At 75.1% G+C, this 56,555-nt stretch carries 46 protein-coding genes and 1 pseudogene; 21 read left to right on the forward strand and 26 right to left on the reverse strand.

The features are described from left to right. Positions 1–90: 90 nt before the first annotated feature. From fxsT to ACFVQZ_RS31165, 4 genes are all read right to left on the reverse strand, one after another. Positions 91–4,476, reverse strand: a complete 4,386-nt coding sequence (gene fxsT, locus ACFVQZ_RS31150; RefSeq protein WP_321192843.1) for an FxSxx-COOH system tetratricopeptide repeat protein — start codon at positions 4,474–4,476, stop codon at positions 91–93. Next, positions 4,476–5,582, reverse strand: coding sequence for an ATPase AAA (locus ACFVQZ_RS31155; RefSeq protein ID WP_030495370.1), 1,107 nt, complete (start codon positions 5,580–5,582; stop codon positions 4,476–4,478). The genes fxsT and ACFVQZ_RS31155 overlap by 1 nt, the downstream gene beginning before the upstream one ends. After that, positions 5,579–7,111, reverse strand: a complete 1,533-nt coding sequence (locus ACFVQZ_RS31160; RefSeq protein WP_383628090.1) for a hypothetical protein — start codon at positions 7,109–7,111, stop codon at positions 5,579–5,581. The genes ACFVQZ_RS31155 and ACFVQZ_RS31160 overlap by 4 nt, the downstream gene beginning before the upstream one ends. Positions 7,112–7,243: 132 nt before the next feature. Further along, positions 7,244–7,657: an organic hydroperoxide resistance protein gene (locus ACFVQZ_RS31165; protein ID WP_383628092.1), complete on the reverse strand. Its 414-nt coding sequence runs from the start codon at positions 7,655–7,657 to the stop codon at positions 7,244–7,246. Positions 7,658–7,826: 169 nt separating this feature from the next. On the opposite strand from ACFVQZ_RS31165, the gene ACFVQZ_RS31170 reads away from it, so the two are divergent. The 4 genes from ACFVQZ_RS31170 to ACFVQZ_RS31185 all read left to right on the forward strand — a co-directional run bounded on the left by ACFVQZ_RS31170 (position 7,827) and on the right by ACFVQZ_RS31185 (position 13,977). Next, a complete protein-coding gene (locus ACFVQZ_RS31170) occupies positions 7,827–8,312 on the forward strand; it encodes a MarR family transcriptional regulator (protein ID WP_030495367.1) in 486 nt (161 codons plus the stop codon). A 64-nt stretch (positions 8,313–8,376) separates the two neighbouring features. Then, positions 8,377–8,835: a GNAT family N-acetyltransferase gene (locus ACFVQZ_RS31175; RefSeq protein WP_030495366.1), complete on the forward strand. Its 459-nt coding sequence runs from the start codon at positions 8,377–8,379 to the stop codon at positions 8,833–8,835. After that, the gene (locus ACFVQZ_RS31180) at positions 8,832–10,109 is read left to right on the forward strand and encodes an MFS transporter (protein ID WP_030495365.1); all 1,278 of its coding nucleotides are present in this window, start codon (positions 8,832–8,834) and stop codon (positions 10,107–10,109) included. Before ACFVQZ_RS31175 ends, ACFVQZ_RS31180 begins: the two co-directional genes overlap by 4 nt. 199 nt (positions 10,110–10,308) lie before the next feature. Beyond that, positions 10,309–13,977, forward strand: coding sequence for a S8 family serine peptidase (locus ACFVQZ_RS31185; RefSeq protein WP_383628095.1), 3,669 nt, complete (start codon positions 10,309–10,311; stop codon positions 13,975–13,977). A 54-nt stretch (positions 13,978–14,031) separates the two neighbouring features. On the opposite strand, the gene ACFVQZ_RS31190 is transcribed toward ACFVQZ_RS31185, so the two are convergent. The 4 genes and pseudogenes from ACFVQZ_RS31190 to ACFVQZ_RS31205 all read right to left on the reverse strand — a co-directional run. Then, positions 14,032–15,489: an acyl-CoA synthetase gene (locus tag ACFVQZ_RS31190; protein WP_383628097.1), complete on the reverse strand. Its 1,458-nt coding sequence runs from the start codon at positions 15,487–15,489 to the stop codon at positions 14,032–14,034. Between the two features lie 59 nt (positions 15,490–15,548). After that, the gene (locus ACFVQZ_RS31195) at positions 15,549–16,733 is read right to left on the reverse strand and encodes an MFS transporter (protein ID WP_051787940.1); all 1,185 of its coding nucleotides are present in this window, start codon (positions 16,731–16,733) and stop codon (positions 15,549–15,551) included. 111 nt (positions 16,734–16,844) lie between these two features. Beyond that, on the reverse strand, positions 16,845–18,281 hold the full coding sequence (locus ACFVQZ_RS31200; RefSeq protein WP_383628099.1) for a GAF domain-containing protein: 1,437 nt from the start codon (positions 18,279–18,281) through the stop codon (positions 16,845–16,847). A 132-nt stretch (positions 18,282–18,413) separates the two neighbouring features. After that, positions 18,414–19,442 (reverse strand): annotated as a pseudogene (locus ACFVQZ_RS31205) (rod shape-determining protein); the annotation flags it as partial. Positions 19,443–19,692: 250 nt separating this feature from the next. Here ACFVQZ_RS31205 and ACFVQZ_RS31210 point away from each other — a divergent pair. Beyond that, positions 19,693–20,811, forward strand: coding sequence for a hypothetical protein (locus ACFVQZ_RS31210; protein WP_383628101.1), 1,119 nt, complete (start codon positions 19,693–19,695; stop codon positions 20,809–20,811). Here the strand turns inward: ACFVQZ_RS31210 and ACFVQZ_RS31215 are convergent. Then, positions 20,808–21,245, reverse strand: a complete 438-nt coding sequence (locus ACFVQZ_RS31215; RefSeq protein ID WP_030495358.1) for a MarR family transcriptional regulator — start codon at positions 21,243–21,245, stop codon at positions 20,808–20,810. The two genes, ACFVQZ_RS31210 and ACFVQZ_RS31215, sit on opposite strands and share 4 nt — an antisense overlap. Before the next feature lie 92 nt (positions 21,246–21,337). On the opposite strand from ACFVQZ_RS31215, the gene ACFVQZ_RS31220 reads away from it, so the two are divergent. From ACFVQZ_RS31220 to ACFVQZ_RS31235, 4 genes are all read left to right on the forward strand, one after another. Continuing rightward, positions 21,338–22,357, forward strand: a complete 1,020-nt coding sequence (locus ACFVQZ_RS31220; RefSeq protein ID WP_383628103.1) for an NADP-dependent oxidoreductase — start codon at positions 21,338–21,340, stop codon at positions 22,355–22,357. 65 nt (positions 22,358–22,422) lie between these two features. Further along, complete coding sequence (locus tag ACFVQZ_RS31225; protein WP_030495356.1) at positions 22,423–22,845, forward strand: organic hydroperoxide resistance protein; 423 nt, start codon at positions 22,423–22,425, stop codon at positions 22,843–22,845. Between the two features lie 58 nt (positions 22,846–22,903). Then, positions 22,904–23,746, forward strand: coding sequence for an EI24 domain-containing protein (locus ACFVQZ_RS31230; RefSeq protein WP_030495355.1), 843 nt, complete (start codon positions 22,904–22,906; stop codon positions 23,744–23,746). After that, on the forward strand, positions 23,743–24,564 hold the full coding sequence (locus ACFVQZ_RS31235; protein WP_383628106.1) for a pectate lyase: 822 nt from the start codon (positions 23,743–23,745) through the stop codon (positions 24,562–24,564). The genes ACFVQZ_RS31230 and ACFVQZ_RS31235 overlap by 4 nt, the downstream gene beginning before the upstream one ends. Positions 24,565–24,575: 11 nt before the next feature. Here ACFVQZ_RS31235 and ACFVQZ_RS31240 read toward each other — a convergent pair whose 3' ends face one another. Beyond that, positions 24,576–25,541, reverse strand: coding sequence for a LysR family transcriptional regulator (locus tag ACFVQZ_RS31240; protein ID WP_030495353.1), 966 nt, complete (start codon positions 25,539–25,541; stop codon positions 24,576–24,578). A 136-nt stretch (positions 25,542–25,677) separates the two neighbouring features. On the opposite strand from ACFVQZ_RS31240, the gene ACFVQZ_RS31245 reads away from it, so the two are divergent. Next, positions 25,678–27,870, forward strand: coding sequence for a M4 family metallopeptidase (locus ACFVQZ_RS31245; RefSeq protein WP_383628109.1), 2,193 nt, complete (start codon positions 25,678–25,680; stop codon positions 27,868–27,870). Between the two features lie 183 nt (positions 27,871–28,053). Here ACFVQZ_RS31245 and ACFVQZ_RS31250 read toward each other — a convergent pair whose 3' ends face one another. After that, complete coding sequence (locus tag ACFVQZ_RS31250) at positions 28,054–28,770, reverse strand: carbon-nitrogen hydrolase family protein (RefSeq protein ID WP_030495351.1); 717 nt, start codon at positions 28,768–28,770, stop codon at positions 28,054–28,056. 273 nt (positions 28,771–29,043) lie between these two features. Further along, complete coding sequence (locus ACFVQZ_RS31255; RefSeq protein ID WP_030495350.1) at positions 29,044–29,616, reverse strand: TetR/AcrR family transcriptional regulator; 573 nt, start codon at positions 29,614–29,616, stop codon at positions 29,044–29,046. A 118-nt stretch (positions 29,617–29,734) separates the two neighbouring features. Here ACFVQZ_RS31255 and ACFVQZ_RS31260 point away from each other — a divergent pair, with 118 nt between their 5' ends. Then, positions 29,735–32,200, forward strand: a complete 2,466-nt coding sequence (locus ACFVQZ_RS31260; protein ID WP_051787934.1) for a glycoside hydrolase family 3 C-terminal domain-containing protein — start codon at positions 29,735–29,737, stop codon at positions 32,198–32,200. Between the two features lie 53 nt (positions 32,201–32,253). Here ACFVQZ_RS31260 and ACFVQZ_RS31265 read toward each other — a convergent pair whose 3' ends face one another. Then, a complete protein-coding gene (locus ACFVQZ_RS31265; protein WP_030495348.1) occupies positions 32,254–33,144 on the reverse strand; it encodes an SGNH/GDSL hydrolase family protein in 891 nt (296 codons plus the stop codon). Between the two features lie 264 nt (positions 33,145–33,408). On the opposite strand from ACFVQZ_RS31265, the gene ACFVQZ_RS31270 reads away from it, so the two are divergent. Both ACFVQZ_RS31270 and ACFVQZ_RS31275 read left to right on the forward strand, forming a co-directional pair. Continuing rightward, a complete protein-coding gene (locus tag ACFVQZ_RS31270) occupies positions 33,409–33,903 on the forward strand; it encodes a DUF3145 domain-containing protein (protein WP_030495347.1) in 495 nt (164 codons plus the stop codon). A 70-nt stretch (positions 33,904–33,973) separates the two neighbouring features. Then, entirely contained in the window at positions 33,974–34,495 is a 522-nt protein-coding gene (locus tag ACFVQZ_RS31275; RefSeq protein ID WP_383628112.1) for a hypothetical protein, read from the forward strand. Between the two features lie 72 nt (positions 34,496–34,567). Here the strand turns inward: ACFVQZ_RS31275 and fabF are convergent, their stop codons facing one another. The 5 genes from fabF to fasR all read right to left on the reverse strand — a co-directional run bounded on the left by fabF (position 34,568) and on the right by fasR (position 39,471). Next, positions 34,568–35,830 (reverse strand): beta-ketoacyl-ACP synthase II, encoded by a 1,263-nt coding sequence (fabF, locus tag ACFVQZ_RS31280; RefSeq protein ID WP_030495345.1) that lies wholly within the window; start codon positions 35,828–35,830, stop codon positions 34,568–34,570. Positions 35,831–35,909: 79 nt separating this feature from the next. Continuing rightward, a complete protein-coding gene (locus ACFVQZ_RS31285; protein WP_030495344.1) occupies positions 35,910–36,176 on the reverse strand; it encodes an acyl carrier protein in 267 nt (88 codons plus the stop codon). Positions 36,177–36,232: 56 nt separating this feature from the next. Further along, the gene (locus ACFVQZ_RS31290; protein ID WP_030495343.1) at positions 36,233–37,264 is read right to left on the reverse strand and encodes a ketoacyl-ACP synthase III; all 1,032 of its coding nucleotides are present in this window, start codon (positions 37,262–37,264) and stop codon (positions 36,233–36,235) included. 18 nt (positions 37,265–37,282) lie between these two features. Continuing rightward, the gene (locus ACFVQZ_RS31295; protein ID WP_383628115.1) at positions 37,283–38,200 is read right to left on the reverse strand and encodes an ACP S-malonyltransferase; all 918 of its coding nucleotides are present in this window, start codon (positions 38,198–38,200) and stop codon (positions 37,283–37,285) included. Positions 38,201–38,289: 89 nt separating this feature from the next. Next, entirely contained in the window at positions 38,290–39,471 is a 1,182-nt protein-coding gene (fasR, locus tag ACFVQZ_RS31300; protein ID WP_030495341.1) for a fatty acid biosynthesis transcriptional regulator FasR, read from the reverse strand. A gap of 81 nt (positions 39,472–39,552) precedes the next feature. On the opposite strand from fasR, the gene ACFVQZ_RS31305 reads away from it, so the two are divergent. After that, positions 39,553–40,206: a pirin family protein gene (locus tag ACFVQZ_RS31305; RefSeq protein ID WP_383628117.1), complete on the forward strand. Its 654-nt coding sequence runs from the start codon at positions 39,553–39,555 to the stop codon at positions 40,204–40,206. 9 nt (positions 40,207–40,215) lie between these two features. On the opposite strand, the gene ACFVQZ_RS31310 is transcribed toward ACFVQZ_RS31305, so the two are convergent. Next, positions 40,216–41,397, reverse strand: coding sequence for an Ig-like domain-containing protein (locus tag ACFVQZ_RS31310; protein WP_030495339.1), 1,182 nt, complete (start codon positions 41,395–41,397; stop codon positions 40,216–40,218). 212 nt (positions 41,398–41,609) lie between these two features. On the opposite strand from ACFVQZ_RS31310, the gene ACFVQZ_RS31315 reads away from it, so the two are divergent. The 5 genes from ACFVQZ_RS31315 to ACFVQZ_RS31335 all read left to right on the forward strand — a co-directional run bounded on the left by ACFVQZ_RS31315 (position 41,610) and on the right by ACFVQZ_RS31335 (position 47,340). Beyond that, a complete protein-coding gene (locus ACFVQZ_RS31315) occupies positions 41,610–42,809 on the forward strand; it encodes a lipid II:glycine glycyltransferase FemX (protein ID WP_383628120.1) in 1,200 nt (399 codons plus the stop codon). Further along, on the forward strand, positions 42,806–44,452 hold the full coding sequence (gene murJ / locus ACFVQZ_RS31320; RefSeq protein WP_383628122.1) for a murein biosynthesis integral membrane protein MurJ: 1,647 nt from the start codon (positions 42,806–42,808) through the stop codon (positions 44,450–44,452). Before ACFVQZ_RS31315 ends, murJ begins: the two co-directional genes overlap by 4 nt. A 52-nt stretch (positions 44,453–44,504) precedes the next feature. Further along, a complete protein-coding gene (locus ACFVQZ_RS31325) occupies positions 44,505–45,188 on the forward strand; it encodes a response regulator transcription factor (RefSeq protein ID WP_030495336.1) in 684 nt (227 codons plus the stop codon). Positions 45,189–45,313: 125 nt separating this feature from the next. Continuing rightward, positions 45,314–46,738 (forward strand): ATP-binding protein, encoded by a 1,425-nt coding sequence (locus ACFVQZ_RS31330; RefSeq protein ID WP_383628174.1) that lies wholly within the window; start codon positions 45,314–45,316, stop codon positions 46,736–46,738. Continuing rightward, positions 46,735–47,340: a hypothetical protein gene (locus ACFVQZ_RS31335; protein ID WP_030495334.1), complete on the forward strand. Its 606-nt coding sequence runs from the start codon at positions 46,735–46,737 to the stop codon at positions 47,338–47,340. The genes ACFVQZ_RS31330 and ACFVQZ_RS31335 overlap by 4 nt, the downstream gene beginning before the upstream one ends. 10 nt (positions 47,341–47,350) lie before the next feature. On the opposite strand, the gene ACFVQZ_RS31340 is transcribed toward ACFVQZ_RS31335, so the two are convergent. Continuing rightward, complete coding sequence (locus ACFVQZ_RS31340; protein WP_030495333.1) at positions 47,351–48,181, reverse strand: serine hydrolase domain-containing protein; 831 nt, start codon at positions 48,179–48,181, stop codon at positions 47,351–47,353. 51 nt (positions 48,182–48,232) lie between these two features. On the opposite strand from ACFVQZ_RS31340, the gene ACFVQZ_RS31345 reads away from it, so the two are divergent. Further along, the gene (locus ACFVQZ_RS31345) at positions 48,233–48,652 is read left to right on the forward strand and encodes a MerR family transcriptional regulator (protein WP_030495332.1); all 420 of its coding nucleotides are present in this window, start codon (positions 48,233–48,235) and stop codon (positions 48,650–48,652) included. Then, positions 48,649–49,671, forward strand: coding sequence for an aldo/keto reductase (locus ACFVQZ_RS31350; RefSeq protein WP_030495331.1), 1,023 nt, complete (start codon positions 48,649–48,651; stop codon positions 49,669–49,671). The genes ACFVQZ_RS31345 and ACFVQZ_RS31350 overlap by 4 nt, the downstream gene beginning before the upstream one ends. A 68-nt stretch (positions 49,672–49,739) precedes the next feature. On the opposite strand, the gene ACFVQZ_RS31355 is transcribed toward ACFVQZ_RS31350, so the two are convergent. The 6 genes from ACFVQZ_RS31355 to ACFVQZ_RS31380 form a co-directional block, all read right to left on the reverse strand. Beyond that, a complete protein-coding gene (locus tag ACFVQZ_RS31355) occupies positions 49,740–50,936 on the reverse strand; it encodes an acyltransferase (protein ID WP_030495330.1) in 1,197 nt (398 codons plus the stop codon). After that, entirely contained in the window at positions 50,933–51,916 is a 984-nt protein-coding gene (locus ACFVQZ_RS31360) for an alpha/beta hydrolase (protein WP_030495329.1), read from the reverse strand. Before ACFVQZ_RS31360 ends, ACFVQZ_RS31355 begins: the two co-directional genes overlap by 4 nt. Positions 51,917–52,070: 154 nt before the next feature. Next, positions 52,071–52,748 carry a response regulator transcription factor gene (locus ACFVQZ_RS31365; protein WP_030495328.1) on the reverse strand — a complete coding sequence of 226 codons (678 nt, stop codon included), beginning with the start codon at positions 52,746–52,748 and terminating at the stop codon, positions 52,071–52,073. After that, the gene (locus ACFVQZ_RS31370) at positions 52,745–54,106 is read right to left on the reverse strand and encodes a sensor histidine kinase (protein ID WP_081959132.1); all 1,362 of its coding nucleotides are present in this window, start codon (positions 54,104–54,106) and stop codon (positions 52,745–52,747) included. Before ACFVQZ_RS31370 ends, ACFVQZ_RS31365 begins: the two co-directional genes overlap by 4 nt. 218 nt (positions 54,107–54,324) lie before the next feature. After that, complete coding sequence (locus ACFVQZ_RS31375) at positions 54,325–55,191, reverse strand: DUF4429 domain-containing protein (protein WP_030495326.1); 867 nt, start codon at positions 55,189–55,191, stop codon at positions 54,325–54,327. Between the two features lie 74 nt (positions 55,192–55,265). After that, a complete protein-coding gene (locus ACFVQZ_RS31380; protein ID WP_383628127.1) occupies positions 55,266–56,480 on the reverse strand; it encodes an alpha/beta hydrolase in 1,215 nt (404 codons plus the stop codon). Between the last annotated feature and the right edge of the window lie 75 nt (positions 56,481–56,555).

A 56,555-nucleotide genomic window follows, 5' to 3' on the forward strand; every position in this document is an offset into this window, starting at 1 on the left:
CGCCCTCTGGGCATCAGTGACAGACAACGGCGGAATCTTCGGACCCGGACGACTCATGCCCAACTAACGACGAATCTCCGACTCAGGTCACTAGAACGGCACCGGTGCGATGTCGACGTCGGCCCGCCGGCCGGCGGCGGAGGCCACCGTCGCCGGGTGCTCGTCGCCGAGCCGCCGCCGGAACCCGGCCAGCGTGTCCGTGTGCAGGGCGGTGGCCTCGGCGGCCCGGTCCAGCGCCCGCAGGTCCAGCACCAGGTTCGTCGCGCAGGCCAGCGTGGTCGGGTGGTCCTCGCCGAAGTCCCGGGCCAGCACCTCCCGCGTCCGCCGGTCCAGCTCCAGGGCCTCCTCGTGCCGCCCGTCGGCCGCGTACTGGGTGGCCGCGCCGACGGCCGCCGTCAGGGTGAGGACGTGGTCGTCGCCCAGCGACTCCCGCAGCCCCGGCCACGCCACCTCGATGTGCTCCCGGGCCGCGTCCAGGTCGCCCAGGTGCCGCAGCGTGATCGCCAGGTTGACCCGCGCGGACAGGGTGTACGGGTGGCGGGCGCCGAGCTTCGCCGCGTACCGCTCCAGCGTCGCCTCGCCGAGCTCCCGGGAGCGCCGCAGCTGCCCGTCCTGCCGCAGGTCCACGACGAGGTTCGCGGCGCACGCCACCGCGTCCGGGTGGTCGGCGCCGTACCGGCCCTCGAACGTCGACCACGCCATCTCGCAGAGCGCCAGCGCCCCCTCGTGGTCGCCCGCGCGCCGCCGGGAGACGGCGAGGACCCGGGCGCAGCCGAGGGTGCGGTGGTTGTCCTCGCCGAAGGTGGTGAGGTAGCGGGCGTAGACGTCCTCCAGGTGGGCGGCGGCCTCCAGGTAGTCGCCGGTCTCGCGGATGTCGATGGCCAGGCCGACGAGGGTGTTCAGGGTCTCGACGTGGTCGTCGCCGAGGGCGAGCGCGCGCAGCCGGGCGGTCTCCGTGTCGTACTGGCGGGCCTCCTGGTACAGGCCCATGAGCCGCAGGCCGACGCCGAGGCTGTGGGCGGCGCGGAGGGTGGCGGGGTCGTCCTCGCCGAAGGCCCGCAGCGCGCGGTCGTACACCTGCCGGTTGATCTCCAGGCCCTTGGCCATGTCGGCGCGCAGCCGCAGCCCGCTGCAGTGCTGGATGAGGGCGTCGAGGGTGCCCTCGTCGTCCTCGCCGGCGGTCCGCAGGTAGACCTCGGCGGTGTGCTCCATCATCGCCGCGGCCTCCTCGTACTCGCCGAGCACCCGCAGGATGAAGGCCAGCCACTTCGCCATCTCCAGCGTCAGCTGGTCCTCGGCGCCGAACTTCTCCGTCCAGATCTCCAGCGCCTCGCGGGCCATCCGCGCGGAGCCCGCGTGGTCGCCCCACGCGTACAGGAACTCGGCCATCTCGCGGACGAGCCGGCGGGCCCACGGCGACTCGCACTCGACGGTCCGGGAGACCACCACGTGCGGCAGCAGCTCCTGGTAGCGCGGCCAGAGCGCGCGGGTGCTGGGGCTGCCGGGGTTGGCGTCGGCGAGGAGCAGGTGGGCGCCGTGCCGCATGTCGGCCTGCTGCTGCGGCGACATGCGGTTGACCAGCACGGCCTGGACCAGGCGGTGCAGCTGGATGGTGTCGTGCCGGTGCTCGATCCGGGCCAGGGCGTAGATGTTGATCTCGCGGATGGCCCGGCCCAGCTTGATCGGGTGGCGCAGCGCCTCGTCGAGCTCGGGGGCGATGGTCGTGGTCCGCGCGTTGTTGAAGAGCGAGCGGGAGATCGGCTCGGGCGCGAAGAACGAGCAGACCTGGAGGAGTTGGAGCGCGGCCGGGTTGCGCTGCTCCAGCTGGCGCAGCGACACGTCCCAGGCGGCGGCCACCGACATCGGGTAGTCGGGGGAGGGGACGAGTTCGAGCATCAGCTCGGCGATCTTCTCGTTGATCAGCCGCAGGTAGTCGGGGACGGTCATGCCGGTGACCGCCTGCCAGGCCGCGGCCTGCTCGATGGCGAGCGGCAGGTCGCCGAGCGCCTCGGCCAGCCGGTCGGCGTCGGCGTCGCTGAGGTCGCGGGCGCGGCGGCGCAGCAGCGCCTTGCTCTCCTCGCGGGTGAAGACGTCGACGGAGAGGGTGCGGGCGACGCGGTCCCACTCCTGGTTGCGGGAGGTGATGAGGATCTTCCCGGTGCCGCCGGTGGGGAAGTAGGGGCGGACGGCCTCCACGTTCTCCGCGTTGTCGAAGACCAGCAGCCAGCGGTCGTACGGCTCGCCGCGGCGCAGCGCCTCCCGGACGGCGGGGACGGCCCGGTTGGCCTCGTCGCCCACGTTCAGGCCCATCCGCTGGGCGAGTTCGGTGAGCGCGGTGAGGATCATCGTCGGCTGCTCGGAGGGGATCCACCAGACGACGTCGTAGTCCGAGGCGTACCGGTAGACGTACTCGATGGCGATCTGCGACTTCCCGACGCCGCCCATGCCGTGCAGCGTGTGCGGGAGGACCGCCGACGTGTCGCCGGTCAGCAGCTGCTCCCGGATCTGCGCGAGCAGGTCCTCCCGGCCGACGAAGTTGGGGTTGTTCGGGGGGACGTTGCCCCACACGGCGGGTACGGAGGGACGCGGCCGGGCCGGGGCCGTCCCGGCGCCGGGGATCGGGGTGCCGGAGGCCGGGGTCGGCGGGCCGGAGGGGTGCGGGACCGGGGTCCGCTGGACGACCCCTTCCTCGCGCTCAGGCTGACGGGTGGTGGTGTCCTCGGTCATGGGAGAGCCGTCCGTGTCGGGATGTACGGGGGTATCGCGGATATCGTGGACCAACGGGAGGTTGCGGGGCATGACCGACTCTCCCGGCGCACCGCCCGACAGGGCGCTGCTGATCCGGTGGGCGCGGCGCAGGTAGGGCCCCGACAGGGCGCGCAGGATCGCCAGTTCGACGCGCACGAACGGCAGGCTCTCCTCGGTGAGCGGCGGGTCGGGCACGTCCTCCGGGGCGAGCAGGGCGCCGTGCAGCCGGCGGGCGGCTTCGGAGCGGTCGCCGAAGAAGTCGGAGACGGAGCGCGCCACCCGGGCGGTGTCGCCGCGCAGCGCGCCGGCGAGCAGTGCCTCGCGGGCGCCGTCGACGAACTCCAGGGCGGTGCTCACGGCGCTGGTCCGCGGGCCGTCGTCCGGGGGCTGTTCGACGAGTCCGCTGAGGAACAGCTCGGCCACGTGCACCGGTTGGGCCTCCGGGACGAGCCGGTGCCGGACGTCCCGGACGAGCCGGGGGTCGAGGACGGCGGCGGCGAGGTGGGTGGCGAGGCGGTAGGCGGTGGGGGTGGCGTGGCTGCGGAAGCGGCGGAGGCGTTCCTGCACGGTCGGCGCGGGGGGTGTACCGGGCGGTTCCGGGTCGTCGGGGGGTTCCGGGGCGGGGGCGCCGAGCAGAAGGGCGGAGGCGTCCGTCCAGCCGGGTTCGCCGGCCACCAGGGCGGCCCAGCGGCCCAGCCAGTCGGCGTCGAGCTCCAGGACGGGGACGGGCGCGGTCCAGGTGGCGGGCGGTGGGTCGAAGGGGTCGTACTCCTCCGGCGGGAAGGCGACGGCGAGTTCGGTGTTGGCGGCGCCGGAGCGGGGGCTGCCGAGCCGCACCCGGCGGGGGGCGAGGGCGGTGCGGTGCCAGTCGCGTTCGGCGAGCAGGTGGACGACGGCGGTGGGGCCGGCCGCCGCCCACCGGGCGAGCGCCGCGGGGCCGGCGCCGCCCCGCCAGAGCGGTCCGAGGGCGTCGGTGAGGACGAGGACGATGCGGCGGCCGGTGCGGTCGAGGAGTTCGGCGGGGGAGGCGGCGGGGCCCTGTCCGGCGACCGGTCCGTGGAGCACGGCCTCGTCGCCGCCGGGCCCGGTCCGGACGCCGATCCGGCGGATCCGGACGTCCCGGAAGGCACCGAGCCGTTCGAGGACGGCGGTGAACTCGGCGACGGTCTGTTCCCAGATCGCCATGGTGGCGTGGTCGTCGACGACGAGGACCAGGTCGAAGCGGCGTTCGGCGGCGGGCCGGGTGTAGGGCAGCCAGAGCCCGTCCTCGGCGGCGTGCTCGGCGGTGGCCTCCTCGTCCAGTTCGACGTCGAACGGGGAGGGGACGACCTGCTTGAGGGGCCGCAGCCGGCGGGCGATGCCGGCGGCGTCGCGCAGGTCGGGCAGCGGTTCGGCCCGCAGTGGCGCCCGGTGCAGCTCGCGGACCAGCGCGAACTCGCGGGCGAGCAGGCCCGGTGGCGGCCCGGTGCCGTCGGCGGGTCCGGCCGGGCCGGGCCGGGGGCGGTCCGGCGGGGTGCCGCCGGCGGGCGCCGCGGGGTCGGGGGCGGTGACGGGGAGCGCGGGGAGGTCCCGGCCCGTGGCGGGCGGGCCGGGGAGGGGCGTGGGGCGGGGGCGCGGCGGTTCGGCGGACGGGAGGCGGGCCGCGAGCGTCTGGTACGCGTGCAGCCACAGCGCCTCCGCGACCTCGAACGGCTCGGGGAGCGAGCGGGCGTCGTCGGCGTCGTCCATCAGGGTGCCCCCGACAGGCGCCGCCACAGCGCGTCGAGCAGCTGCCCCCAGGTCTCGTCGTCGTCCCGGACGCCGGCCGACCGCAGGTAGACGGCGTTGAGCAGCTGGTCGGCGGCGAGTCCGCCGTTCTCCCGGCTGCGTTCCATGAAGGTCCGGATCATGGCGTCGTGCCGGCCGCCCTGGTCCCGGAAGTGGGCGGCGATCATGGCGGCCAGCTGGTCCTCGCGCGGCGGGGAGACGTCCAGCCGGACGCAGCGGCGCAGGAAGGCGGCGGGGAACTCCCGTTCGCCGTTGCTGGTGATGACGACGAACGGGAAGGCCCGGCAGCGGACCAGGCCGTCGACGACGGGCGCGGTGCCGTCGGGGTCGTCGGTGAACACCCGGGCGGTGCTCTCCTGGTGGCGGGCGCGGACCAGCTCGGGGATGTCGTAGGAGCCGTTCTCCAGGACGTGCAGGAGGTCGTTGGGCAGGTCGATGTCGCTCTTGTCGAGCTCGTCGATGAGCAGCACGCGGGGCAGTTCGTACGGCAGCAGGGCGGTGCCCAGCGGGCCGAGCCGCACGAAGTCGCCGATGCGCGGCGGGGTGTCGGGGGCGGCGGGGCCGTCCTGCGGCCCGGGGTCCGGGGCGGCGGCGGTGCGGGCGCGGGCGCCGAGGGACGCCTGGGCGCGGCCGATGGCGTCGTACTCGTACAGGCCGGAGCGCAGGGTGCTACGGGAGGTGATGCCCCAGTGCAGGACGCGGCCGAGGCCCAGCTCGCGGGCGACCAGATAGGCGAGGGTGGACTTGCCGATGCCGGGGCGGCCGGTGACGAGCAGCGGCCGGCGGAGCAGCAGGGCCGTGTTGATCAGGTCGATGTCGTGCGGGTCCTGCCGGGGGGTGGCGCGGCCGACGGCGCCGAGGCGGCGGTCGGTCTCGGCGCTCTCGGCGGGGACGGGCGGCAGCACGGGGCCGCCGTCGAAGTTCCGCCAGCCGGGCGGCGGCGGCAGCACGTCGCCGAGGCGGATGTCGGCCAGCGGCCGGCCGGTCCCCCGGTAGATCCACCAGCTGCGGCTGGTGACGTGTCCCCCGTTCCGGCTGTTGTCGACCGGGTGATGGACACCGCTCATGTTTCCCCCTCGTCGTCGTGTCCGCCGCGCGCGCCCACGACGGCCTGCCCCGGCGATCCGGACCAGTCGACGAGCCGGTTCGGGTCGTCGAAGAGGACGGCGAGGTGCCGTCCCACGTGGGCGTCCCGCTGCCCGGCGGCGGCGGTGGCGGCCTCGCCGCGCAACTTCTTGGCGCGCTGCGGGAGTTCGATCGCCTTTCCCTTCAGGAGCCGTTTGGCGCGCCGGCGGAACTCGGCGGGCGGCTCCGGCCGCCGGTCCCAGACCGCCAGCGGTACGCCGGCGCGCAGCGCGGTCTCCAGCGGGGAGGCGCGGCCGGCGGTGCCCCGGAGCGGCGGCGCGCCGAGGGCGACGGAGACGAGCCGTTCGTCGGCGACGAGGGCGGTGCTCCACCGGACGGGGTCGTGGTTGCGGTGGCCCGCGGTGTCCCAGTGGCAGGGGGTGTCGGGGCTGTCGAGCATCTGCTGCCAGCGGTTGTGCCACTTGCGGTGGTGTTCCGTGGCCCGCATCCGCTCCAGGCTGCGCAGGACCACCGGATAGGTGAGGCAGAGGGCGGTGGTGAGGTCCGATCCGGGCGTCAGCCACTCCATCGGATGGTTGAGCAGGTGGAAGGGGAGGACGAACTCCAGGACGGGCCGGCCCGGCCGCCCGGCCCACTCCTTCTCCGCCCGGTCGACCAGCTCGCCCACGGCGGCCGGGACCTCGGCGAGCGTCACGAGCCGGTCCTCGCCGCGCTCGGGCCGCCAGGGGCCGGGCCGGATCTGGCGCCAGTGGGAGAGCAGGTACCGGTCGGGGTCCCTGCCGCTTCTGCACAACTGGACAACGAGGCAGGCGGGCGCGGGTTGTGCGGTGGCGGCGCGGGCGATGTCGGCGCGGACGGCGGCCAGTTGCGGGGTGAGGTGGAGGGCGGCGGCCCGGGCGTCGTTCCAGGCGCGCAGGTCGTCGGCGACGCCCCGGTGGGCGTCGGAGCCGTCGAGCGCGGCGATCACGTGCTCGACCAGGACGTTCACCGGGAGGAGGCCGTCGGGGCGGGCGTTGACCCGGACGAGCAGGTCGAACGCCTCGCCGAGGCCGGTCACCGGGGCCGGGGGCAGCGGGAGTTCGCCGGCGGCGGCGTACAGCAGCCCGGGTGCGTCGAGGTGCCGGATCCGGGTGAGCAGGCCGCGCGCCTGGTGTAACTCGGCCGGGGACAGGACGGGGAGGACGTCGGGGGCGGCGGCGGGGGAGGGGACGGAGGCGACGAGCTCGCGGATCCGGAGCACGGGGGTGGCGCCGGGGGCGTACAGGCTGAGGGTGTCGGCGAGTTCGCGCAGGCCGTCGGGGTCGCGCAGGCAGCTGCGGACGATCTCCAGGACGTCCAGCCGGGTGCTGCCGTGCCGGCGGACGTCGCCCACCTCGGGCAGCCGTTCCGCGAGCATGCTGATGAGGAGGTCGCGGCTGCCCGGGACGTCGAGCCCGGGCACTGCGCACAGCTGGTCGACCAGCTCACGCCGGAACTCGGGTGCGTGAGCGCCGTGGCCCTCGTCGAACAAAAGCCCCCCCCGTCACGGCTCCTGTGATCCCCGCGTCCGATCGGACACGGGCAGTACGGGCGCCGCCGCCCTGCCGCCCAGGGTAGGCCGCGGCCCGGAGCCGTGGCCACCCCGTGCGGCGGATCCTTCGGACTACTCGACGACGAGGTCCACGGTGATGTTGCCGCGGGTGGCCTTGGAGTAGGGGCAGAAGGCGTGGGTCTTCTCCAGGAGGGCCCGGCCGGCCTCGCCCTGGAGGTGGTCGGGGAACTCGGCGCGCATGACGACGGCGAGGCCGAAGCCGCCGTCGGTGTCCTTGCCGATGGAGACCTCGGCGGTGACGGACGCCTCGGAGACGTCGATCTTCTCCTGGCGGGCGACGACGCCCATGGCGCTGGCGAAGCAGGCCGCGTATCCGGCGGCGAACAGCTGCTCGGGGTTGGTGCCCTCGCCGTTGCCGCCGAGGGCCTGGGGGTGGGCGAGGGGGAGGTCGATGCGGCCGTCGGAGCTGACGGCGCGGCCCTCGCGCCCGTTGGCGGTGGCGACGGCGGTGTAGAGGGCGTCCATGGGGGTTCTCCAGTCTCGGAATGGGCCTCGGAAGGGCTCGTGGGGGCCCCGGGAAGGCTGCGGGAGTGCTGCGGAAGGCGGTGGGCGCGGGGCCCGCCTCTATTGATAGCGCACGATTCAGTTGTGCACAACTCAATCGCTCGTGAGGCGTCTCGCGTACCCTGGAGCCATGGAGACGCCCGACACCCTCCCCGACGAAGAGTTCCTCCGGCTCGACCGGCAGATCTGCTTCTCCCTCCACGCCGCCGCCCGCGCCTTCAACGGCGTCTACCGCGAGGCGCTCAAGGAGCTCGGGCTCACCTACCCCCAGTACCTCGTGATGCTCGTCCTCTGGGAGCGGGGCGAACTGCCCGTGAAGGGCATCGGCGAGCGGCTGCGGCTCGACTCCGGCACCCTGTCGCCGCTGCTCAAGCGGCTGGAGGCGGCCGGATACGTGGAGCGCCGGCGCAGCGCCGAGGACGAGCGGTCCGTCACCGCCCGGGTCACCGCCTCAGGCGCCGCCCTCCGCGAGCAGGCCCTCGGCGTCCCCCGCCGGATCGCCGCCGCCACCGGCCTCGACCTCGCGGACATCGCCGAGCTGCGCGAACGCCTCGGCACCCTCGCCGCCCGCCTCGACGCCGCCGACCCCGCCGCCCTCCGCCCCGCCCGCGGCTGACCCGCCGACCCCGCCGCCGGGAAATGTAAGGATCGCGTCGCGATCGCACCCCTATACTCGGCCCATGTCCGAGATCACCGTGCGCCGCGCCACGGCCGCCGACTCCCCGCGCCTCACCCGGCTCGTCCGCGGCTCCGCCGCCTACCGCGGCGAGTACGCCGCCATGGTCGCCGGCTACCAGGTCGGCGGCGCCTACATCGAGCACCAGACCGTCTACGCCGCCGTCGACGCCGACGACCGCGTCCTCGGCTTCTACGCCCTCCTCCTCGACGAGGCCGAACTCGACCTCGCCTTCGTCGCCGACTCCGCCCAGGGCCTCGGCATAGGACGCCTCCTCATGGCCCACATGACCGCCGAGGCCCGCGCCGCCGGACTCGACGGCGTCCGGGTCGTCGCCCACCCGCCCGCCGAGGCGTTCTACCTCCGTACCGGCGCCCGCCGCACCGGCACCGTCGCCGCCTCCGGCCGCATCCACTGGGACCGCCCCGAACTCCGCTACGACCTCGCCCGGGGCGCCGCGTGACCACCGTCGAACCGCCGCGGCGGGACGAGAAGCGCCGCATCCTCGCCGACCTCACCCCGCTGCGCACCTCCGCCGACTACCGCCGCCTCTGGTTCGGCAACACCGTCTCCTGGGTCGGCCAGGGCATGACGACCCTCGCCATCTCCCTCCAGGTGTACGACATCACCGGCTCGGCGTTCTCCGTCGGCCTCGTCGGCCTCTTCTCCCTCGTGCCGCTCGTCGTCTTCGGCCTCTACGGCGGGGCCATCGCCGACACCGTCGACCGGCGCGCCCTCGGACTCGCCGGCGCCACCGGCTCCGCGGTCCTCTCCGCCGCGCTCGCCGCCGCCGCCTTCGCCGGTCACCACCACGTGGGGTTCCTCTACGCGATCGTCGCCCTCCAGGCCGTCTGCGGCGCGCTCGTCTCGCCCGCCCGCAGCGCGATGATCCCCCGCCTGCTCCCGCCCGAGCAGCTGCGCGCCGCCAACGCGCTGAACTCCATGGTCATGACCTTCGGCACGCTCGTCGGCCCCAGCCTCGGCGGCGTCGTCGTCGGCTTCGCCGGCTACCAGGCCGCGTACACCGTCGACGCCGTCGCCTTCTTCGCGAGCCTGTACGCGATGTGGCGGCTGCCCGCCATGCCGCCCGAGCACACCGGCACCGCGAAGCCGGGGGCCCGGGGCAGGGCCTCCGTCCTCGACGGGCTGCGCTTCCTCAGCACCCGCCCCAACCTGCGCGCGACCTTCGTCTCCGACCTCTTCGCGATGATCCTCGCCCAGCCGAAGGCGCTCTTCCCCGCCGTCGCCGTCCTCTGGTTCGGCGGCGACGCCAAGACCACCGGACTCCTCGTCGCCGCGCCCGCGTTCGGCGCCCTCCTGGGCGGCGTGATCTCCGGCTGGCAGAGCCGGATCCGCCGGCACGGACAGGCCATCCTCATCGCCGTCGCCGCCTGGGGCCTGGCCGTCGCCGCCTTCGGCCTCAGCCGGAACCTGTGGATCGGCCTGCTCTGCCTCGCCGTCGCCGGCTACGCCGACACCTCGTCGATGATCTTCCGGAACACGATGATGCAGGTCGCCGCGCCGGACGAGATGCGCGGCCGGCTCCAGGGCGTCTTCATCGTGGTCGTCGCCGGCGGGCCCCGGCTCGGCGACTTCGTGGCCGGCTCCGTCGCCGACCTCACCTCGCCGGCCGTCGCCATCACCGGCGGCGGCCTCCTCTGCGCCGTCGCCGTCGGCGTGTTCGCCGTGTACGCCCGCGGATTCCGCCGGTACGACGCCGAGCACCCGACCCCCTGACCGGCGCCGCACGTCACGGGAGCGCTCCCGGCTCGTCCCGAACGCTCCCGGCCTGAACCGCCTTCGCCCTTCTGGCGGGTGGCCGCCACGGCACATAGCCGCCAGCCGCGACGGGGGCCAACTCCCCCTCCGGCGCACGAGACTCCTCGCGGATCCGGAATCCCTACCCCCGAACCCCGGGTCCGCGAGGAGCCGTTCGATGTCCACACCGCCGCCCCGGGGCAGAGCCGGGCTGATCGCCGCCGGCGCCGCCCTCGTGCTGCTCTCGGCCGGGCAGTCCGCCGCCGCACCGGACGCCGGCGGCGCCGCCGTGCCCGCCACCTTCCAGGGCCCCGCCGCGTCCGCCACCGTCACCCTCGTCACCGGCGACCGGGTCACCCTCACCACCCTGGACGGCGGCGCCAGGACCGTCACCGTCGACCGGGCCGAGGGCGCCACCGGAGCCGTCCGCACCCGGGTCACCGACGGCCGGGTCACCGTCGTCCCCGACGAGGCCCGCCGCTTCCTCGACTCCGGCGCCCTCGACCCGCGCCTCTTCGACGTCACCGGCCTCGTCGAACAGGGCGTCACCGACGAGCTCCCGCTGATCGTCACCTACGGCACGTCCGCCCGGACCGCCGGCGCGCCCCGCGGCACCGAGAACGTCCGCGCCCTCCCCAGCGTCCGCGGCGCGGCCGTCACCGCCACCGACCCGGCCGCCTTCTGGCGGTCCTTCACCTCCCCGGCGGCCCGCGCCGCCGCGCCGGCGAAGGTGTGGCTCGACGGGCGGGTGGAGGCCGCCATGGCCGAGTCCAACGCCCAGATCGGCACCCCGGAGGCGTGGCAGGCCGGGCTCACCGGCAAGGGCGTCAAGGTCGCCGTCCTCGACACCGGCGCCGACGCCGCGCACCCCGACCTCGCCGGCCGGATCGCCGAGTCGAAGTCCTTCATCGAGGGCCAGGAGGTCGCCGACCGGGACGGCCACGGCACCCACGTCGCCTCCACCGTCGGCGGCTCCGGCGCCGCCTCCGACGGCCGCGAGAAGGGCGTCGCCCCGGGCGCCGTCCTCGCCGTCGGCAAGGTCCTCAGCGACGAGGGCCACGGCTCCGAGTCGCAGATCATCGCCGGCATGGAGTGGGCCGCCAAGGACGTCGGCGCCAGGATCGTCTCGATGAGCCTCGGCTCCCGGGAGCCCAGCGACGGCACCGACCCGATGGCCCAGGCCGTCGACCGGCTCTCCGCCGAGACCGGCGCCCTCTTCGTCGTCGCCGCCGGCAACACCGGCGCCCCCGGCTCCATCGGCTCGCCCGGCGCCGCCGACGCCGCGCTCACCGTCGGCGCCGTCGACTCCGCCGACCGGGCCGCGTACTTCACCAGCAAGGGCCCCCGCCACCGCGACCAGGCCCTCAAGCCGGACCTCTCCGCGCCCGGCGTCGACATCCTCGCCGCCCGCTCCCAGCTCGCCGGGGGCAGCGGCTTCTACACGTCGATGAGCGGCACCTCCATGGCGACCCCGCACGTCGCCGGCGTCGCCGCGCTCCTCGCGGAACGCCACCCCGACTGGACCGGCGCCCGCCTCAAGGACGCCCTCATGTCCAGCTCCAAGGTCCTCGACGCCTCCGTGTACGACCTCGGCGCGGGCCGCGTCGACGTCCCCGCCGCCCTCGCCGCGGACATCACCGCGACCGGCTCCGCCGACCTCGGGTTCTTCTCCTGGCCGTACGAGGCGAACCGTCCCGTCACCCGGACCGTCACGTACACCAACTCCTCCGGCGCGCCCGTCGAGCTGAGCCTCGCCGTCGAGGGCATGCCGGCCGGCACCGCCCGCCTCGCCGACACCACCCTCACCGTGCCCGCGCACGGCACCGCGTCCACCACCGTCACCGGTGACGGCACCGGCGCCCCCGTCGGCACCGCCTCCGGCCGGATCACCGCCACCGCCGGCGGCGTCCCGGTCGCCCACACCGCCCTCGGCCTGGTCAAGGAGGAGGAGCGCTACACCCTCACGGTCCACGTCAAGGACCGCGACGGCGCCCCCGCCGCCGCCGGCCTCGGCCTGCGGAACCTCACCTCCGGCGACGACCCCTTCCCGGCCTCCGTCGGCGACTCCGGCACCGTCGAACTCCGCCTGAAGCCCGGCACGTACACCGTCGACACCTTCCTCGACGTGCGCGGCGCGCACGGCCCCGACTCCCTCGGCCTCGGCTTCCTGGCCGCCCCCGAGGTCGTCCTCGACCGCGACCGCGAGATCACCCTCGACGGGCGCGCACTGCGCGAGATACGCGCCGAGGTCGAGAAGCGCACCGAGACCCGCCAGCTCCTCATGGAGTACACCCGCGCCCTCGGCGGCGTCTCCTACACGGACATCGTGCAGGTGCCGACGGCGTACGACTCGCTGTTCGCCGCGCCGACCGACCCCGTCACCGCCGGCACCTTCGAGTACCGCACGGTCTGGCGGCTCGGCAAGCCGCTGCTGGAGGCGAACGTCGACGGCCGGCGCCTCACCGACCTGCGCCCGCAGTCCGGCACCGCGCTCCTCGAAGGCCGCCACCGCCTCGCCCTCGCCGACGCGGGCACCGGCACCCCCGCCGCGTACGCCGGCCGGGACGTCACCGGCAAGGCCGTCCTCGTCCGCCTCGCGCCCGGCGCGGACCCGGCCACGGCCGCCCAGGCCGCGCAGGACGCGGGCGCCGCGGCGCTCCTCGTCACCGACGACGCCCCCGGGCGGCTGATGGCCTGGTTCGGCACCCCCGACTACCAGGAGCGCCCGCTGCCGGTCGCCACCGTGAACCGCGCCGACGCCGCCCGGATCGCCGCCGGCGCCGCCCGCGGCGAGCGGATCGACCTCACCGGCACCCGCTTCACCCCGTACGTCTACGACCTCTCCGAGGGCCACCCCGGCCGCGTCGGCACCGACCTCGCGTACCGCCCCGGCGACCGGGACCTCGCCACCCTCCGCACCCGCTTCCACGCCCCCACCGGACGGCAGGAGACCGGCGGCGAGTTCCGCTACTCGATCACGGACGCCTTCCCGCTCGGCGTCGGCTTCAAGGAGCGGATCGCCTTCCCGGCCGAGCGCACCGAGTACGTCTCCACCGGCGCCGGCCAGCGGTGGCACGAGTCCGTCGACCTCGGCGAGTCGCTGGAGCAGCGCGGCGGCCTGTCCGTCCACCGCGGCGGCTCCGCCACGCGCCTCGACTGGTTCGGCCCCGTGTGGCACCCGTGGCTCGGCACCGGCCTCGGCTGGGGCCAGCAGCGGCGCGGCGACGACCTGCGGTTCAACACGCCCGGCTGGGGCGACTCCGGCCCCGACCACACCGGCTTCGGCGACGTGTGGGGCGACCCGACGATGAGCCAGACCACGGAGGTGTTCGTGGACGGGGTGTCGCGGGGCCGCAAGACGGGCTCCGGCTACAACCTGTGGGACGCGCCCGCCCGGGAGGCCGCCTACAGGGTCGTCACCGACACCGCGCTCGACCCGGCCCGCTGGCGGCTCGGCGCCCGGGGGCACAGCGAGTGGACCGTCCGGTCCGCCCGCACCCCGGACGACCGGTACACCGTCCTGCCGATGCTCAACCTCGGCCTCCGCCTCGACACCGACCTGTACGGGAACGTCCGGGCCGGCTCCCGGATCCCGGTCGGCGTCTCCGCCGCGTACGTGAAGGACGCCGCCGGCACCGGCACGATCACCGGCGCCGGCCTGGAGGTCTCCTACGACGACGGCGCCACCTGGACCCGGGTGGCCCTCCGCGCCGGGCGCGGCGACTCCTGGACCGGCGACCTGCGGATCCCGTCCGGCGCGTCCGCCGTCTCGCTGCGGGCCCGCGCCGCCGACGACCGGGGAGGCTCCGTCACCCAGGAGCTGATCCACGCGGTCGGCGTGAAGTAGCTCCAAGGAGACAGGGGGAGGGGCCGGACCCGCCGGGGGTCCGGCCCCTCGCCGTCATCCGCGCGGGAGCCGCGTCTTCAGCACCTTCCCCAGGTCGTTGCGGGGGAGGGCGTCCAGCAGCCGGACCGTCCTCGGCCGCTTGTGCGGGGCGAGCAGCCGCGCCACGTGGTCCGCCAGTTCCCCGGCCGCCGGCGGGGCCGCCGGGTCGGCCGGCACCACCCAGGCCGTGATCCGCTCGCCGAGGTCCGGGTCCGGCTCCCCGGTGACGGCGGCCTCCCGCACCCCCGGGTGGTCGAGCAGCGCGTTCTCGATCTCGCCCGCGCCGATCTTGTAGCCGCCGCTCTTGATCAGGTCGGTGGCCTTCCGGCCCACCAGCCGAATCGTTCCGTCTCCTTCCCGGACCGCCATGTCGCCGGTCCGGAACCAGTCGCCGTCGTACGCCGCCGCCGTCGCGTCCGGCCGGTTCAGATAGCCGGAGAAGAGGTTCGGGCCGCGCACCTGCACCTCGCCGACCGTCTCCCCGTCGGACCCGGCGAGCACCGACCCGTCCTCCTCCACCAGCCGCAGCTCCACGCCCGGCAGCGGCGGCCCCACCGTCCCGGGGCGCGGCGGGCCGCCGGGCCGGACGCTCGTGTTCATCAGCGTCTCGCTCATCCCGTACCGCTCCACCACCGTCCGGCCCGTCACCGCCGCGATCCGCTCGTGGTCGCGGACCGGCAGCGCCGCCGACCCCGACACCAGCAGCCGCGCCCCCGACAGGGCCGCGGCCAGCGCCGGGTCGCCGGGGAGGGCGTCCGCGAGCCGGTGGTACATGGTCGGGACGCCGAACAGCATCGTGCCGCCGGCCGCCAGTTCGCGGGCGACGCCCTCCGCCGAGAAGGCGCCCAGGTGCCGCACCTCGCCGCCGCGCCGCAGCGGCCCCAGGGTCCCCAGCACCAGGCCGTGCACGTGGAACAGCGGCAGCCCGTGCACCAGGACGTCGTCCGCCGTCCACGCCCACGTCTCCGCGAGCGCGTCCAGCGAGGCGGCGACCGCCCGGCGGGAGAGCAGCACGCCCTTCGGCGGGCCGGTGGTGCCGGAGGTGTAGACGACCAGGGCGGTGGCCTCCGGGTCGGTGTCCCGGGGTGCCGGGGGCCCAGCCGGCCCGTCGAGCGGCACGTCCACGCGGGGGAGCGCGCCGAGCGCGGCCGGCAGCGCGTCCTGCGGACCGGCCAGCACCGCGTCGGGCGCGCTGTCGCCGAGGACGTGGGCCAGCTCCCGCTCGCCGGAGCGCGGGTTCAGCGGGACGGCGGGGACGCCCGCGAGCAGCGCCGCCACCGTGGCCACCGCCGTCCGGGCGGTCGGCACCGCCCACACGGCGACCCGCCGGCACCCGTCGAGCCGGGCCGCGAGCGCACCGGCGGCCCGGGCCAGCTCCTCGTACGAGAGCGCGTCCGGGCCGCAGCGCAGGGCCGGCCGGGCGGTCGGGGCCGCGAGGGCCGGGAACAGCGGCGGGAAGAGGGGTGCGGTCACCGGTCGTACTCCTCGGGTCGGGGGCGAGGGGTGCTGCCGGAACGCATTCTGCCGGGGCGTCAGGGCCGGCCGGCCGGGACCTTCGCCGCCCCGGCGTCCGCCGCGTCGCCGTCCGGCCGCAGCCCGCGCATCCGCCCGTACGCGTACACGCAGCCGGCGAGCGCCAGGTCGGAGAGGAGCATGAAACCGATCGAGTACGAGTCCTTGGCGCTGTAGATCGCGCCCATGACCAGCGGCGGGACGAAGCCGCCGAGGCCGCCCATCGCGCCGACGATGCCGGTCACCGAGCCCACCTTGGCCTGCGGGGTGACCTGCGAGACCAGCGCGAAGACGGAGCCGCTCGCGGTGCCGAGGCCGGCCGCCATCACCAGCAGGGCGATCGTGCCGACCGGGTCCAGCTTCGGGTCGAACGCCTGGACCACGGCGAGGAGCGCGACGACGCCGAGCGCCCACGCGGTGACGACCGCCGGGTGGACGCGGTCCGACAGCCAGCCGCCGATCGGCCGGAAGACCACGGTGACCAGCGCGAACCCGGCGGCCTTCGTGCCCGCGTCGGTCGGGTCCAGCTCGTACCAGGTCTTCAGGTACGTCGGCAGGTACACGCCGAACGCCACGATGCCGCCGAAGCCGATCGCGTACAGCGCCGACAGCTCCCACGTCACCCGCAGCCGGCCTGCCGAGCCCAGCCGGCTCCCCAGCGACGCCGTCGGCACCGGCCGGTCGGGCCGGTCGGTGATGAGGACGGCGGCGAGCACCGCGTACACGGCGAGCGCCACCGCCACCACGACGAACGGCAGGTTCTCGCCGTGCTTCGCGATCCGCGGCGTGAAGTAGCCGGAGAGTGCCACGCCACCCATGCCCATGCCGAACACGCCGAGCGCCAGGCCCCGCTTCTCCGGCGGGAACCACGAGTTGACCAGCGGGATGCCGATCGCGAAGGTCGTGCCGCCGAGACCGAGCAGGAAGCCGACCACCAGCATCAGGCCGTACGAGTCCTTCACCACGGTCAGCAGCAGCACCGGGACGATCGTCAGCGCCGAGACCAGCGGGAACATCAGCTTCGCGCCGTACCGGTCGGTCAGTGCGCCGGCCGGGATCCGGCCCAGCGAGCCGACGATCACCGGCACGGCGACGAGGAACGACTGCTGGAACGAGCTGAGGTCCAGGCGCTCGCCGTACCAGCTGCCGAGGGGCGCGATCAGGTCCCACGCCCAGAAGGTGAGCGTGAAGCCGAGGGTGGCCATCACCAGATTGCGGTAGGCCGCCGCGGTCGGGGGCTTGGCGTCGGAGTTCACCTCCTCAGTCAAGATCCGGCCCGCCGCCCCGGCGCGCGGGACTGCTCCGTCCGGGGGCCGTCAGGGCCAGGTGACCGTCGTCGGCGGGGTGCCGTCGTCCTCCACCCGCAGCCACGCGCCCGTGTCGCCGACGCCCACGTCGACCTGGATCCGTCCGATCCCCGGCCGCCGGTGCGCCGCCGCGAGCGCCCCGCGCAGCACGCCCAGCAGCTTCCGCGCCTCCGGCTCGTCCACGAGCGTGTCCACCGCCCCGGTGAACCGCACCGACGGCTGGAAGCCGAGCAGCACCCCCGCCCCGCCGGTCTCGCGCAGCACCCGCCCCCGGAAGGTCGCCGGCGCCTCCGCCGGCGGCTGCTGGAGGGCGAAGATCGTCGTCCGCACCTCCTGGATCGTGGAGTCCAGCTCGTCCACCGCCCTCGCCAGCAGTTCGTCCTCCTCGGACCGGTCCGCGGCGCGGCGGCGCGTCGACTCCAGCATCATCTCCGTCGCGAACAGCCGCTGGACGACGAGGTCGTGCAGGTCACGGGCGATCCGGTCGCGGTCCTCGAACACCGCGAGCCGTTCCCGGTCGTGCCGCGCGTCCGCCAGGACCAGCGCCAGCGCCGCCTGCGAGGCGAACTGCGCGGCCAGCAGCCGGTCCACCGCCGAGTACGGCTCGTCGCCCCGGCGGCGCGGCAGCGCCAGGGTGCCGATCAGCCGGCCGCCGCTGCGCAGCGGCAGCATCATCGACGGCCCGAACCGGGACCGCACCGGCGTCGTCATCCGCGGGTCGGTCGACGAGTCCTCGACGAACACCGGTTCCCCGCCCAGGAGCTGGACGAGGACGGCGGAGCCCGGCCGGATGGTGGTGCCGACCAGATCGCCGGGGTCCTCCGTGGTGGAGGCCGTGACGATCTCCATGCCGCCCTCGGGAGTCGGCTGGAGGATCACCCCGGCGGCGGCGCCCGCGAGGATCCGCGCCTGCTCGGCGACCGTCATCAGGGCGTCCTCGGCGGACTCGCCGGTGAGCAGCGCCGTGGTGACGGCCGCCGCGCCCTCGATCCACCGCTCGCGCTGCCGGGCCGTCTCGTACAGCCGGGCGTTGCCGATCGCGATGCCGGCCTGCGCGGCCAGCACCCGCAGCAGGGCCAGGTCCTCCTCGGTGAAGCCGCCCGGCTTCCCGGAGAGGTGGAGATGGCCGAAGACCTGGTGGTGCACCCGGATCGGCACCCCGAGGTCGCCGGAGGGGCCGCCGGGCAGCCGGCCGGCGCGGGCCCGCTCCTCGTCGGTCATCCCGGTGGTGAAGAGCCCGGTGAGCCGGGGGCGCTCGGGGTCCAGCACCCCCAGCGCCCCCTGCCGGGCCCCGACCAGCTCGGTCGCCGCGTCCACCAGGTGCTGGAGCGTGGCGCGGAGTTCGAGGTCCGTGCCGACGGCGAGGACGGCTTCGAGCAGCATCGGCAGCCGGGCCGGTTCCCCGTCCCGCGGCTGCCGCTCGGCGTACTCGTCCATGATCACCATGGTCTCATCGGCGTACGAATCGGGCGATGTCGGGATCGGTCACTCCGTCAGATCGTCCGCGAACGCGCGGCCCCGGTCGCGCTCCCGGTCGCGGTCCCGGTCGCCGTCGTCGGCCAGCCCCCGGTGGTCGCCCAGCGGGTCGAGGACCATCGGCTGCACCTTGCCCTCCAGCATCGCGCCGAGGCCCAGCACGGCGCAGACGTCGGGCCGTTCGGCGATGTGCACCGGCATCCCGGTGGCGTTCCGCAGCATCTGGTCCAGGCCCGGCAGCAGCGCGCTGCCGCCGACCATCATGATCCCGCGGTCGGCGAGGTCGGCCACCAGGTCCGGCGGGCAGTCCCGCAGCACCTTCCCGATGCCGTCGAGCACCGCCGTCAGCGGCGTGTGGATCGCCTCCCGCACGGCCGCCGTGTCGACGGTGACCGAGCGGGCCAGGCCGGTGGCCACGTCCCGGCCGTGGATCTCGGTGGACTCCGGGCCGTGCGGGGTCAGGCCGTTGCCGCTCAGCGCCAGCTGGAGCGGGCGCACCGACTGGCTCGGCAGCATCAGCTCGTGGTGGTGGCGCAGGTGCTGGATGATCGCGTGGTCGATGGCGTCGCCGCCGACCGGGATCCGCTCGGCCGTGACGATCGCGCCCAGCGAGAGCACCGCGACCTGCGTCGTCGCCGCCCCGCACACCAGGATCATGGTCGCGGTCGGCTGCTCCACCGGCAGGCCGGAGCCCACGGCGGCGGCGATCAGCGTGTCGACCAGCTCGACCCGGCGCGCGCCGAGGCCCACCAGGGTCTCCACGGCGGCGCGCTGGGCCAGCGGGTCGCTGTCGTGCGGGGTGCAGGCGGCGGCGCGCAGCCGCGGCTTGCGGCGGAGCTGCCGGCGCAGCTTCTCGCCGAGGAGGTGACGGAGCATCCGCTGGGCCATCTCGATGTCGACGACCGTGCCGCCGGAGACCGGGCGCACGACGCGGATGTAGTCGGGGGTGCGGCCGGTCATCTTCTCGGCGAGCGCGCCGACCGCGATCAGCGCTCCGGTGTGGGTGTTGACGGCGGCGACGCTCGGCTCGTCGACGACGAGCCCGGCCCCCTTCACGTAGACCCGGGTGCGGGCGGCACCCAGGTCGACGGCGACATGGCAACGGCGCAGCTGATCGAGGCTGACGGTCACGGCGGATCCTCCGGGGTGCGGTGCTGACACGGGCGAGGTGTCGCGGTCGGGTGTCCTGTTCGCATCGTGCGACCGCCGGGCCCGCCGCGCGCGCTGGGCTGCGCCGCCCGGGGCCCGGGCGGCGGGCGGCGGCGGGGGGTGCCGAACCGGGAGAATCGTCACGGCACGACGCCCACCTGCGGTTTCCTCACAGGATCCTCACACCGTCGACTCCCCGGGGGTGCGCCGTTCGTCCTAGCGTGCGAGCCCCATGGACTACTGCCACGCGTGCCGGCGGCATCTCAACGGGGCCCTCGCCTGCGCCGGGTGCGGAACCCCCGTCGAGCGGCTGCGGTACGACACCCCCCACGCACCGCCTCACCCCGCGCCTCACGAGGGCGCCGAGGCCCAGGTGCACGACCCGGCCGGACAGCCGTACGCGCCGGGGGCGTTCGCGCAGCCGTACGGCGCCGAGAGCCCCGCGCGGGAGCCGTACGCGCGGGAGCCGTACGCGCCCGGGTCGTACGGGCAGGAGCCGTACCCGCCTGGGCCGTATCCGCCCGAGGCGTTCGCGCCGGAGGCCGAGGGCGGGGCCGCGGACGAGGCCGGAGCGGCCGTGGGCGCGCCGCTCGCGCCCGAGCACGTCTACGAGCTGGACCTCGTGGTGCCTCCGGCGGGCCCCCGGCGGGAGGGCGGCCGGTCGGCCGCCCGGCGCCGGAAGAGGGGGAGCGCCCGGCGCGGCCGGACGGTCGCGGTGAGCACGCTGGGGCTGGTGCTGGCGGCGGGGTCGCTGGGCCTGGCGAAGACGGTGTTCGAGGAGCCGGAGGACAAGGGGCCGGCGCTGGCCGTGGAGGAGCTGGAGCCCTCCGAGATCCCGCCCGCGCCCGCCCTGCCGAGCCGCAGCGCCGACGACACGGCGGAGGAGGACGGCGGGCAGGACGACCGGGCGGCCGAGACCACCGAGGGCCCGGCCACTCCGACCGGCCGCCCGCGCCGCATCAGCACGGGCACCGGCGGCGGCGCGTCGCCCGGCCCCGGCACGGGCAAGGGCTCCGGCACGGGATCGGGATCGGGTACGGGTACGGGGACGGGTTCCGCCCCCGGTACGGGCACGGGAGCGGGGCCGGGCGGTGCCTCCGCCGGGCCGGCGACCTCGGCGGCGCCCGGCTCCGCCGCGCCCTCGTCCGCGGCGCCGTCCGCGCCGGAGGTCACCGCCGGACCGCAGGGCGACGAGCCGCGGGCCACGCCGAGCGCGTCCGGCTCGCCCACCGCCCCGCCCACGGGCGGCGCGACCCCGTCCGCCTCCGCGACCCCCACCGCCCCGCCCCCGACGACACCGGCCCCGGAGCCCACGAGAACCTGCACGCCGTTCCTGTGGTGGTGCGTCTAAGCCGCGGGCTCCTCGCCGAGCATCCGGCGCAGCAGGTCCCGCAGCAGGGCGCGCTCGACGCCGGTCAGCTCGCCGAGCGGTTCGCGGGCGAAGCGCAGGGAGTCGCGCAGCCGGCGGGCGGTGTCCCGGCCCTCCTCGGTGGGCGCGGCCAGCTTGACCCGGCGGTCGGCCGGGTCGGGGCGCCGCTCGACCAGGCCCCGGGACTCCAGGCGGTCGATGATCCCCGTGACGTTGGACGGCTCGCACTTGAGCTTCTCGGCGATCTTCCGCATCGGGGTGGGCTCCAGGGCGAGCAGCCCGAGGACGCGGGCCTGCGCGCCGGTGAGGGAGTGGGCGGCGGCGGCCTCCTCGTACTCCTGGTGGTAGCGCGCCACGACCGTGCCGATCAGCTCGACGACTTCGAGGCTCACGGGGTCGGTGTGTGAGGTGGGCATGGGGCCCATCGTACTCCGATGCTTGACAACATGAAATATCAAGGCGCATGGTTGTTTCATCAGGTGAAGCTTTTTTACTGGAGGTCCTCCCCATGACCGCTCTCCCCGCCACCAGCCGCGAATGGCACCTCGTCGCCCGCCCGCACGGCTGGCCGGTCCCCACCGACTTCGCCCTGCGCGAGGTGCCGGTCGAGGCGCCCGCCGAGGGCCGGATCCTGGTGCGGAACCTCCACTTCTCGGTCGACCCGTACATGCGCGGCCGGATGAACGACGTGAAGTCCTACACCCCGCCGTTCGCGCTGGACCGCCCGATGGAGGGCGGCGCGGTCGGCGTCGTCGTCGCGTCGAACGCGGCGGGCTTCGCCGAGGGCGACCACGTCCTGCACCGCCTCGGCTGGCGCGAGTACGCCCAGGTCCCGGCCGAGCACGCCACCAAGGTGGACCCGGAGCTGGCCCCCCTCTCCACGTACCTCGGCGTGCTCGGCATGACCGGTCTGACCGCCTACGCGGGCCTCTTCGAGACCGCCTCCTTCAAGCCGGGCGACGCCGTCTTCGTCTCCGGCGCGGCCGGCGCCGTCGGCAGCCAGGTCGGCCAGCTCGCCAAGCTCGGCGGCGCCTCCCGCGTCATCGGCTCGGCCGGCTCCGACGAGAAGGTGAAGTGGCTCGTCGAGGAGCTGGGCTTCGACGCCGCCTTCAACTACAAGAAGGGCCCCGTGCGCGACCTGCTGCGCGAGGCCGCGCCGGACGGCATCGACGTCTACTTCGACAACGTCGGCGGCGAGCACCTGGAGGCCGCGATCTCCTCGCTCAACGTCCACGGCCGCGCCGCCATCTGCGGCATGATCGCCCAGTACAACGACACCGAGCCGGCCCCCGGCCCGCGCAACATGGCGCTGATCATCGGCAAGCGGCTCCGCCTCCAGGGCGTCCTGGTCGGCGACCACTACGGCCTCCAGCAGAAGTTCACCGAGGAGGTCGGCGGCCGGCTGCGCTCCGGCGAGCTGAAGTACCGCGAGACCTTCGCGTACGGCATCGAGAACGGCGTGGACGCCTTCCTCGGCATGCTCCGCGGCGACAACACCGGGAAGATGATCGTCTCGCTGGACCGGTAGTCTGCCCTCAGCCGCCGCGATCGTGGGCGCGAGTCGCGGCGGGGAGAAGAAAGAGCGGAACCAGCATGTCCATCCAGCACTCCGACGTCCTCTACACCGCCGTCGCCACCGCGGAGAACGGCCGTGACGGCCGCGTCGCCACCGACGACGGCAAGCTCGACGTCGTCGTCAACCCGCCCAAGGCCATGGGCGGCTCCGGCGAGGGCACCAACCCCGAGCAGCTCTTCGCCGCCGGCTACAGCGCCTGCTTCCAGGGCGCCCTCGGCGTCGTCGCGCGCAACGAGAACGCGGACATCTCCGGCTCGACGGTCACCGCCGAGGTCGGCATCGGCAAGAACGACGACGGCTTCGGCCTCATCGTCAAGATCTCGGCCTCCCTCCCCAACGTGGACGCCGAGACCGCCAAGAGCCTGATCGAGAAGGCCCACCAGGTCTGCCCGTACTCCAAGGCGACCCGTGGCAACATCACGGTCGAGCTCGCCGTCTGATCCCGGCCGGCGCACCACCGCGTGCGGCACCGGTGATCCACCCCGCTAGGCTGCCCGCATGCGCGATTTCGGGGTGGGTTTCGGTTATCTGGTCCAGGGCCAGAAGTGGGTCGCACGGCACGGGCGCCGGTTCGGCTTCGGGCTGCTGCCCGGCCTGCTGACACTGGTCCTCTACCTGGCCGCGACGGGCGCCCTCGCCCTCAACGCGACCGAGCTGACGGCCTGGGCGACGCCGTTCGCCGACGACTGGTCCGAGCTGTGGCGCGACATCTTCCGCAACGCCATGACGGCCCTCCTCATCGGCTTCAGCCTCTTCCTCGCCGTCGTCACCTTCACCGCCGTCACCCTGCTCATCGGCCAGCCCTTCTACGAGAAGCTCTCCGAGGACGTCGACCGCAGCGAGGGCGGCGAGGTCCCCGAGTCCGGCCTGCCGCTCTGGCGCGAACTGTGGATCTCGGGCCGCGACAGCCTGCGGATCGTCCTCCGCGTCGCCTTCTACTCCGTGCTCCTCTTCGCCTGCGGCTTCATCCCGGTGGTCGGCCAGACCGTCGTCCCCGTCCTCGGCTTCTGCGTCTCCGGCTTCTTCCTCGCGGAGGAGCTGACCGCCGTCGCCCTCCAGCGCCGGGGCGTCGAGCTCCGCGAGCGGCTGGCGCTGCTCCGCGGCCGGCGCACGGCCACCCTCGGCTTCGGCGTGCCGCTCGCCGTCGCGTTCGTCGTCCCCTTCGTGGCGGTCTTCCTGATGCCGGGCGCGGTGGCCGGCGCGACGCTCATGGTCCGCGACCTGCGCGGCGAGAACGGCGGCACGGAACCGGAAGAAGACGATCAGCGGGACGGCAACCTTTCCGCGCCGGGCGGCGACCAGGGGGTGCACCGCATCCCCCTCAGGAAAGACCACTCATGACGTCACACAAGCGCAGGACCGGCCGCCGCAGGGCACTCCTCGGCGGCCTCGCCGCGTTCGGAGTCACCGGCGCGGCCCTCGTCACCACCGGCCTGCTCGCCCCGGCGGGCGCGGCCCCGGCCGCCGTCCCCGCCTGGCCTGCCGCCAAGGGCGACCGGCCGGTCGCCGCGACCATCGAGGTCTCCGGCACCTACGACGGCAGGCTGCGGCGCTTCTCCGGCACCGGCGCCCTCGGCTCCGGCGGGCAGGACGAGAACCAGCCGCCGCTCTTCGTCCTGAAGGACGGCGCCACCCTCAAGAACGTCGTCCTCGGCGACACCGCCGCCGACGGCGTCCACTGCCTCGGCAGCTGCACCCTCCAGAACGTCTGGTGGGAGAACGTCGGCGAGGACGCCGCCACCTTCAAGGGCACCTCCGCGAACGCCGTCCACACCGTGTACGGCGGCGGCGCCCGGGGCGCCGCCGACAAGGTCTTCCAGTTCAACGGCGCCGGCAAGCTCGTGGTGACGAAGTTCCAGGTCGCCGACTTCGGCAAGCTCGTCCGCTCCTGCGGCAACTGCAGGAAGCAGTACCAGCGCACGATCATCGTCAGCGACGTCGACGTCACCGCCCCCGGCACGTCCCTCGTCGGCGTCAACGCCAACTACGGCGACACCGCCGCCCTCCGGAACGTCCGGATCCACGGCGACACCAAGAAGAAGATCAAGCCCTGCGTCCGCTTCACCGGAAACTCCACCGGCAAGGAGCCCACCGAACTCGGCACCGGCCCCGACGCCACCACCTGCCGCTACACGGCCTCCGACGTCACCTACGACTAGCCGGTCCGGCGTCACTCCACCGCCAGGACCGGATGCAGCTCCGGCCTGGCGGCCCACCACTCCTGGTGGAACGGATTGGTGGGCACGTTCGCCAGGTACGCCTCGGCCGCCGCCCGGTACAGCAGTTCCGCGTGCCGGGCGGAGACCGTCGAGCGGTTCCAGGCGAGGCGGATGCGGCCGGTCACCGGGTCGCCCTCCAGGGGACGGAGGACCGTGCCCGCGGCCGGCGGCGCCGTCGGCTGGCTCAGCGAGATCGCGCGGCCCGACGCGATCAGGTCGTAGTGGATCTTCCGGTCGGAGACCCGGTGCCGCAGGGACGGGGTGAAGCCCGCCCGCGCGCAGGCCGCGACCAGCGCCTCCGGCCCGCCGTCGTCGTCCTCGACCAGCGTCATCCAGGACTCGCCCGCCAGCTCCGCCAGCGCGATCCGCTCCTTCCCGGCCAGCGGGTGCTCCGCCGAGAGCCGCACGCAGAAGGGTTCCTTCGCGATGAGCGTGCGGGCCGTCGTGCCCTCCGGCAGCGGCACCTCGTGGTCGTTGACCTCGCCGTACAGCACCGCGTCGTAGCGGCCCGCGCCGAGCTGCCGGGTCAGCGTCGTCGCCGCGTGCTCGACCGTGACCGCGATCTCCCGCCCCGCCACGACCTGGTCGAGCCGCCCGAGCAGCGTGTCGACCAGGACCAGCAGGATGCAGCCGAGCCGCAGCGGGGCGTCCGGCGCGACCGCCCGCGCCCCGGCCGCGATCGCGTCCATCTCACCGAGCACCAGCCGGGCCTTGGAGAGCACGAACTCGCCCAGCGGAGTGGGCTCCACACCGCGCGGCCCGCGCAGGAACAGCTCCCCGCCCGCGACCCGCTCGATCCGCCGCAGCTGGGCCGAGAGCGCCGGCTGCGAGATGCCCAGCCGGAGCGCCGCGCGGCCCAGACTTCCCGCCTCCGCAATCCGGCAGACGGCTTCGAGATGCCTCAACTCCAGCTGCATTTCAGCAGCGTACGCACGGGCGCGCGGGCGCACCATAACCCGCGTCTTATGCCCGGTGAGATGTCCCGAACCCGCCATGCCCCCGCCCATACTCGGCGCGACGATCCGTCTCCCCCACCCTGAACGGAGCACGACGTTGCACCCCACCAGACTCACGGCGGCCGTGGCCGCCCTGGCCCTCTCGGCGAGCCTCGCGACCGCCCTCGCCGGGACCGCCTCCGCCGCCCCGGAGGCGCGGCCGGCGCCGCCGGGCCAGGGCCGCGCCCTGGCCCTGGCCGCCGCGGACACCGCCGCGGCCAGCGGCCTCGACGAACTGCGGCACGGCGCCGACGAGGACCTCGTCAGGACGGCCGTCACCCCGTGGTCGAACGGCCTCTACTACACCGCCTACCAGCGGACGTACAAGGGACTCCCGGTCCACGGCGGCGGCGACGCCGTCGTCCTCTCCGACTCCACCGGCAAGGTCCGCGACGTCACCGGCGCCGCCACCCCCGCCCTGAAGCTGCCGACCACGACCGCGAAGGTGACCGCCGGGGCCGCCCTCGCCACCGCCCGCGGGCAGCTGGCCGCCGTGGAGAGCGCGAGCGCCCCCGAGCTGACCGTGCTCCTCAAGGCCGGCAAGCCCGTCCTCGCCTGGCACACCCTGGTCGTCGGCACCACCGCGAAGGGCCTGCCCAGCTCGCTCGACACCTACGTCGACGCCCGCACCGGCACGGTCGCGCATGCCACCGACAAGGTCCGGCACGCCGAGGGCCGCGGCTACCACAACGGCACCGTCACCATCGACACCGCCGCGACCTCCATGACCGACACCACCCGCGGCGCCTTCAAGTGCGGCGGCCAGAACGGCAGCGCGTACACCGGCTCCTCCCCGTGGGGCAACGGCGGCGCCAACGACCTGGTGACCGCCTGCGTCGACATCATGTACGCGGCCCAGCGCGAGTCCGACATGCTCAAGGAGTGGTTCGGCTACGACGGCATCGACGGACGGGGCGGCATGGTCCCGGCCCGCGCCGGACTCTCCCAGGTCAACGCCTACTACGACGGGACGAAGACCACCTACGGCCGCAACCAGAACGGCACCAACCAGCTCACCGGCATCGACGTCGTGGCCCACGAGTACGGCCACGAGATCTTCGACCGCACCCCGGGCTCGGCCGGCTCGTCCAACGAGAACGGCGGCATGAACGAGTCCACCGGGGACATCTTCGGCGCGCTCACCGAGCACTACGCGAACAACCCGAACGACTCCCCGGACTACACGGTTGGCGAGGAGCTGAACTTCACCGGCAACAACCAGCCGATCCGCAACATGTACAACCCGTCGCTCATCAACAACGACCCCAACTGCTACCCGCAGCTGACCTCCGGCACCGAGGTGCACGCGGCGGCCGGCCCGCAGAACCACTGGTTCTACCTGCTCGCCGAGGGCTCGAACCCGGGCGGCGGCAAGCCGAACAGCCCGATATGTTCCGGCGGTCCGTCATCCGTCACCGGCATCGGCATCCAGAAGGCCGGCAAGATCTTCATGGGCGCCCTGCTGATGAAGACGTCCTCCTGGAACCACCCGGCGGCCCGCCGCGCCACCCTCACCACCGCGAAGAACACCTACGGCGCCGCCGAGTGCACCGCGGTGAAGGCGGCCTGGAACGCGGTCGGCGTCCCCGCCCAGTCCGGCGAGACCGACTGCGGCGGCACCTCCACCCCGGACTTCTCGCTCTCCCTGAACCCGTCCTCGGGCTCGGCCCAGCCGGACACCCAGGTCACCGCGACGGTGAACACCTCCACCACCGGCGGTGCCGCGCAGACCGTCCAGCTCTCCGCGAGCGGCGCCCCCAGCGGCGTCTCGGTCTCCTTCAGCCCCGCCTCGGTCACCTCCGGCGACTCCGCCACCATGGCCGTCAAGGTGGCCGCGGGCACCCCGAACGGCACCTACCCGATCACCGTCACCGGGACGGGTTCCACCACCCACACCGTCACCTACCAGCTGACGGTCGGCTCCACGACCCCGCCCACCGGCTGCGACGCCGCCGAGCACACGTACCGCGGCACGCTGGCCTCCGGCCAGGCCGCCGCCCAGCCGGACGGCTCGTACTACTACGCGGCGAGCGCCGGCACCCACACCGGCTGCCTGCGCGGCCCGGCCGGCACGGACTTCGACCTGTACCTGCAGAAGTGGAACGGCGCGGGCTGGGCGGACGTGGCCGTCGGCGGCACCGCCGGCGCCGACGAGGACACCCGCTACCACGGCACCGCGGGCTACTACCGCTACGTCGTGCACGCCTACAGCGGCTCCGGCACCTACACGCTGGGCCTGAGCGCCCCGTAACGGGCCACGAGTGCCCCGGGGCGGGGCCCTGACCCCCGCCCCGGGGACGGAGGATCGTACGGCGGACCGGGGGTTCCGTCGTACCGCCTCCCGGGCCGGGCCGCCGGAGTCCCACGGCGGCCCGGCCCCTTCCCTGACCGCAGCGCCGGCCCTGCCGCGCGGCCCCGGACGACCAGGTCCGTCTCAGCCCGCCTCGGCCAGGACGAACCCCGGCTTCTCCGGGCCGGCGTCGGCGAGCCGTCCGCCGTCCGGGCCCCAGATCCCGGCCATGCCGCCGCCCTCGCCGACCTCGCTCGGCCCCAGCGCGTTGCCGAGCACCACGTACAGGCCGAAGTCCCGGGCGCGGACCGGGTAGACGGTCTCGAAGGAGTCGTTCGCGGCCTCCAGCATCGAGCTCGCCAGGTACACCGCGCAGCCGTCGGCGGCGGCCCGCTCGGCGAGGTCGGGGAAGCGGTTGTCGTAGCAGGTGGCGAGCGCGAACCGGACGCCGTCGAGCGTGAACCGGCCGTCGGCCGTGCCCGCCGTGAACGTGGCCCGCTCGTCGCCGTGGAACAGGTGCCGCTTGTCGTAGCGGGCGAGCAGCGCGCCGTCCGGGCCGATCACCAGCGTCGTCAGCCCCGGCAGCGAACCACCGCCCGCCACCGGCCCGTTGACCACCGCGGCCGTCCCGGCGGCCCGGCAGGCCGCGCGCACCGGCTCCAGGCGCGGATCGTCCTCGGCCAGGACCAGCGCGGGGTCCTCCCGGATCAGCGCGGTCGCGTACCCGGTGAGCGACAGCTCGGCGAAGACGACGACCCGGGCGCCGGCGGCCCCGGCCTCCCGGACCAGACCGGCGATCGTACGGACATTGGCCTCGACGTCCCCGGCGACCGGGGCGAACTGGGCGGCTGCGAGCATCATGGCGCCCATGCTCGCAGGCCCTCCGGCGGCCTTCCGCGACGGGCCCGGCGCCGCCGGAAATCCGGGCGCGCCGCGCGGACGGCGGGAGTTAGGGTCGGGGCAGCGGTCCCGGCGCGCGGGGCCGCAGGGTGGGGGCCGTGGCAGAGTGGGCGATCGCCTTCCCGGGCCGAGGAGGTCCCCGGAGCCCGGGAAGCAGGGAGTGGCCGCCGGACCTGGCGGTGAGCTCGCGCGGGTTCGAATCCCGTCGGCCCCCCACCCGCCCTACGCCGCCCCCTACCGCTCGGCGGGGCCCGCGAGCAGCCGCAGGAAGTCCCGGAAGGCGCGCGGCATGTCGACGGCGGACGGGTCCAGCAGCCACTGGTACTGCAGGCCGTCCATCACGGCCGTCAGCAGCGGCGCCGCCCGCTCCGGCGTGAGGCCGCCCGGCAGCCGCTCGCCGAACTCCAGCCGCAGCACGTCCGCCATGCTGGCCCGCACGTGCGCGTACCGCTCGGTGAAGAACTCCCGCGCCGGATGCCCGTCGGTGACGCTCTCGCCGAGCAGCGCGGAGAAGGTCTGCACGATCCCCGGCCGCATCGCGTTGTACTCCACCAGCGAGTCCAGCAGGTCGAGCCGCCAGCCCTCGCGGTCCCGGCCGCCGCTGGTGTCCCAGCGGTCGCGCTCCTCCAGGACGGCGACGAGCAGCGCCTCCTTGGTGGGGAAGTAGTGCAGCAGGCCCTGCTGGGTGAGGCCGACGCGCTCGGCGACCGAGCCGAGGGTGGCGCCCCGGTAGCCGCGTTCCGCGATGACCTCCAGGGCGGCGCGCAGGATCTCCGCGCGGCGCTCCTCGCTCCTGGTCCGTGGCATCGCCGAGCCCCCTCTCCGCTGGTCGGGTCGTCGACAGGGACCGTACGCCATGGCGTCCCCCCGCCACCAAGATAACGGAAAGGTCACATCACCTACCGATCTACAGGTAAAGGGGTCCATGATGGCCGCACCAGCACTTCGACGCGGAGGTACGGACGTGAACGAGGACGCCCTGCGGGAGGCGGCCGTCGAGGCCGCGCTCGGCCGGCTTGACCTGGACGCCAAGGCCCGGCTGCTCGCCGGCCAGGACATGTGGTCCTTGCCCGCCCTGCCGGAGATCGGCCTCGCCTCGGTCGTGATGTCCGACGGCCCGATCGGCGTCCGCGGCGTCCGCTGGACCGCCGACGACCCGTCCGTGGCGCTGCCGTCGCCGACCGCGCTCGCCGCCACCTGGGACCCCGGCCTCGCCCGCCGGGCCGGCCGGCTCCTCGCCCAGGAGGCCCGCCGCAAGGGCGTCCACGTCCTCCTCGCCCCCACGGTCAACCTGCACCGCACCCCCCTCGGCGGGCGCCACTTCGAGGCGTACAGCGAGGACCCGTACCTCACCGGCGTCATCGGCACCGGCTATGTGCAAGGCGTCCAGGACGGCGGCGTCGGCACCACCGTCAAGCACTTCGTCGGCAACGACGCCGAGACCGACCGCTTCACCGTCGACAACCGGATCGCCCCCCGCCCGCTCCGCGAGCTCTACCTCGCCCCCTTCGAGGCGATCGTCGCCAACGCCCACCCCTGGGGCATCATGACCGCCTACAACCAGGTCAACGGCGTGACCATGACCGAGCACCGCCACCTCGTCAACGAGGTGCTGCGCGGCGCATGGGGCTTCGACGGCGTCAACGTCTCCGACTGGATGGCCGCCCGCTCCACCACCGGCGACCTCGCCGGCGGCCTCGACGTCGCCATGCCCGGCCCCGGCACCGTCTACGGCGAGGCGCTCGCCGCCGCCGTCCGCTCCGGCGAGGCCGACGAGTCCGCCGTCGACACCGCCGTACGGAACGTGCTGCGGCTCGCCGCCCGCGTCGGCGCCCTCGACGGCGCCCCCGCCGCCGTCACCGAGCCCCCGGCCCCGGTCGACGGCGATGCCCTCGCCCGCGAGATCGCCCGCCGCGGCTTCGTCCTCGTCCGCAACGAGAACGGCGCGCTGCCCCTGAAGCCCGGCACCGTCGCCCTCTCCGGCGCCGCCGCCCGCGACGCCCGCGTCCTCGGCGGCGGCTCCGCCCAGGTCTTCCCCGACCACGTCGTCTCCCCGCTCGACGGCCTCACCGCCGCCCTCCCGGAGGGCAGCGTCTCGTACGCGACCGGCGCCGACCCCAGCGACGAACTCGCCCCCGCCGACCAGGGCTTCACCCTCCGCGCCGTCTGCCGCGACGCCGCCGGGAACGTCCTCGGCGAGGGCACCCTCCCCAACGGGCAGGTCCAGTGGATCGGCGACGACCTCCCGGCCGGCGTCACCCACGACACCCTCGCCTCCATCGAGGTCACCGGCGTCTTCACCCCGCGCGAGACCGGCGCCCACGCCTTCGGCACCCGCGGCCTCGGCGCCTTCACCCTCACCGTCGACGGCCGCGAACTCTTCGACGGCGTCCAGGAGATGGGCCCCGAGACCGACCCCTTCGAGGCGTTCTTCGGCTCCCCGGTCGAGCGCGGCACCGTCGAGCTCACCGCCGGCGAGACCGTCGAGGTCTCCCTGAAGCACACCCTCGCCAAGGAGTTCGCCGCCCCGCTCCCCGCGGTCATGTTCTCCTTCGTCCACCTCGGTCCCCGCCGCGACCCCGACGAACTGATCGCCGAAGCCGTCGAGGCCGCCCGCGCCGCCGGCACCGCCGTCGTGGTCGTCGCCACCACCGAGCGCGTCGAGTCCGAGGGCTTCGACCGGCGGGACCTCGCCCTCCCCGGCCGCCAGGACGACCTCGTCCGCGCCGTCGCCGCCGCCAACCCGAACACCGTCGTCGTCGTCAACGCCGGCTCCCCGGTCGAACTCCCGTGGCGCGACGACGTCGCCGCGATCCTGCTCAGCTGGTTCCCCGGCCAGGAGGGCGGCGCCGCGCTGGCCGACGTCCTCACCGGCGCCGAGGAGCCCGGCGGCCGGCTCCCCACCACCTGGCCCGCCGTCCTCGCCGACGCCCCCGTCACCGAGGTCACCCCCGCCGACGGCGTCCTCGACTACGCCGAGGGCCTGTTCATCGGCTACCGCGCCTGGGACCGGACCGGCGCCGTCCCCGCGTACCCCTTCGGCCACGGCCTCGGCTACACGACCTGGTCGTACGACGCCCTCACCGCCACCCCGGAGAGCGTCACCGTCCGCCTCACCAACACCGGCGACCGCCCCGGCCGCGAGACCGTCCAGCTCTACCTCGCACCGGTCGCGGACACCGTGGAGCGCCCCGCCCGCTGGCTCGCCGCCTTCGCCGGCGTCGAGGCCGCGCCCGGCGAGACCGTCGAGACGACGATCCCGCTCCCGCGCCGCGCCTTCGAGATCTGGGACGAGGAGAAGAATGCCTGGACCCTCGTCCCCGGCCGCTACGCACTCCACGCCGCCCACTCGCTCACCGACGTCCGCCGCACCGTCACGCTGGAGGTCTAGCGGGGCCCGAGGACGGCCCCGGGGCGGCGCACCTGACGGCCGCCGCCCCGGGGCTACTCCGCCATCACCCGCCGGTACGCCAGCTCCGCCAGCCGCGCCTGCCCGGACCGGCTCGGATGGAACCAGTCCCAGGTGCTCAGCAGCGTCGCGTCGAAGCGGAAGCCGAACACCGCCCCGCCGTCGTACCGGCACAGCGCGTCCGCCGCGCACACCTCCGCGAGCACCCGGTTGTACGCCACCACCCGGTCCCGCACCGCCGTGCGCCGGGCCTCCGCCGCCGCCCCCAGGTCCAGCGGATCCGCCAGCATCGAGCCGCAGACCCCCAGCTCCCAGACCTTCCGCACCAGCGGGTTCGCCCGCCCGGTGTCCCACAGCCGCAGCAGGTCCGGCACGCTCGCCACGTACACCCGCGCCCGGGGCGCGTCCTTCCGCAGCCGGGCCATCGCCGCCTCGAACGACCGGCGGAAGTCGGCCACCGGGGTCATCCCCGCCGGGGTCGGCCGGCAGGCGTCGTTGGCGCCCATCATCACCGTGACCAGCTCCGGCCGCTCGGCCGCCGCCCGCGCCATCTGCTCCGGCAGCGCCGCCATCCGGGCCCCGCTGCGGGCCAGGTTCCAGCTGTGCGCGGCCACCCGCCCCGGGCCGAGCAGCCGCAGCGCCAGGCTGTTCACCTCCGGGTCCGTGCCGGTCGCCCAGGACGCCTCGGGACAGTCCGCGAGCAGCGAACAGGCGTCGAAGGCACGGGTGATGGAGTCGCCCACGGCGGCGACGGACGCGGGCGGCACGGCCCACCGCGAGGGCGGCTCCGGCTCCGGCGCCGGAGCGGTGCGCGCGGCGGGCGGCGCGGCCCCGGACCCGGGGGCGCTCGTGCAGCCCGCGAGCGCGGCCACCGCGAGCACGGCACCCGTGACGGCGGTACGGAATCGGCGTCGGGCGTACGGCACCGGCCCCTCCTTCGCGCGACTGGCCTCCTGGCGGGTGAAAGGTTCGTGTCCACCCGCCCCCTGACCGACCGTACGTCACCCCGACCACGGCGCGGCACGGTAGCTTTTCCCCCGTCGAACCAGCGGCGCGCCCGCGCCGACCGGCTCCGGTAAATTACATCACGTCACATGCTGTCCCTTTTAGAAGGTTTGCGGAGTTCTTCGCCTGATGCTGTTTACTGAGGCCGCTGGGAAGGCGAACCTCGTCCCACACTGGAGGTCCCGGTGACGACACGTGGAGTCCTGTACGTACACTCCGCACCGCGCGCGCTCTGCCCGCACGTCGAATGGGCGGTGGCGGGTGTGCTCGGCGGCAGGGTCCAGCTGGACTGGATCCGCCAGCCCGCGGCGCCCGGCACCTGGAGAGCCGAGTTCTCCTGGCAGGGCGAGACCGGCACCGCCTCCCAGCTGGCCTCCGCGCTCCGCGGCTGGCAGATGCTCCGCTTCGAGGTGACCGCCGAACCCTGCCCGACCGCCGAGGGCGAGCGCTACAGCGCCACCCCCGACCTGGGCATCTTCCACGCGGTCACCGGCATGCACGGCGACATCCTCGTCCCCGAGGACCGGCTGCGCGCCGCCCTCGCCCGCGCCGCGCAGGGCGAGACCGTGCTGGAGGCCGAGATCGCCAAGCTCCTCGGCAAGCCGTGGGACGACGAGCTGGAGCCCTTCCGCTACGCCGGCGAGGGCGCGCCGGTGCGCTGGCTTCACCAGGTCGTCTGAGCCCGTTCACCCGGCCCCGTTAGTTTCGCGGTCCGGGGCGCGCAGGGAGCGCGCGGGGCGGGGGAGCGGCATGACGGGTCCGGGCGAGACGGTCGGCACCGCCCGCAGGACGGCCGGAGCGGTCAGCGCCGCGCTCGCGGGGGCCGCGCTGGGCGCGGCCCTGGTCCTGCTGTCCGGGTTCGTCTACCAGCTGTGCCGGGGCGAGCTGGTCGGCGCCATGGCGGGCTGGGCCTTCGGCCTGCTCGTCCTGATGTTTCTGCTGGTCGGCGGCTTCGGCGCGTCCCTCCCGGACGAAGAGCCCGCCGCGGCGCCCCCGGACGGCGCCCCCATCCCGCCGGCGAAGACCGCGGCGCCCCTGACGGGCGAGCCCGCGGGGCAGGCCCGGCCCGTCACGGCTGAACCCGTCACCGCGCAGCCCGTAGAGGTGCGGCCCGTCACGGCGCCCGACGGCGCGGACGACGTGGACTGGTACGACGCGGTGGTCTTCGGCCTGGTGCTGCTGGGCCTGGTCGTCGGCGGTCCCGTCGGCATCGCCGCGTACGAGTCCCTGAAGCCGCCCCCCGCGGCCACCGCCCCCGCCGTCCCCCGCTGACCCCGGAGACCGCGGAGACACCGAAGGCCCGCCCCGGGAACGGGGCGGGCCTTCCGCGTGGCGCGGGTCGCGTCAGACGGTCCGGAACGCGAGGACCACGTTGTGGCCGCCGAAGCCGAAGGAGTTGTTGATCGCGGCGATCGTGCCCTCGGGCAGGGCGCGGGGCTCGCCGCGGACGATGTCGGCCTCGACCTCGGGGTCCAGCTCGTCGACGTTGATGGTCGGCGGGGCCGTGCGGTGGTGGAGCGCCAGGACCGTCGCGACGGTCTCGATGCCGCCGGCGCCGCCGAGCAGGTGACCGGTCATCGACTTGGTCGCGGAGACCGCCACGTGGTCGAGGTCGTCGCCGAAGACCTGCCGCAGCGCCTTGATCTCGGCGACGTCGCCCTGCGGCGTCGACGTGGCGTGCGCGTTGAGGTGCACGACCTCGGACGGCTTCAGGTCGGTGGTGTCGAGCAGGTGCCGCAGCGCGGCGGCGATGCCGCGGCCGGACGGCTCGGGCTGCGCGATGTGGTGGCTGTCGGCCGACAGGCCCTGGCCCAGCACCTCGCAGTAGACCTTCGCGCCGCGGGCCTTGGCGTGCTCCTCGGACTCCAGGATCACGACGCCGGCGCCCTCGCCGAGCACGAAGCCGTCGCGGCCGGTGTCGTAGGGGCGCGACGCCTTCGCCGGCTCGTCGTTGTTCTTGGACATCGCCATCATGTTGGCGAAGGCGGCGATCGGCAGCGGGTGGATCGCGGCCTCGGTGCCGCCGGCGACGACCACGTCGGCACGGCCGCTGCGGATCATCTCGACGGCGTAGCCGATCGCCTCGGCGCCCGACGCGCAGGCGGAGACGGGGGTGTGGACGCCGGCGCGGGCGTTCACCTCCAGGCCCACGTTGGCGGAGGGGCCGTTCGGCATCAGCATGGGAACGGTGTGCGGGGAGACGCGGCGGACGCCCTTCTCCTTCAGCACGTCGTACTGGTCGAGCAGCGTGGTGACACCGCCGATGCCGGAGGCGATGACGGCACCCAGCCGCTCGGGCGCGACGCCCTCGTCCTCGCCGGCCGGGGCGGTGAAGCCCGCGTCGGCCCACGCCTCACGGGCCGCGATCAGCGCGAACTGCGCCGAGCGGTCCAGCTTCCGCGCGAGCGGGCGGGGCAGCACGTCGGCCGGGTCGACCGCGGCGAACGCGGCGATCTGGACGGGCAGTTCGGCGAAGCGCTCGCCCTCCAGGGGCTTGACGCCGGAGCGTCCCGCAAGAAGACCTTCCCAGGTCGTTGCGGAGTCGCCACCCAGCGGTGTGGTTGCGCCGATACCGGTGACGACCACGGTGCGATTGGTCGAGCTCACAGGAATTCGTTCTCCATGTGTGTGATGGTCGAAAGACGGCGCCACCGCCGGGTGGCGGGCCGGGTCAGCGGGGGCCGGGTCAGCCCTTCGAGATCCCGCCGTCCTGGTGGGACTGGATGTAGGAGACGGCGTCGCCCACGGTCTTGAGGTTCTTGACGTCCTCGTCGGGGATCTTGACGCCGAAGCGCTCCTCGGCGGCGACGACGACCTCGACCATGGACAGGGAGTCGACGTCCAGGTCGTCGGTGAAGGACTTGTCCAGCTGGACGTCCTCGACCGGGATGCCGGCGATCTCGTTCACGATCTCGGCGAGACCTTCGACGAGCTGGTCCTGGGTGAAGGCCATGGTGGCGCTCCTTCTGTGGTTGCTTCGGTGGGTGGCGTCCGGAAGATCCCGGGCGCCTAGGGGAGAGTAACGACCGTCGCGGCGAACACGAGACCCGCCCCGAAGCCGATGACGAGCGCGGTGTCGCCGCTCTTCGCCTGACCGGTCGCCAGCAGCCGCTCCATCGCGAGCGGGATCGAGGCGGCCGAGGTGTTGCCGGTCGTCTCGACGTCACGGGCGACCGTGACGTGCTCCGGCAGCTTCAGGGTCTTCACCATCGAGTCGATGATCCGCATGTTGGCCTGGTGCGGGATGAAGACGTCCAGGTCGTCGGCCGAGAGGCCGGCGGCGTCGAGCGCCTGCTGGGCGACCTTGGCCATCTCGAAGACGGCCCAGCGGAAGACCGCCTGGCCCTCCTGCGTGATGGCCGGGAACTTGATCTCGCCGGCCTCATTGAGCGGCAGCTTGGAGACGTCGCCCACGTGGAACTCGTTCCACGGGACGGTCTGCTTGATCGTCTCGGACTTGTCGCCCTCGGAACCCCAGACGGTGGGGCCGATGTGCGGCACGTCGGAGGGGCCGACCACGACCGCGCCGGCGCCGTCGCCGAACAGGAAGGCCGTCGCCCGGTCCTCCAGGTCCGTCAGGTCGCTCAGCCGCTCGACGCCGATCACGAGGACGTGCCGCGCCGAGCCCTCGACGATCATGCCCTTGGCCAGGGTCAGGCCGTAGCCGAAGCCCGCGCAGCCCGCGGAGATGTCGAACGCGGCCGGCTTCCCGGCGCCGATCTTGTCGGCGATCTCGGTGGCGACGGCCGGGGTCTGCTTGAAGTGCGAGACGGTGGAGACGACGACGGCGTCGATCTGCTCCGGGGTGATCCCGGCGGCGGCGAGCGCCTTGCCCGAGGCCTCCACCGACATCGCGGTGACGGTCTCCTCGGGGGACGCCCAGTGGCGGGTGGCGATGCCCGAACGCGAACGGATCCACTCGTCGGACGAGTCGATCTTCTCGAGGATCACCTCGTTCGGCACGACCCGGGCCGGGCGGTAGCCGCCGACGCCCATGATCCGCGCGTACGGGGCGCCCTTGCTGGGCTTGATCTTCGACATGCTTCTCGACACTCCTCGTCAGACGGCCGTGTGCTCGGCGACGAGCGTACGGGCCGCGTCCAGGTCGTCGGGGGTCTTCAGCGCGACGGTGGCCACGCCCGGCAGCGCGCGCTTGGCGAGGCCGGTGAGGGTGCCGCCGGGGCAGACCTCGATCAGCGCGGTCGCGCCGAGCGCCTGGAAGGTCTCCATGCACAGGTCCCAGCGGACCGGGTTGGCGACCTGGCCGACCAGGCGGGAGAGGACCTCCGCGCCGGTGTCGACGGTCCGCCCGTCCTTGTTGGAGACGTACGGCACCGCCGGATCGGCCGGGGACAGCTCCCGGGCGGCCTCCTCCAGCGTGGCGACCGCGGGGGCCATGTGGTGCGTGTGGAAGGCACCGGCCACCTTGAGCGGGACGACCCGGCGGACGCCCTCGGGCTTGTCCGCCTCCAGGGCGGCCAGCTGCTCCAGCGTGCCGGCGGCCACGATCTGGCCGGCGCCGTTCACGTTGGCCGGGGTCAGGCCGAGCTTCTCCAGGTGCGGGACGGTCACCTCGGGGTCGCCGCCGAGCAGCGCCGACATGCCGGTCGGGGCGATCGCGGCGGCCTCGGCCATCGCCAGGCCCCGGGTCCGTACGAGACGGAGGGCGGCGGTGTCGTCGAGGACGCCGGCGAGGGCGGCGGCGGTGAACTCGCCGACGCTGTGGCCGGCGACGGCGGCGGGGGACGCGGCACCGAGGGCGGAGGCGGAGAGCAGGCCGGCCGCGACGAGCAGCGGCTGGGCCACGGCGGTGTCACGGATCTCGTCCGCGTCCGCCTTCGTGCCGTAGTGGACGAGGTCGAGGCCGATGGCGTCCGACCAGGCCGCGAGGCGGTCGGCGGTGCCGGGCAGTTCGAGCCAGGGAGTCAGGAAGCCGGGCGTCTGGGCGCCTTGGCCGGGAGCGACGAGTACGAGCACCCTCACACTCTCTCTTGGGGACGGTGTCCGGCGCCCGTGGGGACTAGGACGAAGAACCGTCGGGGGAATTGTTGGTGTCCGACAAAAGTCTAGGACTGCCCGTCCGCGTCGGCCAAGCGCCCGAGGATCAGGGCGATCCGCAGGGTGAACGCCGATCGCACGTCGGAGGGTGACCAGCCGGTGACGTCGGTCACACGTCGAAGCCGGTAGCGCACGGTGTTCGGGTGGACGAAGAGCATTCTCGCCGCGCCTTCGAGACTGCTGGCCTGCTCCAGATAGACACTCAGAGTTTCCAGCAGCGCCGAACCCGCTTCCTCCAGCGGTCTGTAGATCTCCTCCACCAACTGCTCGCGCGCCGAGGGGTCCGAGGCGATCGCGCGCTCCGGAAGGAGATCGTCCGCGAGGACCGGCCGGGGCGCGTCCTGCCACGCCGTGCACGCCTTGAGCCCGGCGGCGGCGGCCTGCGCGGACCGGGTCGCCGCGAGCAGGTCCGGCACCACCGGACCGGCCACGACCGGGCCCGCCGCGTACGGCCCGATCAGCGCCTTCGCCACGGCCAGCGGATTGTCGGAGCCGCCCGCGATCACCACCAGCCGGTCGCCGAGCACCCCGGTCAGCACCTGGAGCTTGGCGTGCCGGGCCGCGCGCCGGATCGCCTCCACGGTCAGCTCGCTGTCGCCGTCCGGAGCGGTGCCGAGGATCACGCACACATGCTCCGGCGAGTTCCAGCCGAGCGCGGCGGCCCGGGACACGGCGCCCTCGTCGGCCTCGCCGGACAGCACCGCGTTCACCACCAGCGACTCCAGCCGCGCGTCCCACGCGCCGCGCGCCTCCGCCGCCTGCGCGTACACCTGCGCGGTCGCGAAGGCGATCTCCCGCGCGTACACGAGCAGCGCCTCGCGCAGCACCGACGCGTCGCCGGGCGCCGCGACCTCCTCGATCGCGGTCTCCATGACCTCGATCGTCGTCCGGACCATCTCCACGGTCTGCCGCAGCGTGATCGCCCGGGTCAGCTCGCGCGGCGCCGTGCCGAACACGTCCGTCGAGATCGCCTGCGGGGTCTCGGGGTGCCGGAACCACTCGGTGAAGGCGGCGATGCCCGCCTGCGCGACCAGTCCGATCCACGAGCGGTTCTCGGGCGGCATCGCCCGGTACCACGGCAGCGTCTCGTCCATGCGGGCGATGGCGTTCGCGGCGAGCCGCCCGGAGGACTGTTCGAGGCGCTTCAGGGTCGCGGCGTGCGGATGGGCGGCGTTCGTGGGTTCAGACACGGGGACAAGACTGCCTCATCCGGGCGCCGACGTGCGGGGTCGGGGCGGTTTCGCGCCCGGCCGCCCCGTTACCGTACGGGGGTGATCCGCATCCAGCGCGCCGGCGACCGTTACCCGGGCGGCGACCCCGAGGCCGGGATCGAGACCCGCCACGCCCTCTCCTTCGGGCCGTACTACGACCCGGACAACCTCCGCTTCGGTCCGCTGCTCGCCGTCAACGAGGAGCGGCTGGCCCCCGGCGCCGGCTTCGACGAGCACCCGCACTCCCACACGGAGATCGTGACCTGGGTCGTCGAGGGCGAGCTGACCCACCGCGACACCGCCGGTCACGAGACCGTCGTCCGCCCCGGCGACCTCCAGCACCTCTCCGCGGCGGCCGGCGTCCGGCACGTCGAGCGCAACGCCGGCGACGCGCCCCTGGCCTTCGTCCAGATGTGGCTGGCCCCGCGCGAGACCGGCGGGGAGCCCGCGTACACCCTCGTCCGCGGGCTGCCCGGCCGGTACGACCTGCCGGCCGCGGGCGCCGTCCTCCACGTCCACCGCCTGGAGCCCGGCGAGGAGGCGGAGCTGCCCGGCGCGGCGGCCCTCTACGTCCACGTGGTCCGGGGCACGGTCGCCCTGGCCGGCGAGGAGCTGGCGCCCGGCGACGCCGCACGCGCGACGGAGGCGACGGGGCTGACGCTCCGGGCGGCCACCGCCGCGGAGGCACTGGTCTGGGAGGCGGGCGGCGCCTGAGGCGGCCCTTCAGGCCAGCGCGCTCTTCGCCTTCCAGGCCGTCCAGGACAGGTTCCACGCCCCGTACCCGTTGCCCTCGGCGACGACGCCCTTCGTGTCGCCGCCGCGGATCTCGAACGGGTCGCCGACGTTCACGCTCGCGTAGAACGACTCCGCGTCCTCGGTGCTCATTCCGATGCATCCCGAACTGGCGTTGGCGCGGCCGAAGTTCGCCGCGTTCCACGGCGCCGCGTGCGCGTACATCCCCGACCACGTCAGCCGCATCGAGTAGTCGACCATCTTGTCGTAGGCGTCGCCGAGCCCCACCGTCTCCGAGTTCATCCGGATCGTGCCCTCCTTCGCCATCAGGACGGCCGTGCCGCGCCAGGACCGCTTGTCGCCGCCCGGCGTCCCGCCGGAGACCGGGATGGTCCGGACCGTCCGCCCGTCCTTCACCAGCGACAGCCGCTTCGCGTCCAGGTCCACCTTCACCACCTGCGAGGCGCCGACCGTGAAGCCGGTCCGGTAGTCCCGCACGAACCAGCCGTCACCGGAGTCCGTGCCGTTCAGGTCCGCCTCCAGCGTGACCTTCGTGCCCGGCTTCCAGTACTCCCGGGGCCGCCAGTCCACCCGGTCCCGGCCCGAGTAGTCGGTCACCCAGCCCCATGAGCCCTCGGTGCCGTTCGACGTGGTGACCTTCAGCTGCCGCTCCACGTCCGCCTTCCGCGTCACCGGCCGGTCGAAGACGATCGACAGCGGCTGCCCGACGCCGACGGTGGTGTTCTTCCCGGGCGCCAGCGTCAGCTTGTTCACCCGGTCCGCCGCCTCCGTCGTGAAGGAGGACCGGGTGGTGGTCTCCTTCCCGCCGGGGGTACGGGTGACGGCCACGACCGTGTACGCCGCGCCCGGCACCGCCTTCCGCTCCGAGGTCCACCGCGCCCCGCCCGCCGCGGACCGCCCGGCCAGCTTCCCGCCCTCCGCGTCCGTGACCGTCACCGACGAGAACGTCCCGCCGGCCGCCGTCACCGTCACCGGCTTCCCGGCCGCCGGCGACACCACCGTCACCCGCGCGGGCGGCCCGTCCTGCGCGACGCCCCCCGAAGCGCCGCCAGGGGAGTCCGGGCCGCTCGCGGCCTGGGCCGTGCACGCGGTGAGGGAGACCGCCAGGGCGACGGCGGCGAGAGCGGGGCGGGACGTGCGTATCGGCGGCACGGAGCACCTCCTGAAAGGGAGAGGAAAGAGGGGAGATGCCCGGACTCTAGGCCGCCCCGCCCGCCCTCCGCCCGGCCCGGACCCCATGTGACGAGGGCTGATGGAGAACGGTCACCGTCCCGTCACACACGCCGCGCGGACCCGTCTCATCCGGCTGTGAGCCTGCTGTGCGCCGCGCCGCCCGGGGCGGCCGTACCAAGGAGGCTCTCGTTGTGTCAGCGCTGCTCGTGACGCCCGCACCCGCGCGCCGCCCCGCGGCGGCCCCGCCGGCCGGCCCGCTCCGGCTCGGCCCCGTGTCCCCGGAGGCGTACCGCGCCTTCCTCGCACACCGCTCCACCGGCCCGGACGGCCCCAGCTTCCTCCAACTGCCGGCCTGGGCCCAGGTGAAGGACGGCTGGAGCCATCAACTCCTCGGCTGGGGACCCGAGTCGGGCGCGCTGACCGGTGTCGCGCTGGTCCTGCTGCGGACCTTCCCCGGCACCCGCAAGCACTTCGCCTACCTCCCCGAGGGTCCGGTCGCCGACTGGGCCGACCCGGACCTCGACCGCTGGCTCGACCCGCTCCTCGCCCATCTGCGGGCCTCCGGCGTCTTCGCCGTACGCATCGGGCCCGGGCCCGCCCACCGCCGCTGGACCGCCCCCACCGTCAAGGCCGCCACCGGACCCGGCCGCCGGCTCGGCGACGTCCTCGCCGACGAGGTCGACCCGCTCGGCACCGCCGTCGCCGAACGGCTCCGCGCCCGCGGCTGGAAGCGCTGCGGCGGCGACTCCGAGGACGGCGCCGACGCCCAGCCCCGCCACGTCTTCCAGGTCCCGCTCACCGGCCGCACCCCCGACGACCTGTGGTCCGGCCTCAACCAGGAGTGGCGGCGCAACGTCCGCAAGGCCCGCAAGTCCGGCGTCGAGATCACCGTCGGCTCCGCCGCCGACCTGCCCGAGTTCCACCGCCTGCTGAAGATCACCGAGGAGCGCGACGGCTTCCGGCTCGGCCGCTCCCTCGCCTACTACGAGCGCCAGTACGCCGTCCTCAACGCCGAACACCCCGGCCGGATGAAGCTCTACCTCGCCCGCCACGGCGGCGAGATCCTCGCCGCCCACACCATGATCACCGTCGGCCGCCGGGTCTGGTACCAGACCGGCGCCTCCGCCGACCACCGCCGCGAGGTCCGCCCCTCCAACGCCCTCCAGTGGCGCATGCTCCTCGACGCCCAGGCCCTCGGCGCCGACGTGTACGACCTGCGCGGGGTACCCTCCACCCTCGACCCGGACGACCGCGCCCACGGACTGCTGCGCTGGAAGCTCGGCACGGGAGGACAGGTCGTCGAGACGCTGGGGGAGTGGGAGACACCGATGCACGGCACGACCAACCACGCGCTGTACCGCGCCTTCCAGGCGTACCTGAACCGCCGATGAGCGCCGGCACGACCCTCGCACCGCCCGCCCGGGACCGGCGGAAGCAGCCGTCCGCGCTGCGCAGCGGCGCCCTCATGGCCGCCGGCTCGCTCGTCTCCCGCGCCACCGGCTTCGTCCGCGCCGCCGTCGTCGCCGCCGCCCTCGGCGCCGGCGTGGTCGCCGACGGCTACGCGGTGGGCAACTCCGTCCCCACCATCGTCTACACCCTGCTCCTCGGCGGCGCCCTCAACGCCGTCTTCGTCCCCGAACTCGTCAAGGCCGCCAAGGAACACGAGGACGGCGGCGCCGCCTACGCCGACCGCCTCCTCACCCTCTGCGGCCTCGCGCTCGCCGTCCTCACCGCCGCCGCCGTCCTCGCCGCGCCCGCCCTCGTCGACGCGTACACCGACTACGCCGGCGGCCAGCGCGACCTCACCGTCGCCTTCACCCGGGCCTGCCTCCCGCAGATCCTCTTCCTCGGCCTCTTCACCCTCCTGGGACAGGTCCTCAACGCCCGCGGCCGGTTCGGCGCCATGATGTGGACGCCCGTCCTCAACAACGTCGTGGTCGTCGCCGTCTTCGGCCTCTTCCTCTCCGTCAGCGACGGCGGCGAGCTCACCGACGGCGAGACCGCCCTCCTCGGCTGGGGCACCACCGCCGGCATCGCCGCCCAGGCCCTCGCCCTGCTGCCCTCGCTGCGCGCCGCCCGCTTCCGCTTCCGGCCCCGCTTCGACTGGCGCGGCAGCGGCCTCACCGCCCCGCTGCGCGCCGCCGGCTGGCTCGTCCTGCTCGTCGCCACCAACCAGGCCGCCTACTGGGTCACCACCTGGGTCGCCACCACCGCCGGCGACGAGGTGAGCGCAAGCGGCGCAGACTTCGGCGGCGCCGGACTCGCCGCGTACAACAACGCCTACCTGCTGTGGGCCGTCCCGCACGGCATCGTCACCGTCTCCCTGGTCACCGCCCTCATGCCCCGCATGAGCGGCGCCGCCGCCGACGGCGACCTCGCCGCCGTCCGCCGCGACCTCGGCTACGCCCAGCGCACGACCGCCGCCGCCGTCGTCCCCGCCGCCTGCGCCCTCCTCGCCCTCGCCTTCCCGGTGATGTCCCTGGTCTTCGGGTACGGCGCCACCGACACCGCCGACGTCCGCGCCATGGCCTGGGTCCTGACCGCCCTCGCCCCCGGCCTCGTCGCCCTCTCCGGCCAGTACGTCTGCACCCGCGCCTTCTACGCGCTCCGCGACACCCGCACCCCCTTCCTGCTCAACCTGGTCATCGCCGGCCTGAACGCGCTGCTCTCCCTCGCCGCGTACCACTGGCTCCCGCCCCGCTGGACCGTCGCCGGCATGGCCGCCGGCTACTCCCTCGCCCTCTGGGCGGGCTGGGGCCTCACCGCGTACGTCCTCCGGCGCCGGCTGCCCGCCGCCGACGGCGGCGGCGGGGAGGGCCGGGCCCTCGGCCGGCTGCTGACCGCCGCCGTCCCCGCCACCGGCTACGCCCTCTTCGTCACCGAGGGAACCGCCCCCGCCGGAGCCGTCGTCTCCGCCCTCGCCGGGGCGCTCACCGTCGCCGGCGCCTTCGCCGCCCTCGCCCGGCCGCTGCGCCTCACCGAGGTCTCCGCCCTCCTGGGCGCCGCCGCCGGCCGGCTCGCCCGCCGCACCTGACCACCCGGGGGCTCCCGCCGGGAGCCGCCGCCGACCTTGGGATACTCCCCGCATGCCCCGCGTGCTCCTCATCGAAGACGACCCCTCCGTCCGCGAAGGCGTCGAGCTCGGGCTGCGGCGCCGCGGCCACGAGGTCCGCGCCGCCGCCACCGGCGAGGCCGGGCTCGCCGCCCTCGGCGAGTTCCGCCCCGACCTGCTGCTGCTCGACCTCATGCTGCCCGGCATGAACGGCGTCCAGGTCTGCCGCAGGGTCCGCGAGAACAGCCAGCTCCCGATCATCATGCTCACCGCCCGCGGCGACGACTTCGACGTCGTCGTCGGCCTGGAGGCCGGCGCCGACGACTACATCGTCAAACCCGCCCGCACCGAGGTCATCGAGGCCCGCATCCGCGCCGTCCTGCGCCGCATCGAGGAGCCCGGCGGCGGCCGGCCCGCCGTCGAGCACCACGGCGCCCTCGCCGTCGACCGGGCCGGCCTCACCGTCGCCAAGCACGGCGAACGGATCGCCCTCGCCCCCTCCGAGCTCAAGCTGCTGCTCCACCTCACCGCCGCCCCCGAGCAGGTCTTCAGCCGCCAGCAGCTCCTGGAGCACGTCTGGGAGCACAACTACCACGGCGACGCCCGCCTCGTGGACGCCTGCGTGCGGCGGCTCCGCGCCAAGATCGAGGACACCCCCGGCGACCCCCGCTACATCCAGACCCTGCGCGGCTTCGGCTACCGCTTCGGACCGCTGTGAAGGCCTGCGTGCACCCCCGCGAGGAACCGGACACCGCCCCGGCACCGGAGCCGGCCCCGGCCGCGCCCCGGCGCCGGACCCGCGCCCGGTTCCGCCGCCCCCGCCCCTTCGGCCTGCGCACCCGGATGGTCTTCGCCTTCCTCCTGGTCGCCGCCGTCGGCTGCGGCACCACCGCCGCCCTCACCTACCGGGCGGCCCGCAGCGCCATCCTGGAGCAGACGCAGAACACCGCCGTCTCCGCCTTCCGCGAGCAGGTCGACGCCCTCAACATCAGCCTGCCCCTCGGCGAGGACGAGCTCCGCGACTCCCTCCAGTCCATCGCCCGCCAGGGCAAGTCCCGCGCCTGGCGGGTCTACGCCGAGTACGGCAGCCTCCGCGTCTCCTCCACCGACCGCCCCGAGTCCACCGTCCTCACCCCCGAGCTCAGGGCCCGCGCACACGGCCGCGAGGGCACCCCGCACACCGCCTTCCAGCGGGTCGTCAAGAACGGCACCCCCTATCTGACGATCGGCGTCCCCGCGCTCTTCCGCCTCCACGCCGACAAGACCATCGACCCCCGGCCCACCGGCCTGGTCCTCTACGCCGTCATGGAGCTGCGCGAGGAGGAGGCCAACGTCGAGGCCATGCTCACCGCCGCCCGCGACGGCGCCCTGCCCGCCCTCGCCGTCGCCCTGATCCCGGCGCTGCTCGCCGCCCGCGGCGTCCTCCGCCCGGTCCGCGAACTCCGCGCCGCCGCCCACAGCATGGGCCGGGGCCGCCTCGACACCCGCATCCACGCCAAGGGCAGCGACGAACTCGCCGACCTGGCCCGCACCTTCAACGAGTCCGCCGCCGAACTGGAGCGCTCCGTCGCCGAACTGCGCCGCGCCGAGGCCCGCGCCCGCCGCTTCGCCTCCGACGTCTCGCACGAGCTGCGCACCCCGCTCGCCGGGATGCTCGCCGTCACCGAGGTGCTGGACGAGGACGCGGGCACGCTGGACAGCGACACCGCCCGCGCGGTCCGGCTGATCAGCGCCGAGACGGTCAAGCTCGCCGTGCTCGTCGAGGACCTGATGGAGATCTCCCGCTTCGACGCCCGCGCCGCCGAGCTGCACACCGACGAGGTCGACGTCGCCGACTGCGTCCGCCGGACCCTCGCCGGCCGGCACTGGACCGACCCGCGGCAGGTCCACGCCGCCCTCGGCGAGGGCATCCGGGCCCGCCTCGACCCCCGCCGCTTCGACGTCGTCGTCGCCAACCTGGTCGGCAACGCGCTGCGGCACGGCGAGCCGCTCGTCACGGTCCGGGTGTACGTGGACGACGAGCCCGGCCCCGACGGCCGCGGCACCCTCGTCGTCCAGGTCTCCGACCGGGGCCCCGGCATCCACCCGGACGTCCTGCCGCACGTCTTCGAGCGCTTCTACAAGGCCGACCCGGCACGCGCCCGCTCGGCCGGCAGCGGCCTCGGCCTGGCGATCACCCAGGAGAACGTCCGCCTGCACGGCGGCACCGTGGATGCCGCCAACCACCCGGCCGGCGGCGCCGTGTTCACGGTGAGGATCCCGCTGTGAGGCGCCGCTCCCGGCGGGGCGCGGCGCTCGCCGCCGCCGCGCTGGCGCTGCTCGCCGGCTGCGGCATCCAGGGCAGCGACGTGGTGGAGGCGGGGGAGGCGCCGAGCGTCGACGTGCAGCCGTTCCCCGAGGGCCGGATGGTGCTCTGGTTCCTCGGCCCCGACGGCGCGCTGATGCCGGTCGCCCGGGACGGCGGCGGCTCCTTCGTGCCCGACCCGGTGCCCACGCATCCCGTCGAGGCGGGGGAGCACGCGGACGGCGAGCACCTCGACGCCCGCGCGCCGGTCGACCTGACCCATCCGACCGTCCCCGGCCTGGCCACCGCGAAGGTCCTCGCCGCCCTGCTGGCCGGCCCGGGCGGCGCCGAGGCGCAGGCGGGCCTCACCACGGAGCTGCCCCGGAGCAGGGAGCCGGTCCGCGTCGAGTCCGAGGACGGCGGCGGGATACGGCTCCAGGCCCCGTTCCTGGTCCACGAGCTGTCGGAGCGCGCGGTCGCGCAGCTGGTGTGCACGGCCGCGTACGCCGTCGACCGCGGCGGCGCCCGCGAGGTGACGGTCACGGGCCCGGACGGCCCGCTGCCCGCCGCGGCCTGCGAGTTCTAGGGGGCCCCTGTCAGCGGCGGAGGTCGGCGAGGACCGCGTCGGTGAACGGCGTCCACGCCTCGACGGCCCACGGGCCGAAGGGCCGGTCCGTGAGCGCCACGCACGCGGCCCGCGCGTCCGGGTCGATCCACAGGAAGGTGCCGGACTGGCCGAAGTGGCCGAAGGTGCGCGGCGAGGACGTGGTGCCGGTCCAGTGCGGGGCCTTGGCGCCGCGGATCTCGAAGCCGAGGCCCCAGTCGTTCGGCCGCTGGTGCCCGTAACCGGGCAGGATGCCGGTCAGTCCCGGGTACGTCACCGTCATCGCGTCCAGCACCGTGCGGGCGTCGAGCAGCCGGGGCGCCTGCACCTCGGCCGCGAACCGCACCAGGTCGTCCACGGTCGACACCGCGTCCTTGGCGGGGGAGCCGTCGAGGGAGGTGTCCGCCATGCCCAGCGGCTCCAGGACGGCCTGGTGGAGGTAGTCGGCGAAGGGGATGTCGGTGGCCTTGGCGACCAGGTCGCCGAGGACCTCGAAACCGGTGTTGGAGTAGATCCGGCGGGTGCCCGGCGCGGCCTGCACCCGGTTCTCGTCGAAGGCGAGCCCCGAGGTGTGGGCCAGCAGGTGCCGCACGGTCGCGCCCTCGGGCCCGGCCGGCTCGTCGAGGTCGATCGCCCCCTCCTCGTACGCGACGAGCACCGCGTACGCCGCCAGCGGCTTCGTCACCGACGCGAGCGGGAAGCGCCGCCCGGTCGGGCCGTGGCTCCCGGCCACGGTGCCGTCCGCGCGGACCACGGCGGCCGCCGCGGTGGGGACGGGCCAGTTCTCGATCGCCGCCAGACTCGGCACGCTGTTGCTCTCCATGGCTCCGAGCCTACTTGCCTGGAGTGCACTCCAACCTCCTAGCGTGGGGGCATGAGCGTGATCGAGAGCGTCGAGAGCACGACCGGGTCCGCGCGCAAGGACCGCTACACGATCAGCGAGGTCGCCGCCCTGACCGGGCTCACCGCGCACACCCTGCGCTGGTACGAGCGGATCGGTCTGATGCCGCACGTCGACCGGTCGCACACCGGGCAGCGGCGCTTCACCGAACGGGACCTCGGCTGGCTGGAGTTCGTCGGCAAGCTGCGGCTCACCGGGATGCCGGTCGCGGACATGGTCCGGTACGCGGAGCTGGTCCGCGAGGGCTCCCACACCCACGCCGAGCGGCGGGCCCTGCTGGAGGCGACGCGCCGGGACGTCCGGGCCCGGATCGCCGAGCTCCAGTCCACGCTCGCCGTGCTCGACCTCAAGATCGACCACTACGGCACCGTCTGCGGAGGCACTTCCTCATGAACGACAGGATCGACACCGTACGCCTCGGCCCCGGCCCGGAGGGCCCCGAGATCGGCGTCCAGGGCTTCGGCGCCATGGGCATCAGCGAGTTCTACGGCGACACCGACGAGGCCGCCGCCCGGGACACCCTCGACGCGGCCCTGGAGGCGGGCGTCACCCTGATCGACACCGCCGACATCTACGGCAGCGGCGCCAACGAGGAGTTCCTGGCCCCGTTCGTCGCCGCCCACCGGGACGAGATCGTCCTGGCCACCAAGTTCGCCATCGAGCGCGACCCCGCGGACCCCTCCTACCGGGGTGTCCGCAACGACCGCGCCTACATCCGGAAGGCCGTCGAGGGCAGCCTGCGCCGGCTCGGCACCGACACCATCGACCTCTACTACATGCACCGGCGCGACCCGGCCGTGCCGTTCGCCGAGTCCGTCGGCGCGATGGCCGAGCTGGTCGCCGAGGGCAAGGTGCGCCACCTCGGGCTGAGCGAGGTCACCGGGCCGGAGCTGCGCGAGGCGTTCGCCGTCCACCCGATCGCCGCCCTCCAGTCGGAGTGGTCGCTCTTCTCCCGGGACGTGGAGCGCTCCGCCGTGGCCGCCGCCGCCGAGCTGGGCGTCACCTTCGTGCCGTACTCGCCGCTCGGCCGCGGCTTCCTCACCGGCGCCTTCGCCGACGCCGGCAAGGACCTGTCGGACGGCGACTTCCGCCGCTTCCAGCCCCGCTTCACCGGCGAGAACGCCGAGCGCAACGCGACCCTCCTCGACCCGGTCCGGAAGATCGCCGCCGCGCACGGGGCGACGCCCGCGCAGATCGCGCTGGCCTGGGTGCAGCAGCGGGCCGCCGTGCACGGGCTGACGGTCGTCCCCATCCCCGGCACCCGCAAGCGGTCCCGGCTGGAGGAGAACGCCGCCGCCACCCGCATCACCCTCACCGAGGCCGAGCTCGCCGCCCTCGAACCGCTCGCGGAGCAGGTGGCGGGCGACCGCTACCCCGACATGAGCTTCACCTCGGCCGCCCGCGAGGTCTGACCCCGGAGCCCGGCCGGGCGGCCGGCCCCCACGGTCCGGCCGCCCGCCCCGGGCCGCCCCGGGGCCCGTCACGCGAGCCCCAGGGCGAAGACCGCGAAGCCGGCGGCGAGCAGCCCCGCGAGGGTGCGGCGGGCCGGGCCGGTGCGCGTCCACGGCGACTCGAAGCCGCGCGCGTACCGTCCGATCAGCACCAGCAGCCCGGCGAAGACCGGCATCCAGGCCAGCCGGGCCAGGATCCAGCCGGCCGAGTCGGGCGCCCCGACGAGACCGGGCACCTCGCCCAGGTACGAGGCGGGCACGGCCGCCGCGAGCATCGCGGTCTGGTGCCAGCACAGGATCGTCATCGCCGACAGGTTGATGATCACGACCGGCGCCCACAGCGCGGGCCGCCCCAGCAGCCGGCCGAGCCGGTCCCGCAGCAGGACCGCGGCCCCGCTCTGGGCGGCGGCGAGCGCCAGGACCAGCAGCGACGGCGGATGCGAGTTGGTGCGGGCCTCGCCGGGGACGCCGACCATCGACGCCGGGTAGCCGAAGACCAGCAGCAGCGCCGCGAAGAGCGCCGCCCCGCCGAGCAGCAGCCCCCACGCGTGCCGGCGGTTCACCCGCCCCTCGCCCCAGGACACGCCCAGCTGGTACGCGAAGAGCCAGCCCGGCAGGATGTTCAGCACGCTCAGCCAGGACGGCACCGCGTCCGCGTACGGGCCGTACCGCAGGAAGTCCACGACGGCGACCGAGCCGAGCAGCGGGGCCGCCGCCCACGCCCCGAACCGGCGCGCGGCCCGCACGCACAGCGGCGTCAGCGCCGTCACCACCGTGTACACGCCGACGAACCACAGCGGCTGGATCACCAGCGTCGACGCCGTCCGCAGGGTGTCCACCGGCACCCCGAAGCCGTGGTGGAGCAGCGGCAGCAGCGCCGCCCACACCGCCGTCACCCCGAGCACCGGGCGGCCGAGCCGGGCGAGCCGCCCGCCGAGCCAGGCGCGGGCCGAGCCGGTCCTGCGCCGGTAGGACAGGACGGAGGCGTAACCGCCGACCAGGAAGAAGATCCCCAGCATCTGGAGGACCCAGCTCGCCGGGGCGAGCGCGCCGAAGGCGGTCAGCGGGGAGGCGTTGTGCAGGGCGCCGTCGGCGGAGAGCGTGAACCCGCCGAGCAGCCAGTGGCCGGTGGGCACGGCGAGCAGCGCCAGCGCCCGCAGGCCGTCGACGGCCCGGTCGCGGTGGGCGGGGGTGCCGGCCTCGATCTTCCGGATCAGGGTTCTCATCGGACGTCCCCCTCGGCGATCGCGGCGAAGGCGCGCAGCGAGGAGGTGCCGGGCGCGAAGTAGCCGTCGTGGCCGTCCGCGTCCGCGGCCGGCACCGGCCGGGCGCCGAACTCCGGCGCGGTCGGGTCGGGGCCGTGCCCGAGGCCGGCGACGGCCACGTTCGGCACCCGGTCGATCCAGTCCGTCGGGTCCTTCGCCGCCCACACCCGGGCCGGGGTCCGCAGTGCGGCCACGTTCGCCGCCCGCATGCCGGGGGAGCCGAACACCACCAGGTCCTTCGCCTTCAGCCGGTGCGCGGCGAGCCCGCAGACGACGGAGCCGTAGCTGTGGCAGAAGACGGACGGCTCGGGACGCACCCCGGCGGCCCGCAGCCCCTCGGCGAAGCGGGCCAGCCGACCGGCGCCCGCCTCCGCCAGCTCGCCCGACGCGGCGTCCAGCCCGACGCCGACCGGGGTGGTGTAGCCGGCCCAGGAGACGACGGCGGTGCGCCCGCCGGTCGCCTCCCGCAGGGCGGCGGCCTTCCGGGTGAGCGAGTCCATGCGGCCGGCGTCGACGTCGGAGCCCGGCACCAGCACCGCGACCCGCGCCGCCGTCGCCAGGTCCCCGTGCACGAGGACCGCCTGGCCCCGCCCCCGGGAGTCGTACGCCAGGACCCGGGCGCCCGGGTAACGGCCCCGCGACGTCAGCGCGTTGGCCTCGTACCGCAGCTCCAGCGGCGCCCCGTCGAGGTTCCCGACGACCGTCGGGTGCGTCCGGACGAGCCGCCGCCGCTCCTCCGGGCCGACCCCCGCGAAGAAGCGGGCGATCCCCGCCGGGTCCGTGCGCTCCGGGTCCGGCAGTCCCGCCGCCCGCCACGCCGCGGTCCCGGCGGGCGGCCCGGTGACCGGCTCCTGCGCGGTCCCGGACGCCCAGCCCGCCGTCCCGGCCACGACCGCCGTCACCATGACGGCGGTCACCAGGCTCCTCGTGATGCGGCCCATGCCGGCCCTCCCTCTCTCGCCCTCCCGACGTGCGTCGTCGGCGAGGGGAAGGTAGGAAGACGGCGGGTGACGGCACGTCACCCCGGGGAGCCAACTCCCGTGCCATACCCGGGTAGGGGGTGGACGAGCAGCCGCCCCCCGGCCGGAGGTGGGGCTAGCCCCCGGGGGTCACCAGGCCCGACTCGTAGGCGAAGACCACCGCCTGCGCGCGGTCCCGCAGGTCGAGCTTGGCGAGGACCCGCCCGATGTGGGTCTTCACCGTCTGCTCGGCGAGCACCAGCCGCTCGGCGATCTCCTGGTTGGACAGACCCCGCGCGATCAGCTCCAGCACCTCGGTCTCACGCGGGGTCAGACCGTTGAGCCGCAGCGCCGTCACGTCCTTGCGGGCCGCCGGGCGGCTCGCCGCGAAGTCGGCGATGAGCCGGCGGGTCACGGACGGCGCCAGCAGCGCGTCGCCCGCCGCCACGACCCGTACCGCCGCGATCAGATCCGCCGGCGGCGCGTCCTTCAGCAGGAAGCCGGACGCCCCCGCCCGCAGCGCCTCGTACACGTAGTCGTCGACGTCGAAGGTGGTCAGCATCAGCACCTTGGGCCGGTGCGTCACCCCGGCCGGCGGGTGCAGGATCTCCCGGGCCGCCGCCAGCCCGTCCAGCTCCGGCATCCGCACGTCCATCAGCACCACGTCGGGGTGGGCGGACCGCGCCACCTCGACCCCCCGCCGCCCGTCCGGCGCCTCCCCGACGACGTCGATGTCGGTCTGCGCGGCCAGCAGCGCGGCGAACCCCGCCCGCACCATGGCCTGGTCGTCCACGATGATCACCCGAATGGTCACACGACACCTTCGCTCGTCGGCCGTTCCCCCGCACCGGCCACCCTAGGACCCAGCGGCAGCCGGGCCGCGACGCGGAACCCGCCGTCCGGCAGCGGACCGGTGTCGAGGCTCCCGCCGGTCAGCCGGACCCGCTCCCGCATCCCGACCAGGCCGTGCCCGGTGCCGGCGCTCTCCAGCGGCGCGCCCGGCTCCGCCGCCGGACCGTTCACCACCAGGACCGTCAGCAGACCGGACCCGTCCTCGCGCACCGACACCCGCGTCGGCGCGCCCGGCGCGTGCCGCACCACGTTGGCCAGCGCCTCCTGCACGATCCGGTACGCGGACAGGCCCACCGCCTGCGGCACCTCGGTCCGCCCGTCCACCAGCTCCGCGGCGAGCGACAGCTCGGCCGGCAGCCCCGCCCGTACGGTCGCCTCCACCAGTTGCTGGAGCCGGTCGAGGCCCGGCTGCGGGGCCCGCTCGCCCTCGCCGCCGTCGCTGCGCAGCACCGCGAGCAGCCGCCGCATCTCGGTCAGCGACTCCCGCGCGCTCCCCGCGATCGACGCGAACTCCTCCCGGGCGGCCTCCGGCAGCTCCGGGATCCGGTACGGCGCGGAGTCCGCCTGCACGGTGATCACCGACATGTGGTGGGCCACCACGTCGTGCAGCTCCCGGGCGATCCGGGCCCGCTCCTCCAGCAGCGTGCGGCGGGCCCGCTCGGCCTCGCTGATCGTCTCCTGCTCGGCGAGCCGGCGCTGCGCCTCGCCGCGCGCCCGGACCGCCGAGGCGAGCAGCAGCAGCACCCCGCTGAGCACGAACAGCAGCGTGGTGACGCCCTGGGCGCCGTACGGCCGCACGATCTCCAGCAGATAGCCCGCGGCACCGGTCGCCAGCCACACGCCGAGCAGCGTCCGGCGCGGCGCACGCAGCCCGAGGGCGAGCATCAGCGCGCAGTAGCCGACGACGAACGGCGGGGTCCACGGCCAGAGCTGGGCGCGGGGCCCGTCGGAGGCCAGCAGCACGAGCGCCCCCGCGATGGCGGCGGGGAAGACGATCCACCACGCCTGGAGCGGCCGGGTGGCGGCGAGCAGCAGCGGCGCGGCCTGCGCGGTGGCGAGCGCCCCGGCGAGCGCGCCGGGCACGTCGTAGTCGTGGATGAGGAGGGTGACGGTGACCGGCAGCAGGGAGGCGACGAGCGCGACCCCGAAGCCGTACGGCAGCAGCCGCAGCCACCGCGACGAGGCGCCCGCGAAGGGCGCGGCGCCGGGGGCGTCGGGCGGGGCGAAGGCGGCCTCCAGGGCCTGGACGGCCACCCGGGACCAGCCCTGGAGCCGGGCGGCGACGCGGCGCGGCCCCGGTCGCTTCTCGAACGCGTTCATGAGGAGCCAGCCTAGGTTCGCGCCCGGCCGCCGTCGTCGTACCGGGGTGGCGGATCGCGGGTGAGACCTGGGTATGACGGCGCGGCGTCGGGGGGCCGGGGGAGGGGCGGCGCGGGGCGGCGCGCCCGGCCCGTCGCGCGGCGCCCCCGGACCGCCGGGCGGGGCGGTCCGGGCGCGCGCGGCGGTGCCCGGGCCGCCGGGGCCGCCGCGCCTCCGGGCTACAGCTCGGCGAGGAGTTCCGTCTTCTTCGCCGCGAATTCCTCGTCCGTCACCAAGCCGGCCTGATGCAGTTCCCCCAAGTGGCGAATCCTTTCAGCGATGGCACCGGGATCGCCCAGCGCCGCACTCCGCGCCCCCGCCGGGACCGGCGCGCGGTCCTTCGCGCGGATCGCCGACAGCACGGCCGCCGCGAACGGCAGGGAGTCGTGCACCGGCCCGTACCCGAGGCCGAAGACGACCGCCGCCGGGTCGTGGTCCGGCCGGTCCGCGCGCGGCACGCCGCCCCGGGGCAGCAGCCGCAGGAAGCCGCCGGGGGAGTCGGGCGTGCGCCACTCGACCCCGCTCAGCTCCCGTATCCGGAACGACTGGTCGCCGGTCTTCCACTTCTCGGACGTGGCCATCGTCGACGACCACCGGAAGGAGACCTCGGACGACCCGTCGAAGGTCGCCTTGCCGTCGTACGCCTTGAAGGAGCGCGGCCCCCGCGGCGCCTCCACCAGGAACCCCTGGTCGAGCCGGTGCGACGGCACCGCCGCGATCAGCGAGGCCAGCTCGTCGCGCCACCGCGCGGCGGCGTCCTCCCGGTCGGCGGGCAGCGCCAGCCGGTACGGGTCGCAGGTCTCCTTGAGCTGCCCCGCCGCCGCCTCCATCAGCGGATCGGCCCCCGGCCGCGGCACGGCGTGCAGCACCACGGTCCCGCGCCGTCCCGGCGCGAGCGCCGCCGACGCCAGTGCCTCGTACGGCACGCGTCGCTCGCGCAGCGCCTGGAACAGCCTCGGCGTACGGATCCCCCGTTCGAAGCGGATGACAAGTGCGTCGCTCTCCAGCTCCCAGGTGGCATGATTTCCGGCCAGCACATCACCCATACGCCTCATCGTAAGCGGCGCGTGGCCGTGCGTCGCCCCTCCGAACTATCCGGAAATTCCGTGATCTACGCGCGTCAGACGTCCGCTCCGGCGGAGATTCCGCCGTGGCACACGCGATCGGCACGTGCGCAGACGACCCGCCCGAACGCCCCGGCGCCTATCGCGGCGAAGTTCCGCAGGCTCTCCGTGCCCGGCTCGAAATAGCCGGTGTGCCCGGCCGCCCCCGACGCCGACACCAACCGCGCGCCGAACTCCGGCGCCACCGGGTCCGCCCCGTGCCCGACCCCGCCGAGCTCCAGGTGGGGCACGTCCGCGATCCAGTCGCCGGCGTCCCGCATCGCCCAGATCCGGGCCCGGGTGCCCAGCTCGGCGGCCGTCTCCACCCGCATCCCGGGGCTGCCGGCCACCGCCAGGTCCGTCACCCGCTCCGGCAGCCGGGGCGCGGCGATCCCGCAGAGCACGGAGCCGTAGCTGTGGCAGAAGAGCGCCACCCGGGACCGGCCCGGCAGGCCCTCGGTCAGCCGGACCAGCCGCGCGGCGCCGGACGCGGCCAGCCGGCCGGTCGCCGCGTCCACGCCCACCCGGGCGGGCGCGGTGTACCCGGCCCAGGCGATCACCGCGACCCGGGCGCGGGGCGCGGTGCGCCGCTCGGCGTCGTACAGCGCCTGCGCCATGCCGACGGGGGCGGTGTACCGGCCGCGGGTCTTCTGGAAGGTGAGGAGGTGGGTGTCGACGCCGGGCACGATCACCGACACCCGCTCGGCCCGTTCCAGGTCGCCCAGGACCTCGGCCGCCCGTCCGGTGCCGGTCGGGTCGAAGGCGAGGATGCGGCGCCCGGGCCGCAGCAGGGAGGTGAAACGATCCGCCCGCCGCCGCGCCTCGTGCCGGCCCCCGGCGGAGAGCCGCGGGTCCTGGAGGCGGGGCCGCTCGGCGGCGAGCGCCCGCGTCAGGGCGATCCGGTTGGCGCGGTAGCGCAGGGCGGGCGGGGCCCCGTCGAGATTGCCGACGACCAGCGGGTGCCGCTCGGCGAGGCCCCGCGAGCGGGCCGGGCCGAGCGCGGCGAACCAGGCCGCGACGGTACGGGGCGGGGCGCCGGCCGGGTCGGGCGGCGGCCCGCCGCCGGTCCGCTCCCGCGCCCAGGAGGCGAGCGCGTCCTCCATCGACAGCGGCGACACCGGCCGGTGCCGGACGGCGGTCCACCCGGTGGTGGCGAGCAGCACGAGGACGACACCGAGCGCGAGCAGGGTGCGCAGCACGGCGAGGGACGGCGGGACGTCGGCGGAGGTCACGGGCCGACACCCTAGACGCCGAAGATGACGCGCCTTCCGGCCGCCGGGCCTCCGGCGGCCTGACCTTCCGGCCGC

Origin of the sequence: Streptomyces sp. NPDC057854 (assembly GCF_042797055.1) — a bacterium.
Taxonomy (GTDB): Bacteria; Actinomycetota; Actinomycetes; order Streptomycetales; family Streptomycetaceae; genus Streptomyces.

Excerpts from the sequence above, each read along its gene's own strand:
- fxsT (WP_321192843.1), bottom strand. The coding sequence starts at position 4,476 with ATGGACGACGCCGACGACGCCCGCTCGCTCCCCGAGCCGTTCGAGGTC.
- ACFVQZ_RS31155 (WP_030495370.1), bottom strand. The coding sequence starts at position 5,582 with ATGAGCGGTGTCCATCACCCGGTCGACAACAGCCGGAACGGGGGACAC.
- ACFVQZ_RS31165 (WP_383628092.1), bottom strand. The coding sequence starts at position 7,657 with ATGGACGCCCTCTACACCGCCGTCGCCACCGCCAACGGGCGCGAGGGC.
- ACFVQZ_RS31170 (WP_030495367.1), top strand. The coding sequence starts at position 7,827 with ATGGAGACGCCCGACACCCTCCCCGACGAAGAGTTCCTCCGGCTCGAC.
- ACFVQZ_RS31175 (WP_030495366.1), top strand. The coding sequence starts at position 8,377 with ATGTCCGAGATCACCGTGCGCCGCGCCACGGCCGCCGACTCCCCGCGC.
- ACFVQZ_RS31185 (WP_383628095.1), top strand. The coding sequence starts at position 10,309 with ATGTCCACACCGCCGCCCCGGGGCAGAGCCGGGCTGATCGCCGCCGGC.
- ACFVQZ_RS31195 (WP_051787940.1), bottom strand. The coding sequence starts at position 16,733 with ATGGCCACCCTCGGCTTCACGCTCACCTTCTGGGCGTGGGACCTGATC.
- ACFVQZ_RS31200 (WP_383628099.1), bottom strand. The coding sequence starts at position 18,281 with ATGGTGATCATGGACGAGTACGCCGAGCGGCAGCCGCGGGACGGGGAA.
- ACFVQZ_RS31210 (WP_383628101.1), top strand. The coding sequence starts at position 19,693 with ATGGACTACTGCCACGCGTGCCGGCGGCATCTCAACGGGGCCCTCGCC.
- ACFVQZ_RS31215 (WP_030495358.1), bottom strand. The coding sequence starts at position 21,245 with ATGCCCACCTCACACACCGACCCCGTGAGCCTCGAAGTCGTCGAGCTG.
- ACFVQZ_RS31220 (WP_383628103.1), top strand. The coding sequence starts at position 21,338 with ATGACCGCTCTCCCCGCCACCAGCCGCGAATGGCACCTCGTCGCCCGC.
- ACFVQZ_RS31225 (WP_030495356.1), top strand. The coding sequence starts at position 22,423 with ATGTCCATCCAGCACTCCGACGTCCTCTACACCGCCGTCGCCACCGCG.
- ACFVQZ_RS31230 (WP_030495355.1), top strand. The coding sequence starts at position 22,904 with ATGCGCGATTTCGGGGTGGGTTTCGGTTATCTGGTCCAGGGCCAGAAG.
- ACFVQZ_RS31235 (WP_383628106.1), top strand. The coding sequence starts at position 23,743 with ATGACGTCACACAAGCGCAGGACCGGCCGCCGCAGGGCACTCCTCGGC.
- ACFVQZ_RS31240 (WP_030495353.1), bottom strand. The coding sequence starts at position 25,541 with ATGCAGCTGGAGTTGAGGCATCTCGAAGCCGTCTGCCGGATTGCGGAG.
- ACFVQZ_RS31250 (WP_030495351.1), bottom strand. The coding sequence starts at position 28,770 with ATGATGCTCGCAGCCGCCCAGTTCGCCCCGGTCGCCGGGGACGTCGAG.
- ACFVQZ_RS31255 (WP_030495350.1), bottom strand. The coding sequence starts at position 29,616 with ATGCCACGGACCAGGAGCGAGGAGCGCCGCGCGGAGATCCTGCGCGCC.
- ACFVQZ_RS31260 (WP_051787934.1), top strand. The coding sequence starts at position 29,735 with ATGATGGCCGCACCAGCACTTCGACGCGGAGGTACGGACGTGAACGAG.
- ACFVQZ_RS31275 (WP_383628112.1), top strand. The coding sequence starts at position 33,974 with ATGACGGGTCCGGGCGAGACGGTCGGCACCGCCCGCAGGACGGCCGGA.
- ACFVQZ_RS31285 (WP_030495344.1), bottom strand. The coding sequence starts at position 36,176 with ATGGCCTTCACCCAGGACCAGCTCGTCGAAGGTCTCGCCGAGATCGTG.
- ACFVQZ_RS31290 (WP_030495343.1), bottom strand. The coding sequence starts at position 37,264 with ATGTCGAAGATCAAGCCCAGCAAGGGCGCCCCGTACGCGCGGATCATG.
- murJ (WP_383628122.1), top strand. The coding sequence starts at position 42,806 with ATGAGCGCCGGCACGACCCTCGCACCGCCCGCCCGGGACCGGCGGAAG.
- ACFVQZ_RS31325 (WP_030495336.1), top strand. The coding sequence starts at position 44,505 with ATGCCCCGCGTGCTCCTCATCGAAGACGACCCCTCCGTCCGCGAAGGC.
- ACFVQZ_RS31330 (WP_383628174.1), top strand. The coding sequence starts at position 45,314 with ATGGTCTTCGCCTTCCTCCTGGTCGCCGCCGTCGGCTGCGGCACCACC.
- ACFVQZ_RS31340 (WP_030495333.1), bottom strand. The coding sequence starts at position 48,181 with ATGGAGAGCAACAGCGTGCCGAGTCTGGCGGCGATCGAGAACTGGCCC.
- ACFVQZ_RS31345 (WP_030495332.1), top strand. The coding sequence starts at position 48,233 with ATGAGCGTGATCGAGAGCGTCGAGAGCACGACCGGGTCCGCGCGCAAG.
- ACFVQZ_RS31350 (WP_030495331.1), top strand. The coding sequence starts at position 48,649 with ATGAACGACAGGATCGACACCGTACGCCTCGGCCCCGGCCCGGAGGGC.
- ACFVQZ_RS31355 (WP_030495330.1), bottom strand. The coding sequence starts at position 50,936 with ATGAGAACCCTGATCCGGAAGATCGAGGCCGGCACCCCCGCCCACCGC.
- ACFVQZ_RS31360 (WP_030495329.1), bottom strand. The coding sequence starts at position 51,916 with ATGGGCCGCATCACGAGGAGCCTGGTGACCGCCGTCATGGTGACGGCG.
- ACFVQZ_RS31370 (WP_081959132.1), bottom strand. The coding sequence starts at position 54,106 with ATGAACGCGTTCGAGAAGCGACCGGGGCCGCGCCGCGTCGCCGCCCGG.
- ACFVQZ_RS31375 (WP_030495326.1), bottom strand. The coding sequence starts at position 55,191 with ATGGGTGATGTGCTGGCCGGAAATCATGCCACCTGGGAGCTGGAGAGC.